Origin of the sequence: Pseudonocardia sp. McavD-2-B (assembly GCF_024124365.1) — a bacterium.
GTDB lineage: Bacteria > Actinomycetota > Actinomycetes > Mycobacteriales > Pseudonocardiaceae > Pseudonocardia > Pseudonocardia alni.
Genome location: NZ_JAMXSG010000007.1, coordinates 1 through 55,880, shown reverse-complemented (window position 1 = coordinate 55,880; position 55,880 = coordinate 1). Strand labels below are relative to the sequence as shown.

49 protein-coding genes, 1 tRNA gene and 1 pseudogene are annotated in these 55,880 nt (G+C 73.5%); 30 read left to right on the top strand and 21 right to left on the bottom strand.

The features are described 5' to 3' along the window. The first annotated feature begins 100 nt into the window (after positions 1–100). From rsmI to NH602_RS02450, 4 genes are all read left to right on the top strand, one after another. Positions 101–976 (top strand): 16S rRNA (cytidine(1402)-2'-O)-methyltransferase, encoded by an 876-nt coding sequence (gene rsmI / locus NH602_RS02465; protein ID WP_253066874.1) that lies wholly within the window; start codon positions 101–103, stop codon positions 974–976. Between the two features lie 65 nt (positions 977–1,041). Beyond that, positions 1,042–2,184: an epoxide hydrolase family protein gene (locus tag NH602_RS02460; protein ID WP_179761089.1), complete on the top strand. Its 1,143-nt coding sequence runs from the start codon at positions 1,042–1,044 to the stop codon at positions 2,182–2,184. Further along, complete coding sequence (locus NH602_RS02455; RefSeq protein WP_253066873.1) at positions 2,181–2,585, top strand: TIGR03618 family F420-dependent PPOX class oxidoreductase; 405 nt, start codon at positions 2,181–2,183, stop codon at positions 2,583–2,585. Before NH602_RS02460 ends, NH602_RS02455 begins: the two co-directional genes overlap by 4 nt. 70 nt (positions 2,586–2,655) lie before the next feature. Beyond that, positions 2,656–3,288, top strand: a complete 633-nt coding sequence (locus NH602_RS02450; protein WP_167379103.1) for a TetR/AcrR family transcriptional regulator — start codon at positions 2,656–2,658, stop codon at positions 3,286–3,288. A gap of 45 nt (positions 3,289–3,333) precedes the next feature. Here NH602_RS02450 and NH602_RS02445 read toward each other — a convergent pair whose 3' ends face one another. Both NH602_RS02445 and NH602_RS02440 read right to left on the bottom strand, forming a co-directional pair. Further along, entirely contained in the window at positions 3,334–4,509 is a 1,176-nt protein-coding gene (locus NH602_RS02445; RefSeq protein ID WP_073577610.1) for a cation:proton antiporter, read from the bottom strand. Positions 4,510–4,525: 16 nt separating this feature from the next. Next, positions 4,526–5,008 carry a cation:proton antiporter regulatory subunit gene (locus NH602_RS02440; protein WP_073577611.1) on the bottom strand — a complete coding sequence of 161 codons (483 nt, stop codon included), beginning with the start codon at positions 5,006–5,008 and terminating at the stop codon, positions 4,526–4,528. Positions 5,009–5,103: 95 nt separating this feature from the next. Between NH602_RS02440 and zwf the strand changes: the two genes are divergently transcribed. Continuing rightward, positions 5,104–6,513, top strand: coding sequence for a glucose-6-phosphate dehydrogenase (gene zwf, locus NH602_RS02435; RefSeq protein ID WP_179761088.1), 1,410 nt, complete (start codon positions 5,104–5,106; stop codon positions 6,511–6,513). After that, positions 6,510–8,339, top strand: a complete 1,830-nt coding sequence (locus NH602_RS02430) for a glycoside hydrolase family 15 protein (protein ID WP_179761087.1) — start codon at positions 6,510–6,512, stop codon at positions 8,337–8,339. The genes zwf and NH602_RS02430 overlap by 4 nt, the downstream gene beginning before the upstream one ends. Before the next feature lie 10 nt (positions 8,340–8,349). Here the strand turns inward: NH602_RS02430 and NH602_RS02425 are convergent, their stop codons facing one another. Then, the gene (locus NH602_RS02425) at positions 8,350–8,913 is read right to left on the bottom strand and encodes a TetR/AcrR family transcriptional regulator (RefSeq protein ID WP_073577614.1); all 564 of its coding nucleotides are present in this window, start codon (positions 8,911–8,913) and stop codon (positions 8,350–8,352) included. 113 nt (positions 8,914–9,026) lie between these two features. On the opposite strand from NH602_RS02425, the gene metG reads away from it, so the two are divergent. From metG to NH602_RS02380, 8 genes are all read left to right on the top strand, one after another. Beyond that, positions 9,027–10,817: a methionine--tRNA ligase gene (gene metG, locus NH602_RS02420; protein ID WP_073577615.1), complete on the top strand. Its 1,791-nt coding sequence runs from the start codon at positions 9,027–9,029 to the stop codon at positions 10,815–10,817. Continuing rightward, positions 10,814–11,647, top strand: coding sequence for a TatD family hydrolase (locus tag NH602_RS02415; RefSeq protein ID WP_253066872.1), 834 nt, complete (start codon positions 10,814–10,816; stop codon positions 11,645–11,647). The genes metG and NH602_RS02415 overlap by 4 nt, the downstream gene beginning before the upstream one ends. A gap of 265 nt (positions 11,648–11,912) precedes the next feature. Continuing rightward, a complete protein-coding gene (locus NH602_RS31595) occupies positions 11,913–12,824 on the top strand; it encodes a resuscitation-promoting factor (protein ID WP_073577617.1) in 912 nt (303 codons plus the stop codon). A gap of 127 nt (positions 12,825–12,951) precedes the next feature. After that, positions 12,952–13,824, top strand: coding sequence for a 16S rRNA (adenine(1518)-N(6)/adenine(1519)-N(6))-dimethyltransferase RsmA (rsmA, locus tag NH602_RS02400; protein ID WP_217266935.1), 873 nt, complete (start codon positions 12,952–12,954; stop codon positions 13,822–13,824). A 34-nt stretch (positions 13,825–13,858) separates the two neighbouring features. Then, on the top strand, positions 13,859–15,379 hold the full coding sequence (locus NH602_RS02395) for a DHA2 family efflux MFS transporter permease subunit (protein WP_253066871.1): 1,521 nt from the start codon (positions 13,859–13,861) through the stop codon (positions 15,377–15,379). Positions 15,380–15,900: 521 nt separating this feature from the next. Further along, positions 15,901–16,890 carry a 4-(cytidine 5'-diphospho)-2-C-methyl-D-erythritol kinase gene (locus NH602_RS02390; RefSeq protein WP_073577619.1) on the top strand — a complete coding sequence of 330 codons (990 nt, stop codon included), beginning with the start codon at positions 15,901–15,903 and terminating at the stop codon, positions 16,888–16,890. Positions 16,891–16,913: 23 nt separating this feature from the next. Further along, a complete protein-coding gene (locus NH602_RS02385) occupies positions 16,914–18,716 on the top strand; it encodes an ABC-F family ATP-binding cassette domain-containing protein (RefSeq protein ID WP_179761086.1) in 1,803 nt (600 codons plus the stop codon). 304 nt (positions 18,717–19,020) lie between these two features. Continuing rightward, entirely contained in the window at positions 19,021–19,836 is an 816-nt protein-coding gene (locus NH602_RS02380; protein ID WP_253066870.1) for an alpha/beta fold hydrolase, read from the top strand. On the opposite strand, the gene NH602_RS02375 is transcribed toward NH602_RS02380, so the two are convergent. Together NH602_RS02375 and NH602_RS02370 are read right to left on the bottom strand one after the other, a co-directional pair. Next, a complete protein-coding gene (locus tag NH602_RS02375; protein ID WP_073577794.1) occupies positions 19,820–20,644 on the bottom strand; it encodes an LLM class F420-dependent oxidoreductase in 825 nt (274 codons plus the stop codon). The two genes, NH602_RS02380 and NH602_RS02375, sit on opposite strands and share 17 nt — an antisense overlap. A 29-nt stretch (positions 20,645–20,673) precedes the next feature. Beyond that, positions 20,674–22,041, bottom strand: coding sequence for a dipeptidase (locus NH602_RS02370; RefSeq protein ID WP_253066869.1), 1,368 nt, complete (start codon positions 22,039–22,041; stop codon positions 20,674–20,676). Positions 22,042–22,131: 90 nt separating this feature from the next. Between NH602_RS02370 and NH602_RS02365 the strand changes: the two genes are divergently transcribed. Beyond that, complete coding sequence (locus NH602_RS02365) at positions 22,132–23,814, top strand: fatty acyl-AMP ligase (RefSeq protein ID WP_253066868.1); 1,683 nt, start codon at positions 22,132–22,134, stop codon at positions 23,812–23,814. A gap of 60 nt (positions 23,815–23,874) precedes the next feature. On the opposite strand, the gene pth is transcribed toward NH602_RS02365, so the two are convergent. From pth to NH602_RS02340, 5 genes are all read right to left on the bottom strand, one after another. Beyond that, a complete protein-coding gene (pth, locus tag NH602_RS02360) occupies positions 23,875–24,468 on the bottom strand; it encodes an aminoacyl-tRNA hydrolase (RefSeq protein ID WP_073577622.1) in 594 nt (197 codons plus the stop codon). Beyond that, positions 24,465–25,163 (bottom strand): 50S ribosomal protein L25/general stress protein Ctc, encoded by a 699-nt coding sequence (locus NH602_RS02355; protein ID WP_253066867.1) that lies wholly within the window; start codon positions 25,161–25,163, stop codon positions 24,465–24,467. The genes pth and NH602_RS02355 overlap by 4 nt, the downstream gene beginning before the upstream one ends. 186 nt (positions 25,164–25,349) lie before the next feature. Beyond that, positions 25,350–26,603 carry a formamidase gene (gene fmdA, locus NH602_RS02350; protein WP_073577624.1) on the bottom strand — a complete coding sequence of 418 codons (1,254 nt, stop codon included), beginning with the start codon at positions 26,601–26,603 and terminating at the stop codon, positions 25,350–25,352. Between the two features lie 76 nt (positions 26,604–26,679). Continuing rightward, positions 26,680–26,964, bottom strand: a complete 285-nt coding sequence (locus NH602_RS02345) for a zinc ribbon domain-containing protein (protein WP_083658990.1) — start codon at positions 26,962–26,964, stop codon at positions 26,680–26,682. A 97-nt stretch (positions 26,965–27,061) separates the two neighbouring features. After that, positions 27,062–28,159, bottom strand: coding sequence for a substrate-binding domain-containing protein (locus NH602_RS02340; protein ID WP_253066866.1), 1,098 nt, complete (start codon positions 28,157–28,159; stop codon positions 27,062–27,064). A 72-nt stretch (positions 28,160–28,231) separates the two neighbouring features. Between NH602_RS02340 and NH602_RS02335 the strand changes: the two genes are divergently transcribed. Continuing rightward, positions 28,232–28,714, top strand: coding sequence for a MarR family winged helix-turn-helix transcriptional regulator (locus NH602_RS02335; RefSeq protein ID WP_253066865.1), 483 nt, complete (start codon positions 28,232–28,234; stop codon positions 28,712–28,714). Between the two features lie 62 nt (positions 28,715–28,776). Here NH602_RS02335 and NH602_RS02330 read toward each other — a convergent pair whose 3' ends face one another. Together NH602_RS02330 and glmU are read right to left on the bottom strand one after the other, a co-directional pair. Continuing rightward, positions 28,777–29,757 carry a ribose-phosphate diphosphokinase gene (locus NH602_RS02330; RefSeq protein WP_073577627.1) on the bottom strand — a complete coding sequence of 327 codons (981 nt, stop codon included), beginning with the start codon at positions 29,755–29,757 and terminating at the stop codon, positions 28,777–28,779. Next, on the bottom strand, positions 29,754–31,238 hold the full coding sequence (glmU, locus tag NH602_RS02325) for a bifunctional UDP-N-acetylglucosamine diphosphorylase/glucosamine-1-phosphate N-acetyltransferase GlmU (protein ID WP_246353145.1): 1,485 nt from the start codon (positions 31,236–31,238) through the stop codon (positions 29,754–29,756). The genes NH602_RS02330 and glmU overlap by 4 nt, the downstream gene beginning before the upstream one ends. A gap of 341 nt (positions 31,239–31,579) precedes the next feature. Here glmU and NH602_RS02320 point away from each other — a divergent pair, with 341 nt between their 5' ends. Together NH602_RS02320 and NH602_RS02315 are read left to right on the top strand one after the other, a co-directional pair. After that, positions 31,580–32,101 carry a L,D-transpeptidase gene (locus NH602_RS02320; RefSeq protein WP_100879598.1) on the top strand — a complete coding sequence of 174 codons (522 nt, stop codon included), beginning with the start codon at positions 31,580–31,582 and terminating at the stop codon, positions 32,099–32,101. 102 nt (positions 32,102–32,203) lie between these two features. Continuing rightward, positions 32,204–32,647, top strand: a complete 444-nt coding sequence (locus tag NH602_RS02315; protein ID WP_073577628.1) for an OsmC family peroxiredoxin — start codon at positions 32,204–32,206, stop codon at positions 32,645–32,647. 57 nt (positions 32,648–32,704) lie between these two features. Here NH602_RS02315 and NH602_RS02310 read toward each other — a convergent pair whose 3' ends face one another. Together NH602_RS02310 and NH602_RS02305 are read right to left on the bottom strand one after the other, a co-directional pair. Continuing rightward, complete coding sequence (locus NH602_RS02310; RefSeq protein ID WP_253066864.1) at positions 32,705–33,664, bottom strand: Dyp-type peroxidase; 960 nt, start codon at positions 33,662–33,664, stop codon at positions 32,705–32,707. A gap of 333 nt (positions 33,665–33,997) precedes the next feature. Further along, a tRNA-Gln gene (locus NH602_RS02305) sits at positions 33,998–34,068 on the bottom strand. Positions 34,069–34,230: 162 nt separating this feature from the next. Between NH602_RS02305 and NH602_RS02300 the strand changes: the two genes are divergently transcribed. From NH602_RS02300 to NH602_RS02280, 5 genes are all read left to right on the top strand, one after another. Further along, the gene (locus NH602_RS02300) at positions 34,231–35,505 is read left to right on the top strand and encodes a methyltransferase domain-containing protein (protein ID WP_253066863.1); all 1,275 of its coding nucleotides are present in this window, start codon (positions 34,231–34,233) and stop codon (positions 35,503–35,505) included. Position 35,506: 1 nt separating this feature from the next. Continuing rightward, the gene (locus NH602_RS02295; protein ID WP_073577631.1) at positions 35,507–36,346 is read left to right on the top strand and encodes a sugar phosphate nucleotidyltransferase; all 840 of its coding nucleotides are present in this window, start codon (positions 35,507–35,509) and stop codon (positions 36,344–36,346) included. A gap of 28 nt (positions 36,347–36,374) precedes the next feature. Beyond that, positions 36,375–37,049: a PIG-L deacetylase family protein gene (locus NH602_RS02290; RefSeq protein WP_073577632.1), complete on the top strand. Its 675-nt coding sequence runs from the start codon at positions 36,375–36,377 to the stop codon at positions 37,047–37,049. A gap of 31 nt (positions 37,050–37,080) precedes the next feature. Then, entirely contained in the window at positions 37,081–38,106 is a 1,026-nt protein-coding gene (locus NH602_RS02285; RefSeq protein ID WP_073577633.1) for an NAD(P)-dependent oxidoreductase, read from the top strand. Between the two features lie 72 nt (positions 38,107–38,178). Next, entirely contained in the window at positions 38,179–38,448 is a 270-nt protein-coding gene (locus NH602_RS02280) for a DUF2277 domain-containing protein (RefSeq protein ID WP_178374489.1), read from the top strand. Between the two features lie 161 nt (positions 38,449–38,609). On the opposite strand, the gene NH602_RS02275 is transcribed toward NH602_RS02280, so the two are convergent. From NH602_RS02275 to NH602_RS02265, 3 genes are read right to left on the bottom strand one after another with little or no spacing between them, the layout of a single operon-like run. After that, positions 38,610–39,026: a RidA family protein gene (locus NH602_RS02275; protein WP_167379109.1), complete on the bottom strand. Its 417-nt coding sequence runs from the start codon at positions 39,024–39,026 to the stop codon at positions 38,610–38,612. After that, entirely contained in the window at positions 39,023–39,787 is a 765-nt protein-coding gene (locus NH602_RS02270; protein WP_253066862.1) for an IclR family transcriptional regulator, read from the bottom strand. Before NH602_RS02270 ends, NH602_RS02275 begins: the two co-directional genes overlap by 4 nt. Beyond that, positions 39,784–40,758 (bottom strand): PfkB family carbohydrate kinase, encoded by a 975-nt coding sequence (locus NH602_RS02265; RefSeq protein WP_253066861.1) that lies wholly within the window; start codon positions 40,756–40,758, stop codon positions 39,784–39,786. Before NH602_RS02265 ends, NH602_RS02270 begins: the two co-directional genes overlap by 4 nt. Before the next feature lie 120 nt (positions 40,759–40,878). On the opposite strand from NH602_RS02265, the gene NH602_RS02260 reads away from it, so the two are divergent. The 3 genes from NH602_RS02260 to NH602_RS02250 are packed head-to-tail and all read left to right on the top strand — an operon-like array spanning position 40,879 to position 45,265. Beyond that, a complete protein-coding gene (locus NH602_RS02260) occupies positions 40,879–42,126 on the top strand; it encodes an amino acid deaminase (RefSeq protein ID WP_179761074.1) in 1,248 nt (415 codons plus the stop codon). Next, positions 42,126–43,751: an amidohydrolase family protein gene (locus NH602_RS02255; RefSeq protein WP_253066860.1), complete on the top strand. Its 1,626-nt coding sequence runs from the start codon at positions 42,126–42,128 to the stop codon at positions 43,749–43,751. The genes NH602_RS02260 and NH602_RS02255 overlap by 1 nt, the downstream gene beginning before the upstream one ends. A 2-nt stretch (positions 43,752–43,753) precedes the next feature. Continuing rightward, on the top strand, positions 43,754–45,265 hold the full coding sequence (locus NH602_RS02250; protein ID WP_374210116.1) for a GntP family permease: 1,512 nt from the start codon (positions 43,754–43,756) through the stop codon (positions 45,263–45,265). Here NH602_RS02250 and NH602_RS02245 read toward each other — a convergent pair. The 4 genes from NH602_RS02245 to NH602_RS02230 form a co-directional block, all read right to left on the bottom strand. Continuing rightward, positions 45,262–45,567: a nitrile hydratase accessory protein gene (locus NH602_RS02245; RefSeq protein WP_073577639.1), complete on the bottom strand. Its 306-nt coding sequence runs from the start codon at positions 45,565–45,567 to the stop codon at positions 45,262–45,264. The genes NH602_RS02250 and NH602_RS02245 overlap by 4 nt on opposite strands. Then, positions 45,554–46,213 (bottom strand): nitrile hydratase subunit beta, encoded by a 660-nt coding sequence (gene nthB, locus NH602_RS02240; protein ID WP_179761071.1) that lies wholly within the window; start codon positions 46,211–46,213, stop codon positions 45,554–45,556. Before nthB ends, NH602_RS02245 begins: the two co-directional genes overlap by 14 nt. After that, complete coding sequence (gene nthA, locus NH602_RS02235) at positions 46,210–46,791, bottom strand: nitrile hydratase subunit alpha (RefSeq protein ID WP_073577641.1); 582 nt, start codon at positions 46,789–46,791, stop codon at positions 46,210–46,212. Before nthA ends, nthB begins: the two co-directional genes overlap by 4 nt. Before the next feature lie 89 nt (positions 46,792–46,880). Then, positions 46,881–47,762: a hypothetical protein gene (locus tag NH602_RS02230; RefSeq protein WP_062400283.1), complete on the bottom strand. Its 882-nt coding sequence runs from the start codon at positions 47,760–47,762 to the stop codon at positions 46,881–46,883. 189 nt (positions 47,763–47,951) lie between these two features. On the opposite strand from NH602_RS02230, the gene NH602_RS02225 reads away from it, so the two are divergent. The 4 genes and pseudogenes from NH602_RS02225 to NH602_RS02210 all read left to right on the top strand — a co-directional run. Further along, entirely contained in the window at positions 47,952–48,776 is an 825-nt protein-coding gene (locus NH602_RS02225) for a siderophore-interacting protein (protein WP_179761070.1), read from the top strand. A 197-nt stretch (positions 48,777–48,973) separates the two neighbouring features. Continuing rightward, the gene (mfd, locus tag NH602_RS02220; RefSeq protein WP_179762920.1) at positions 48,974–52,597 is read left to right on the top strand and encodes a transcription-repair coupling factor; all 3,624 of its coding nucleotides are present in this window, start codon (positions 48,974–48,976) and stop codon (positions 52,595–52,597) included. Between the two features lie 284 nt (positions 52,598–52,881). Next, the gene (locus NH602_RS02215) at positions 52,882–54,069 is read left to right on the top strand and encodes a type III PLP-dependent enzyme (protein ID WP_179761069.1); all 1,188 of its coding nucleotides are present in this window, start codon (positions 52,882–52,884) and stop codon (positions 54,067–54,069) included. Then, positions 54,066–55,880 (top strand): annotated as a pseudogene (locus NH602_RS02210) (peptidase S41); the annotation flags it as partial. The gene NH602_RS02215 and the pseudogene NH602_RS02210, both read left to right, overlap by 4 nt.

The following is a 55,880-nucleotide window of genomic DNA, read 5'->3' as shown; positions in this document are numbered from 1 at the left end:
GCCGCGCGGGGTCAGCCCGGGTTCCGGGGCCGCCCCGGCGACCCGGCTCCCGGCGTCGGCGGTCGTGGAGGCCATCGCCGCCGATCGTAGGCTGGTCCGCGTGACTCCCGCCCCCGACTCCACGCCCGACACGGCCCGGTCCACCGGACGCCTGGTGCTGGCCGCGACCCCGCTGGGCGACCCGCGGGACGCCTCGCCGCGGCTGCGGGAGCTCATCGCCACCGCCGACGTGATCGCCGCCGAGGACACCCGCCGGTTCCGCACCCTCGCCGCGGCGCTGCCGGTCACGTACACGGGCCGGATCGTCAGCCACTACGACGCGGTCGAGGCCGAGCGGCTCCCCGGCCTGCTGGCCGCGGTCCGCGACGGCGCGACCGTGCTGGTCGTCTCCGACGCCGGGATGCCCGCGGTGTCCGACCCGGGCTACCGGCTCGTCGCCGCGGCCGCCGCGGAGGACCTCCCGGTCACCTGCGCGCCCGGCCCGTCCGCGGTGACCACGGCGCTGGTCCTGTCCGGCCTGCCGTGCGAGCGGTTCTGCTTCGACGGCTTCCCGCCGCGCCGCTCCGGCGAGCGCCGCCGGTGGCTGGGGACCCTGCGCGACGAGCGCCGCGCCGTGGTGTTCTTCGAGTCGCCGCGCCGGACCGCGGACACCCTCGCCGACGCCGTCGCGGTGCTGGGGGAGTTCCGCCGTGCCGCGGTGTGCCGGGAGCTGACCAAGACCCACGAGCAGGTCGTGCGCGGCACCCTGGCCGAGCTGCACACCTGGGCGGTCTCCGGGGACGTGCTCGGCGAGGTGACCGTGGTGCTGGCCGGCGCCGAGGCCCGGGAGGCGCCGCCGGTGGAGTCGCTGGTCGACGCCGTCCGGGAACGCACCGACGACGGCGAGCGTCTCAAGGACGCCGTCGCCGCCGTCGCCGAGGCGGCGGGCGTCCCGAAGCGGGACCTCTACAACGCGACCCTCGCCGCCCGGGACTGACGGCCGGCGACCACCCTCCACTCACTAAGCGGATGAAATCCTCCGCTTCGTGCTAGCGTCGATCGGTGCCCATCACACCGTTCCGACCTGACGTCCCCGACGTGGTCCTCGACCGGCTGCGTGCCCGTCTGGCCGACGTCGACTGGCCCGAGCCGGAGACGGTCACCGACGCCTCTCAGGGGCCGCCGCTGCGGGCGATGCAGGAGCTCGTCGAGTACTGGCGCACCGACTACGACTGGAGACGCGCCGAGACCGTGCTCGACGGGTTCGGTCAGTACCGCACGGAGATCGACGGCCTCGGTGTGCACTTCCTGCACGTACGCTCGCCCGAAGCCGATGCACTCCCGCTGCTGCTGTGCCACGGCTGGCCCGGATCGGTCCTCGAGTTCCGCGACGTCATCGGGCCGTTGACCGACCCTGTCGCCCACGGCGGCTCGGCCGAGGACGCCTTCCACGTCGTCGTCCCCTCGATGCCCGGATTCGGCTTCTCCGACCGGCCGACCGGCCCCGGGTGGAACGTGGGCCGCATCGCCCGGGCGTGGGCGGTCCTGATGGACCGGCTCGGTCACGGCGAGCGCTGGGGCGCCCAGGGCGGCGACTGGGGGGCCGCTGTCGTCGACCGCCTCGGCCGTGACGTCCCACCCGGTCTGCGCGGGATCCACCTGAACCTGGTCCCCGCGTTCCCGACGGCCGAGGAGGTCGCCGCCGCCGACGCCGAGGAACAGGAGATGATCGCCTCGGCCACGCGGTACCGCGACGGGATGTCGGCCTACGCGTTCGCGCAGAGCACGCGACCGCAGACCATCGGCTACATGCTCGCCGACAATCCTGTCGGGCTCGCGGCCTGGATCTACGGGTTGTTCCTCGACGTGTCCGACACCGACGGCGCCCCCGCCGCTGCTCTCGGGTTCGACGCGATCCTCGACGACATCATGCTGTACTGGATCCCCGGGACAGGGGCCTCGTCGGCCCGGCTGTACTGGGAAGCGGCGCAGGAGACCCCGGGGCACCGGGGCGTCAACCCCACCCCGCTCGGGGTGAGCGTGTTCCCGCGTGAGCCCGTGCGGGCCTCGCGGCGCTGGATCGAGTCCCGCTACGAGCACGTCGTCCACCACCGGGTGCACGACCGTGGTGGACACTTCGCCGCGCTGGAGCAGCCGGCTGCGCTGGTCGAGGACATCCGGGCGACCTTCGTGGGGCTGCGGTGAGCACGCCGATCGCACTGCCCGCGCCTGTGCTGGAGCTGCTGCGCTCCGGCGTCCGGTGCTTCGTCGCCACGACCGACGCCGACGGGAAGCCCCAGCTCACCCAGACCTGGGTCGACACCGACGGCACCCACGTCCTGGTCAACACCGTCGAGGGCCACCGCAAGCTCGCGAACCTGCGGCGCGATCCCCGGGTCTCGGTGGCCGTGTGCGGCACCGACGACGCCGCTTACTGGGGGCTGCGCGGTCATGTCGTCGCGTTCACGAAGGAGGGCGCCGCGGAGCACATCGACGAGCTGGCGCAGCGCTACACGGGCGGCCCGTACCGGGCGGTCCCCGGGAGCGCCGGGGCGCGGGTCCTGCTGCGGATCGCGGTCGACCGGGTGGTGCACCGACCGTGGTGACACGCCCCGCCCGGCCGCGTCCACCGACGTGCCCAGTCCCCGGGCGGATCGCGGTCCGTACCGTCGGGTGGTGACCGTGGACCCCCCGCTGCGCCGCGACGCCGAACGGAACCGCCGCCGCGTCCTCGATGCGGCCGCACAGCAGATCCTGGAGCATGGGCTCGGCGTCGCCCTCGAGGACATCGCCCGTGCCGCCGGGGTCGGTATCGGCACCCTGTACCGGCGCTTCGCCGACCGGGAAGCCCTCGTGGAAGCCCTGTTCGACGCCCACGTCGACGGGGTGGTCGCGCTGGCGGAGCGGGTGCTGGCGGAGGACCGGCACGGCAGATGCGTCGAGCGCTTCGTGACCGCGGTCGCCGAACGTCAGGCCGCGGAGCTCGGCCTGTCGCAGGTCCTGCGTACCGGCCCACACGGAACCGCCCTCGCCGTTCGGGCTCGCGAGCGGATCGGCCCACTCGCCGAGCGACTGCTCGAGCGGGACCGCGCCGACGGCAGCGTCGCGCCCGGCATCGGGGCGGGGGACCTCGTGCTGATCGAGATCATGATCGGTGCGGTGCAACGGGCCGGAGGCCCGCAGGACGACACGACGTGGCGTCGTGCCCTGTCCCTCGTTCTCGGCGGACTGCGGACCGGGGTGGACGGGTCGGGTGCCGCTCCGGACGACGAGGCGATCGACCGGCTGCAGGGCTCAGAGGGCCGCTGAGCCGGCCGGCGAGGCACCGGCGCCCCGAATCCGACGCGGCGGCCCTCAGACGGTCGCGGGGGTGCGCGTCGGGATCGCCCGCATGACGGGCTCGACGTAGCGGGCGGCGATCGGGCCGAGCACCGCCATGATCAGCACGTAGGCCGTGGCCAGCGCGGACAGCTCGGCGGGCACGGCGGCGTAGCCGACGGCCAGCCCGGCGATGACGATCGAGAACTCCCCGCGGGCGATCAGCGCGGCCCCGGCGCGGGCCCGGCCCATCCGCCCGATCCGTGCGCGCTTCGCCGCCCACCAGCCCGTCGCGTACTTGGTCGCGGCCGTCGACACGGCGAGCACGAGCGCCCACCCGAGCACCGGCGGGATGGCCCGCGGGTCGGTCGAGAGGCCGAACACCACGAAGAACACCGCGGCGAACAGGTCCCGCAGCGGCTCCAGCAGCTTCGTCGCGTTCTCCGCGGTCGAGCCGGAGATCGCGATGCCCAGCAGGAACGCGCCCACCGCGGCGGACACCTGCATGGCCTGGGCGAACCCGGCGACCAGCAGCGCGGCGCCGAGCACCTTGAGCAGGAACACCTCGCGGTCGTCGGAGTCGACGACGGCCGAGACGTAGCGGCCGTAGCGCAGGGCCACGACCAGCACCACCGAGATCACCGCGAGCGATACCGCGACCGCACTGATCCCGCCCCACAGCGTCACGCCGAGCAGCAGCGCCGTGAGGATCGGCAGGTAGAGCGCCATCACCAGGTCCTCGAAGACCAGCACCGACAGCACCACCGGCGTCTCCCGGTTGCCGAGCCGGCCCAGGTCCGACAGCACCTTCGCGACGATCCCGGAGGAGGAGATGTAGGTGACCCCGCCCAGCACCATCGCCCCGACCGTGCCCCAGCCCAGGATCAGCGCGACGGCGACGCCGGGCGCGGCGTTGAGCACGATGTCGACGATCCCGGCGGTCCACGACCGTTTCAGGCCGGTGACGAGCTCGACCGCGGAGTACTCGAGCCCGAGCAGCAGGAGCAGCAGGACGACGCCGACCTCGCCGGCCAGCGACGTGAAGTCGCCGATGTCGCCCAGCGGGATGACGCCGCCTGCGCCGAATGCGAGGCCGCCGAGCAGGTAGAGCGGGATGGGGGACAGGCCGATCCGCTGGGCGAGCCTGCCGAGCAGGCCGAGCCCGAAGAAGACGGCGCCGAGTTCGAGCAGTTCGAGTGCGGTGTGGTCCACGACTACCGGGGCGGCCTCAGCCGCGCGCGAGGATGTCGGCGGCCTGCTCCAGCTTCTCGGCCGTCCCGACGGCGATCACGATGTCCCCGGCGGCCAGCACGTGGTCCGGCGTCGGTGACGGGATCACCTGGCCCGCGCGCATGATCGCGACCACCGACACCTGGGTGCGGGTGCGCAGCGCGGTGTCGCCGAGCGGGCGGCCGTCGAACGGGCTGTTGAGCTTGATCGGCATCTTGCGGGTGGTGATGCCCGGGAGGTCCGCGTGCTCGTCCTTCAGCTGGTTGACCAGCTGCGGGGCGCCGAGCAGGTTCGCCAGGGCACCCGCCTCCTCGGTGGTCAGCGGCAGCTCCGCGACGCAGGCGTCCGGGTCGTCGGCACGGGAGAGGATCAGGTCGATCTTCCCGTCGCGGTGCGCGATGACCCCGACCCGGCGGCCGCTGCGCAGCTCGATCTCCTTCCGCACCCCGATCCCGGGCAGCGGCGTCACGTCGACGTTCACCCCCGCAACGGTACGCCGCGCACACCGGCCGTCGGAAACACGCTCGTGACCGGCGCCGCCGAATGACCGGGGCCGCCCGGGGGTAGCCGGGAGTCATGCCTTCGGACCTGCCCCCGCACGTGATCGTGCTGTTCGGCGCCACCGGCGACCTGGCGAAGCGCAAGCTCTTCCCGGGGCTGCTCCACCTGCAGAACGAGGGGCTGCTCCCCGAGGACTTCCGGGTGATCGGGTCCGGCCGGCACTCGCCCGGCTCCGACGAGGAGTTCCGCGACCGCATCCGCGAGGCGCTGTCCGACGACACCGGCTGGGACGACTTCGCGCCGCGCCTGAGCTTCGTCGTCTCCGACGCCGACGACGGCGCCGACCTCGCCGACGCGGTGCAGCGCGCGGAGAAGGACCTCGGCTCCGGCGACGTGCGCCGGCTCGTCTACCTCTCCGTGCCGCCGACCGCGATGACCCCGATGGTCGCGATGCTGGGGGAGACCGGCATCGCCGAGCGCTCCCGGCTGGTGCTGGAGAAGCCGTTCGGCACCGACCTGGAGTCCGCGAAGGAGCTGAACGCGGGCCTGAAGGACGTCTACGACGAGGCCGACATCTTCCGCATCGACCACTTCCTCGGCAAGGAGTCGGTGCAGAACATCCTCGCGCTGCGCTTCGCCAACGGCCTGTTCGAGCCGGTGTGGAACCGGCAGAACATCCGCTACGTGCAGATCGACGTCCCCGAGGAGATCGGGATCGAGGGCCGGGCGTCGTTCATGGAGTCCACCGGCACGTTCCGCGACATGATCTCCACCCACCTGTTCCAGATCCTCGGGTTCGTCGCGCTGGAGCCGCCGTACGAGATCGCGCCGGACGCGCTGCACGCGGAGAAGGCGAAGGTGTTCGGATCGATCCGCCCGCTCGACCCGTCGCGGGTGGTGTTCGGCCAGTACGCCTCCTACCGCGACGAGGAGGGCGTCGCCGACGACTCGGAGTCCGAGACGTTCGTCGCGCTGGAGACCTACGTCGACAACTGGCGCTGGTTCGGCGTCCCGTTCTTCCTGCGCACCGGCAAGGCGATGGGCGCGACCCGGCGCACCGTGACGATCGGCTTCGACGAGCCGGCGCTGACCATGTTCCCGGGCGGGTCGTTCACGGGCGATGCCCACGACGGGCCGCCCACCGAGCTCGTGATCGAGCTGGCCGACCAGGTGTCGGCCGAGCTCGACGTCCGGGCGAAGGTCCCCGGCCCGGAGCTGAGGGTCGGCCGCGGCCGGATGCGGCTGGACCTCGACAGCGTCGGTGACCCCGACGACGCGCTGGAGGCCTACGAGCGGCTGCTCCTGGACGTCATGAAGGGGGACCGCACGCTGTTCACCACGACCGAGGAGGTCGAGCGGCTCTGGGAGCTGTGCGACCCGGTGCTCGCCGACCCGCCGCGGACGCAGACCTACTCCGACGGGTCCTGGGGCCCGCAGGACGCGCTCGACCTGCCCGGCCCGCGCGGCTGGCGGGTGCCGGAGTGAGCCCCTCGCGCAGCGAGCGCTACCTCCCGATCGCCGAGCACGGGATCATCGGCGACCTGCGCTCCGCGGCGCTCGTCGGCACCGACGGCACCGTCGACTGGTTCTGCCCGGGCCGGTTCGACGCGCCCAGCGTGTTCGCCTCGCTGCTCGACACCGACCGCGGCGGGCACTGGCGGCTCGCGCCGTGCGTCGACGAGACCGAGCTCGCCAGCCAGCAGCAGTTCTACTACCCCGACTCCAACATCCTCATCACCCGATTCCTCACCGCCGACGGCATCGTCGAGGTGCAGGACCTCATGGTGGTGCTGCGCCCGCACGACCCCGACCACCGCCAGCGGCTCGTCCGCCGGGTGACCGGGGTCCGCGGGTCGGTGCCGATGACCGTCGAGGTGGTCCCGCGACCCGACTACGCCCGGGAGACCCCGAAGGTCGAGAGCGCGGGCGCCGGCATCCGCTTCACCGGCAGCGGCGTCACCCTGGACCTGACGTCGTCGGTGGAGCTGGAGATCACCGACCACGCCGCGGGCGCGGAGTTCCGCACCGCCGAGGGGCGCACCGAGGTGTTCGTGCTGGAGGTGGACGCGACCGGGGAGCCGACCGCCTGCGACGACGCCGCGGAGGCCCTGTTCACCGGGACCGTCTCGTTCTGGAAGGACTGGCTGGCGCACTCGTCGTACACCGGGCGGTGGCGTGAGCGTGTGCACCGCTCTGCGCTCACCCTCAAGCTGCTCACCCACGAGCCGACCGGCGCGGTGATCGCGTCGCCGACGATGGGGCTGCCCGAGCAGCTGGGCGGCGAGCGGAACTGGGACTACCGCTACGTCTGGATGCGCGACGCCGCGTTCACCCTCTACGCGCTGCTGCGGCTCGGGTTCACCGAGGAGGCGGGCGCGTTCATCGGCTGGCTGTCGGGCCGGTTCGGGAGCACCCGCGACGGGGACCAGGGCCCGCTGCGCGTCATGTACACGATCGACGGCGACGAGACCCCCGACGAGGTCGAGCTCGACCACCTCGACGGCTACCGCGGCTCGCGCCCGGTGCTGGCCGGGAACGGGGCGTCGGCGCAGCTCCAGCTCGACATCTACGGCGAGATCATCGACTCGGTCTACCTGTACGACAAGTACGGCGACGGCGTCGGCCACGAGGACTGGACGAACCTCTGCACGATCCTCGACTGGCTGCGCGAGCACTGGGACTCCCCGGACGAGGGCATCTGGGAGACCCGTGCGGGCCGCCAGGACCACGTGTTCTCCCGGCTCATGTGCTGGGTCGCGGTCGAGCGGATGATCCGGATGGCGCGCCGGCGCGGCCTGCCCGGCGACGTCGGGGCCTGGACCACCACCCGCGACGAGATCTACCACCAGATCATGGACCGCGGCTGGAACCCCGACGTGGGGCCGCGCGGGTCGTTCGTGCAGCGCTACGGCGCGACCACGCTGGACGCCTCGGTGCTGCTCATGCCGATGGTGAAGTTCTGCGCGCCCACCGAGCCGCGGTTCCTGGCGACCCTGGACGCGATCAACGACGACCTCGTCGTCGACACCCTGGTGTTCCGCTACGACGTCGAGGACTCGCCGGACGGTCTCGACGGCGAGGAGGGCACGTTCTCGATGTGCTCGTTCTGGAACGTCGAGGCGATGACCAGGGCCGGACGCCTGGAACAGGCCCGGATCGCGCTGGAGAAGATGTTCTCCTACGGCAACCACCTGGGCCTCTACGCCGAGGAGATCGGCCTGACCGGGGAGCAGCTGGGCAACTTCCCGCAGGCCTTCACCCACCTGTCGCTGATCAGCTCCGCGATCAACCTGGACCGGGCGCTGGGATGAAGGGGGCCGCTCAGTGGGTGAACAGGCAGGACTCGTAGAGCCGGACCCCGTGCTCCAGGGCCTGCTCCCGGGTGACGGGGCTCTCCGGGTCCAGCCAGGCCAGCACGATCTCACCCATCCCGCCGAGACAGAAGTGCCCGGCGACGCGCAGGTCGTCGGGCTCGATCCGGGAGTCGGCGGCGCTACCGACCATGAGCTCGGCGAAGCCGCGGTTGGCGCTGCGCCGGCGCGCGAGCAGCGCAGGACAGCCGACCGCGTCGACCAGCGCCACGACCCGGCGCGGGTCGCGGTCGACGTCGTCGAACCACGCGGTGAGGGCGGCCCTGATCTGGGCGGCCGGGTTCGGGGCCGCCGACTGCACCGCGGCCATCGTGGCGGCGGCACGCTCGTCGACGACGTGGTCGAACACCGCGCACCCGAGCTCCACGCCCGAGGCGAACTCCGCCGCGGCGGAGGCGGGCAGCCCGGCCTGTTCCGCGGCCGAACGGGGGTCGACGGCGGACCAGCCGCCGTCGGCCCACTGCTGCAGGGCCGCGTCGAGGAGGGCCTCGCGGTCCCGTTCACCCCGGTCCATGCGCGCCACTATGGCACCTCTAGGGGGAACGACACCCATCTCCGGGAGCTATCCCCATCTTTGGTGATGTGCCGCCGCGGAACGTGATGGCGACGGTGAATACGCTGGAGGGCATGAGCAAAGCCGTGCTGACCGCCGTGGCGTGGCCCTACGCCAACGGCCCCCGGCACATCGGCCACGTGTCCGGCTTCGGTGTGCCCTCCGACGTGTTCGCCCGGTACCGGCGGATGGCGGGGGACCGGGTGCTGATGGTGTCCGGCACCGACGAGCACGGCACCCCGATCCAGGTCCAGGCCGACGCCGAGGGGCTGACCCCGCGCCAGCTCGCCGACAAGTACAACGGCGTGATCACCGACGACCTGCAGGGTCTCGGGCTGAGCTACGACCTGTTCACCCGGACCACGACGTCGAACCACTACCGCGTCGTGCAGGACATGTTCACCGCGCTGTACAAGAACGGCTACGTCGTCCCGAAGACGCAGCTGGGCGCGATCAGCCCGTCCACCGGCCGCACCCTGCCCGACCGCTACATCGAGGGCACCTGCCCGATCTGCGGCTACGACGGCGCCCGCGGCGACCAGTGCGACAACTGCGGCAACCAGCTCGACCCGGCCGACCTCAAGAACCCGCGCTCGCGGATCAACGGGGAGACGCCGAAGTTCGTCGAGACCGAGCACTTCTTCCTCGACCTGCCCGCCTTCTCCGAGGCGCTCGGCAGCTGGCTGTCGACCCGCACCGACTGGCGCCCCAACGTGCTCAAGTTCTCCGCCAACCTGGTGGAGAACCTCAAGCCGCGCGCCATCACCCGCGACCTGGAGTGGGGCGTGCCCGTCCCGCTCGACGTCTGGTCGGACAACCCGCTCAAGAAGATCTACGTCTGGTTCGACGCCGTCATCGGCTACCTGTCCGCCTCGGTGGAGTGGGCCCGCCGCGGCCCGGACCCGGACGCGTGGAAGCAGTGGTGGACCGACCCGGCCGCCGAGGCCTTCTACTTCATGGGCAAGGACAACATCACCTTCCACTCGGTGATGTGGCCGGCGATCCTGCTCGGGCAGAACGGCGCGGGCGACCGCGGCGGCGAGCCCGGGCCGTACGGGACGCTCGACCTGCCCAGCGAGGTCGTGTCCTCGGAGTACCTGACTATGAGCGGGTCGAAGTTCTCGACCAGCCGCGGCACCGTCATCTACGTCGGCGACTTCCTGCGCGAGTTCGGGCCGGACGCGCTGCGCTACCACATCGCCGTCGCCGGGCCGGAGAACCAGGACGTCGACTTCACCTGGGACGAGTTCGTCCGCCGGGTGAACTTCGAGCTGGCCAACGAGTGGGGCAACCTGGTCAACCGGTCCATCTCGATGGCCCACAAGAACGTGGGCGCGGTCCCCACGCCGACGGCGCCGCAGCAGGCCGACGCCGAGCTGCTCGCGTACTCGCGGGCCGGGTTCGACACCGTCGGCGGGCTGCTCGCGCGGAACCGGTTCAAGCAGGCCGCGGGTGAGGCGATGCGCGTGGTCACCGCCGCGAACCGGTACCTGTCCGACCAGGAGCCGTGGAAGCGCAAGGACGACCCGGAGCGCCGGGACACGATCCTGCACACCGCGCTGCAGGTCGTGCAGGACGCCAACACCCTGCTGACCCCGTTCCTGCCGCACGCGGCGCAGAAGGTGCACGAGGCGCTCGGCGGCACCGGGGTGTGGGCCGCGCAGCCGGAGAAGACGACCGTCGACGACCTCGGCGACGGCCCCGCCTACCCGGTCCTCACCGGCGACTACGCCGCCGAGCAGGCCCACTGGGGGTCGACGCCGATCGAGGTGGGGCGCCCGCTGGCCAAGCCGTCGCCGATCATCGCCAAGCTCGCGCCCGAGCTGGGGGAGACCGGGCCGGAGTGGGCCCCGGTCCGGAAGTGAGCGGACACGGCCGCCGGCCGCGTCCCGAGCCGCCGGAGCCGCTCGCCGCGCCGACGATCGACAGCCACACCCACCTCGACGCGTGCGGCTGCGAGACCGACGCCGACGTCGTCGCCGCGATGGACCGGGCGGCGGCGGTCGGCGTCGTCGGCGCGGTCACCATCGCCGACGACCTCGACGGCGCGCGGTTCGCCGTCCGCGCCGCGCACGCCGACGACCGGGTGTGGGCGGCCGTCGCGCTGCACCCCACCCGGACGGCACGGGTACCGGCCGCCGACCTCGCCGAGATCGAGCGGCTGGCCGTCGACGACCGCGTCGTGTCGATCGGCGAGACCGGCCTGGACTACTACTGGGACCACAGCCCGCCCGCCGCGCAGCAGGATGCGTTCCGCTGGCACATCGGGCTGGCCAAGCGCACCGGCAAGCCGCTGATGATCCACGACCGGGACGCCCACGACGACGTCCTGCGCATCCTCCGCGAGGAGGGCGCCCCGGACACCGTGGTCTTCCACTGCTTCTCCGGCGACGCCGCGATGGCCCGGGAGTGCGCCGACGCCGGGTACGTCCTGTCCTTCGCCGGGCCCGTCACCTTCAAGAACAACCACGAGCTGCGGGCCGCCGCGGCACTGGTGCCCGCCGGGCAGTACCTCGTGGAGACCGACGCGCCGTTCCTCACCCCGCACCCGCACCGCGGCCGGGCCAACGAGCCCTACGTGCTGCCGTGGATCGTGCGGGGGATCGCCGCGACCCGCGGGGAGTCCGAGGCCCTGGTCGCCGAGACGGCCCGCCGCAACGCCGAACGGATCTTCCGGCTGCGCACAACCGATTGACGCCGTCCGCCGTGACGAATGGCGGAGTAGTCGTCACTCACCGTCGATCACAGTCCGCTCGTCGCCACGCGCGCGTCGGAAACGCTGCGCCGGGTCACGGTCCGCTAACGTCCCTCGTCGTACCCGCCGGGACGGGGTCGCTCCCCCGACCCGCGGGACGACGACCGGTCCGCTCCCCAGCGACGGTTCCGCTCCCCGGCACCGCGCCGGTCGTCGTTCCCGCAGGTCATGGCCCCTCCCCGGACAGCCGAGCCCCCGGGAAGTCATGTCTTCGCGTCACGCCGCACCGCTCGCCGACGACGAGCTCACGCGACCGCTCCCCGTCATCGCGCCCGCCGGTCTCGCCGGCGACGAGGCCGGGTACGTCACCTACGAGGGCCGTCACCGCACCGCCGGTGCCCGCTCCCGGGCCGGGGTCCGGACGGCCGCTGCGGCCGCGCTGTTCTCGGTCCCGACCGGCGGCCTCGCCGCCGCGGTGCTCACCGCCCCGGCCGAGCAGCCCGCCCAGGAGCTCCAGGCCGGGCTCGCCGCGAACGCCACCGACCTCGGCACGGCGTCGATGAACCTCGACCGGCCCTCCTCGCCCGCGTCGTTCGCCCCGGTCGCCGCCCCGACCACCGGCTCGGACATCGTGAACGCCCAGATCGTCGAGTCGCAGAAGCTCCCGGCGCCGGAGCAGGAGGTGCAGGACCCGTCGCTCGACGAGGGCACCCGAACCGTCGTCGACCCAGGCCGTGAGGGCGCCCGCAGCATCATCTGGCGGGTCACCTACGACCAGGGCCGCGAGATCGCCCGCGAGCGCGTCGGCGCCGGTCAGGACACCCCTGCCATGCCGCGCGTGGTCAAGGTCGGCACCAAGAAGAAGGTCGAGGAGACCGTCGAGAAGGCCGCCGCGAAGGCGAAGTCCTCGGCGCCCGCGGTCTCGAACGGCGGGACCTGGGACAAGCTGGCCAAGTGCGAGTCCGGCGGCAACTGGGCGATCAACACCGGCAACGGCTACCAGGGCGGGCTGCAGTTCAACAAGCAGACCTGGCAGGCCTACGGCGGCGGGCAGTACGCCCCGACCGCGGACCAGGCCTCCCGCGAGGAGCAGATCGCGGTCGCGGAGAAGGTCAAGGACGACCGCGGCGGCTACAGCGCCTGGCCGTCCTGCTCCTCCAAGCTCGGCCTGAGCTGATCCCGCACGCACCCCGCCCGGGGTGCCCGGCGAGAATGGTGCCGTGAGCGACCACGGGACCGACGGCGGCCGGAGCCGGAGCATCGACGCCGACGGCGACCGGAGCCGGACCACCGCCACCGCCCGCCTGCTGGGCCCGGCCGACGTCCGGGTGCTGGCCGAGCGGCTCGGTCTGCGCCCCACCAAGAAGCTCGGCCAGAACTTCGTCCACGACGCCAACACCGTCCGCCGGATCGTGAAGTCGGCCGGCGTCGACGGCGACGACGTCGTCCTCGAGGTCGGCCCCGGTCTCGGCTCGCTCACCCTGGCGCTGCTGCCGGTCGCGGCCCGGGTGCACGTCGTCGAGATCGACCCGGTGCTGGCCGGGCTGCTCCCCGACACCGTCGCCGAGCGCGCCCCCGAGCTGGCCGGTCGCCTCACCGTGACCGGGGCCGACGCCATGCGGGTCGGCGCGGACCGGCTCGCGGCCGACGCCGGGCCCGGTGCGGCGCCGCCCACCGCGATCGTCGCGAACCTGCCCTACAACGTCGCGGTGCCGGTGATCCTGCATCTGCTCGCCGAGCTGCCGTCGCTGCGGACCGGGCTGGTCATGGTGCAGGCCGAGGTCGCCGACCGGCTCGCCGCCGGACCCGGCTCGCGCGAGTACGGCGCCCCCAGCGCCAAGCTCGCCTGGTACGCCGCCGCCCGCCGGGCCGGGCCGGTGCCGCGCGCGGTGTTCTGGCCGGTCCCCGGCGTCGACTCCGGGCTGCTGGCCTTCACCCGGCACGACCCGCCCGCCGACGCCGACCGGGCGGCGACCTTCGCGGTCGTCGACGCGGCCTTCGCCCAGCGCCGCAAGGTGCTGCGGGGAGCGCTGTCGGGCTGGGCCGGCTCGGCCGCGGCGGCCGAACAGGCCCTGCGCGCCGCGGGGGTCGACCCCACTGCCCGCGCTGAGACCCTGGCGGTGTCCGACTTCGCCCGGATCGCCCGGAACCGCCCGGCGGGGCACCCTCCCGCCTGACCGGACCGTGCCGGGGGCAGCGCATGATGGCGTGGTGACGCGGTCGAGGGAACAGGTGGTCAGCGCCGACGGGACGAACCCGTGGCCCGCGTTGTGGGCGCTGGTGATCGGGTTCTTCATGATCCTGGTCGACGCCACCATCGTCACCGTCGCGACGCCCGCGCTCCTGACCGCGCTGGACGCCGACGTCAACTCCGTGGTCTGGGTGACCAGCGCCTATCTGCTCGCCTACGTCGTCCCGCTGCTGGTCACCGGGCGGCTGGGGGACCGGTTCGGGCCCAAGCGCGTCTACCTGTGCGGGCTCGCCGTGTTCACCCTGGCCTCGCTGTGGTGCGGGCTCACGACGACCGTCGGCGCCCTGATCGTCGCGCGGGTCGCCCAGGGTTTCGGCGCCGCGATGATGACGCCGCAGACCATGGCCGTCATCACCCGGACCTTCCCGGCGGCCCAGCGCGGTCGCGCGATGAGCCTGTGGGGCGCCGTCGCCGGCGTCGCGACGCTCACCGGGCCGATCGTCGGCGGGCTCCTCGTCGGCGGCCTCGGCTGGGAGTGGATCTTCTTCGTGAACGTCCCGGTCGGGGTGATCGCCTTCGTCGCCGCCTGGCGGCTGGTGCCCTCGCTCGAGACCTCGCGCCGCCGGTTCGACGTCGTCGGTGTGGTGCTGTCCGCCGCGGGCATGTTCCTGCTGGTCTTCGGTATCCAGGAGGGCCAGAAGTTCGGCTGGAGTGCGGGGATCTGGGCGCTGATCGGCAGCGGCGTCGTCGTGCTGGTCGCGTTCGTGTGGTGGCAGCGGGTCACCACCAGCGAGCCGCTGGTCACGCTGCGCCTGTTCCGGGACCGCAACTTCTCGCTGGCCAACATCGCGATCTGCACCGTCGGCTTCGCGATCACCGCGCAGGGCTTCCCGCTGATGATCTACGCGCAGAGCGTGCGCGGCTTCACCCCGACCCAGGCCGCGCTGCTGCTCGCGCCACTGGCGATCTTCTCCGGCGTGCTCGCGCCGTACACCGGTCGGCTGACCGATCGCGTCCACCCGCGGCTGATCGGCGGCTTCGGGATGTCGACGTTCGTCATCGCGCTGGCCTGGCTGGCGTGGGTGATGGGCCCGGACACCCCGGTCTGGCAGCTGCTGCTGCCGCTCACCCTGCTCGGCATCTCCAACTCCTGCGTCTGGGCGCCGATCTCCACCAGCGCCACCCGTAACCTGCCGATGGACCAGGCCGGATCCGGGTCGGGTGTCTACAACACGACCCGTCAGGTCGGCGCGGTGCTCGGCAGTGCGGGCATCGCGGTGCTCATGGAGTCGCGGATCGCCGCGCTCGTCCCGGGCGCGTCGGCGATCGGCGGCTCCCCGGAGGTCGCCGCGACCGGCGGCCCGCTGCCCGAGGTGCTCCGCGACCCCTTCGCGACGGCGATGGCCCAGTCGATGCTGCTGCCCGCGGTCGTGCTGGTGATCGGGTTCGTGGCCGTCGCCTGCTTCGCGACGCCGCGCCACCTGGTCGAACGCCGCGCGGCCGCGGAGCGCACCGGCTCCGCGGAGTCACTCACCCGGTAGCTCCTCCTCCGGGAGCGGACGCCTCCTCCGGGAGCGGGCGTCGGCGGTGGGCCGGCTGATCGGTCAGGCGGCGGTCCGCACCGGGCGGTCGCGGATGCCTGGTGTGCGAATTCGCTTACCCGGTAAGCGAATTCGCCGGAGAGACGGTATCGGTGGGGACGATCCCGGTGTCGACGGTGGGAGATCGGGCGGCGGTGGGTAGGGGGGCGGTGTCGGGTGGGGCGGGCGTTGGCCGTCCCACCGGCGGCGCTGTCCTGCCCGTCGGATCGCGCGGGTGCCGGTTCTCCGAGTTCGCTTACCGGGTAAGCGAACTCGGAGGGGGACGGGTGCCCGCGACCGGGCTGATCGACCTGCCGCGTCACCCGGTGCCGCGCCACCGGGGTCGGATCGGCCGAGGTCGGTCCGCCGGGGCCCGGCCGGCCGGACTGGGCAGTGCGGCCGGCCCGGCCGGACCGGTGAGCCCGGCCACCCCGGATGCCGGGCGGCGGCGGCCCGTCCCGTGCTGCCCGTAGGGTTGAGCGGTGCTGTCCGCCGTGCCGCGACCGGTCACCGTCCGGGTTCCCGCGAAGATCAACCTGCACCTCGCCGTGGGCGGGGTGCGGCCGGACGGCTTCCACGACCTCGTCACGGTGTTCCACGCCGTCAGCCTGTTCGACGAGATCTCGGTCGAGCAGGCGCAGGAGCCCGCGCTGGAGGTGCACGGCGACGGAGTCGCCGAGGTGCCGCTGGACGCCACCAACCTGGCCTGGCGAGCGGTCGAGCTGCTCGCGGAGAAGGCCGGGCGCGCCCCGGACGTGCGGGTGACCCTGCGCAAGGGCATTCCGGTCGCGGGCGGCATGGCGGGCGGCTCCGCGGACGCGGCGGGCACGCTCGTCGCGCTGTCGTCGCTGTGGCGGCTGGAGCTGGGCCGCGACGAGCTGGCCGAGCTGGCCGCCGAGCTCGGATCGGACGTCACGTTCGGCCTGCACGGCGGCACCGCGCTCGGCACCGGCCGCGGCGAGAAGATCATCCCCGTGCTCGCCCGGCACCGGCTGCACTGGGTGATCGCGCTTGCCCGCGGCGGGCTGTCCACACCGGCGGTGTTCTCCGAGCTGGACCGGCTGCGCGGCGACGGCCCGATCGCCGAGCGGCCGGTCGAGCCCGTCCTGGAGGCACTGTCCTCCGGGGACCCGCGGCGGCTCGCGCTCAACCTGGGCAACGACCTGCAGGTGGCCGCCGTCTCGATGGCCCCGGACCTGCGCCGCACCCTGCGGGCCGGGGTCAACTCCGGCGCGCTCGCCGGGCTGGTGTCCGGGTCCGGGCCGACCTGCGCGTTCCTGTGCGCCGACGCCGACTCGGCCGTCGAGGTCGCGACCGAGCTCGCCGGCATGGGGGTGTGCCGGACGGTACGGGTCGCCCACGGCCCGGCCGGCGGCGCCCGCATCGTCGACACCTCCGAGACCGGCGGCGACCACCCCCCCGACCGCGGCGGTCCCTCGAGCTCCGGCTCGTGGCCCCCGGTCCGTGCCTGACCTTCCCGACGGTGGAGACGTAGTTGCCCGAGAACCTGCTCAACCTGGAGAACGTCACCGCGCACGTGCCCGGTGACGCCAGCCGTGTCCTGCTCGACGGCGTCTCGCTCGGTGTCGAGCGCGGCGACCGGATCGGCGTCGTCGGCCTCAACGGCGGCGGGAAGTCGACCCTGCTCGACGTGATCACCGGCGACCGGCCCGTCGAGGGCGGCCGGGTCAGCCGCCTCGGGGGCCTGCGGATGGCGCACCTGGTGCAGCACGACCGCTTCCCGGCCGGATCGACGGTGCGCGACATCGTCCTCGCCGAGTACGGCGCCGACCACGAGTGGGCCGCCGACGCCCGGGTCCGCGACGTCCTCGACGGGCTCGCCATCTCCGACATCGAGCGGCCCACCGACGGCCTGTCCGGCGGCGAGAAGCGCCGGGTCGCGCTCGCCGCGGCGCTGATCGGGGAGCTCGACCTCGTCGTCCTCGACGAGCCCACCAACCACCTCGACGTCGAGGGCATCGGCTGGCTCGCGACGCACCTGACGGCGCGGCGGATCGCACTCGTCGTCGTCACCCACGACCGCTGGTTCCTCGACACCGTCTGCACCCGGACCTGGGAGGTCGCGAACGGGCGCGTCGAGTCCTACACCGGTGGCTACGCCGACTGGGTCTACGCCCGCGCCGAGCGCGGCAGGCAGGCCGACGCCGCCGAGCAGCGCCGCCGCAACCTGGCCCGCAAGGAGCTGGCCTGGCTGCGCCGCGGTCCGCCCGCCCGGACCTCGAAGCCCCGCTACCGGATCGAGGCCGCGGAGGCCCTGATCGCCGACGTGCCCGCGCCGCGCGACACCGTCGAGCTGATGGCGTTCGCGACCAACCGGCTCGGGCGCACCGTGCTGGAGCTGGAGGACGCGACCGTCTCCGTCGCCGGGCGCACCCTGCTCGACGACGTGACCTGGCGGCTCGGCCCGGGCGACCGGGTGGGCATCGTCGGGGTCAACGGCTCCGGCAAGACGACGCTGCTGCGTGCCCTGTCCGGGGAACGCGCGCTCGACTCGGGCCGGCGTGTCCAGGGCAGCACCGTGAAGATGGCGCAGCTGTCGCAGGAGCTCGTCGACCTGCCCGCCGAGATGCGCGTGCTGGAGGCCACCGAGGCCGTCGCCAAGTACGTGCGGTTCGGCAAGCAGGAGATGACCGCGTCGCAGGTACTGGAGCGGCTCGGGTTCCCCGCGGCCCGCCAGTGGACCCCGGTCGGACGCCTGTCCGGTGGTGAGCGACGGCGGTTGCAGCTGACCCGGCTGCTGATGGACGAGCCCAACGTCCTGCTGCTCGACGAGCCCACCAACGACCTGGACGTCGACACCCTCGCCGGGCTGGAGGACCTCCTCGACGGCTGGCCGGGCACCCTGGTGGTCGTCAGCCACGACCGTTACCTCACCGAGCGGGTCTGCGACCAGGTCGTCGCCCTGTTCGGCGACGGACACCTCACCCACCTGCCCGGCGGGATCGGCGAGTACCTGACCCGCCGTGCCGCCACCGGCCACGGCCCTGCCGGGGCCGCACCGACCGCGCCGGTACCGGCCGGTGCGCCCGTCGCACAGGCGGCCGGGCCGAAGGCGAGCGCCGCGGAGCAGCGGGCCGCCCGCAAGGACGCCCAGCGCCTGGAACGACGGATGGGGCAGCTCACCGCGCAGGAGGAGAAGCTGCACGCCCGGCTCGCCGAGGCCGCCACCGAGCCCGGCCGGCTGATGGAGCTGGACCGGGAGCTGAAGGCCGTCGTCGCCGAGCGCGAGAGCGTCGAGCTGGAGTGGTTCGAGGCCGCCGAGCGCGCCGAGGGATGAGGGGTCTCTCCTACCCAGGTAGGAGGGACCCCGGGTAAGAAATCAGTAGTTCGACCGATCCGCGGCACCCGGGTGCGCGGATACCGTCGCACTCGCGTCACGGCGGGCTGGGGAGCCTCGCCGGGGCGCGGGGGGAGAGACGGGCCGGTTCCGTCGCCACAGTCGGGGGGTGGCGACGGGACCGGGCTCGTGGCGGTGAGTCCGCCGCCCGCGGCTGTCACCGCGATGCGGGCCGAGCAGCCGGATCGACATCATGGTCATTGTGCCCCGGAACGATGTCGGGGTGTCGTGGCACGGTGGGACCGTGGAACTGGATGACGAGTTCGTCGTGGACGGTCACCGGGTGCGCTGGACCGCACGGGGCTCGGGACCGCCGGTGGTGTTCTGCCACGGCACCCCCTGGTCGTCGTGGCTGTGGGCGCCGATCGCCGCGGCGGTGGCCGGGTCGCACCGGGTCCTGCTGTGGGACATGCCGGGCTACGGGGCGTCCGGGCACAGCGCGGACGTCTCGCTCGGCGTACAGGGCCGGGTGCTGGCCGGGCTGCTCGAGCGGTGGGACCTGCCCGAGCCGCCGCACGTCGTCGCCCACGACTACGGCGGCGCCGTCGCCCTGCGTGCGCACCTGCTGCACGGCGCGGCCTACCGGTCGCTGACGCTGGTCGACGTCGTCGCGCTCGCCCCGTGGGGCTCGCCGTTCTTCCGGCTGGTGCGGGAGAACGCCGAGGTGTTCGCGGCGCTGCCGGGGCCGCTGCACGAGGCCCTCGTCCGGGCCTACGTGCGGGGTGCCGCGCACCGGCCCCTGCGGCCCGCCGACGAGGACGCGCTGGTCGGGCCGTGGTTGGGCGAGCAGGGTGCGGCCGCGTTCTACCGCCAGATCGCGCAGGCCGACCAGCGCTTCACCGACGAGGTCGAGCCGCGCTACGGCGAGCTGGACCTGCCGGTGCGGGTGGTGTGGGGCACCGAGGACACCTGGATACCGGTCGACCGCGCGCACCGGTTGACCGCAGCGGTACCGGGGGCTGAGCTGCACCTGGTGCCCGGGGCAGGGCACCTGATCCAGCTCGACGCCCCGGAGGCGCTCACCGCGCTGGTGCTGGGGGCACTCAGCCGGACGCCGTGACCACCTTCGCCAGCTCGTCGAGCTTCGCGAGGGTCTCGGACTCGGGCAGTGTCGGGAGCAGGAAGGTGACCCGCTCGACGCCCGCCTCGGCGTACCCCGCGACGACATCCGGGTCCGGCTCCCCGCCGAACACCGTGGTCGGCACGTCCGGCTTGCCCCGCTCGGCGAGGTCGTCACGGACGCGGCGGATCTCGTCGAAGGAGGTGTGCCCGCGCGGGAGCCAGCCGTCGCCGACCTCGGCGAGCCGGTTCAGCGCGGCCTCGCTCTCCCCGCCCAGGTAGATCGGCGGGGTGCGCACCGGCTTGGGCCAGGAGAAGGACCGCTCGACGTCGAGGTGGTCGCCGTGGAACTCGGCCTCGTCCTCGGTCCACAGCGCCCGCAACGCGTGCAGCTGCTCGGTCATCAGTGGTCCCCGGGTCCTCGGGTCGACGCCGTGGTTGCGCATCTCCTCGCGGTTCCACCCCGCGCCGACGCCGAACAGCAGCCGTCCGCCGGACACCAGGTCGAGGCTGGCGGTCTGCTTGGCGGTGTGGATGATGTCGCGCTGCGGCAGGAGCGCGATCCCGGTGCCCAGGAGCAGGTCGGTGGTCGTCCCCGCCATCGCGGTGAGCGCGACGAACGGGTCGAGGGTGCGGTAGTACACCCGCGGCAGGTCGCCCCCGCCGGGGTAGGGCGACTCCCTGCTGGTGGGGATGTGCGAGTGCTCGGCGAGGAACACCGAGTCGAAACCGCGTTCCTCCAGCGCCCGGCCCAGCGGCCCGGGACGGATGCCCTCGTCGGTCACGAACGTTGCGATACCGAACTTCATGACCCCCGGGTACCCGTCGGGCCGGACGGTCACGCCCCCCCGGCCAGCCGGTCCAGCAGCAGGGCCTCCGCCAGCACCCCGCGCCCGAACATGCCCAGGTGCAGACTCTCGTCGATGCCGTGCCAGCGGCTGGCCGGATCCCCGACGCCGGTGACCAGCACCGCCGCGCCCGGGAACGTCCGGGCGAACTCGGCGATGAACGGGATGGACCCGCCGATGCCGGTCTCGACGGCGTCGTTGCCGTAGGCGGCGGAGAACGCGGCGCGGGCGTGGTCGTAGACCTCGCCGGCCGACGACAGGCTGAACGGCTCGGCGACGCCGTGGCCGGGCGTCACCGACACGTGCGCGCCCCACGGGACGTTGGCCTCCAGGTGCTCCGCCAGAGCGCGCTGGGCCTCGCGGGCGTCCTGGCCGGGGGCCAGCCGCATGCTGACCATCGCGCGGGCGCGGGGGAGCAGCACGTTCGAGGCCTCGGCGACCTTCGGCGCGTCGATCCCCAGCACCGCGACGGCGGGGGCGTGGTTGACCCGGTCCGGGATCGAGCCGGTGCCGAGCAGCTCGACGCCGTCGAGCAGGCCCGCGTCGGAGCGGTAGGTCGCCTCGTCCGGGTCGGGCGCGTCGGAGCTGCCGCGCACCAGGCCGGGGACGGCGACCTCGCCCTTGTCGTCGTGCAGGGTGGCCAGGGTGCGGCACAGCGCGGTCAGCGCGTCCCCGACCGGGCCGCCGTAGACCCCGGAGTGCACCGGACGCTCCAGCATCGACACCTCGACGACGACGTCGACCAGGCCGCGCAGGCTGGTGGTCAGCGCCGGCACGTCGACGGCCGGGTTGGCGGCGTCGGCGATCACGATGACGTCGGCGGAGAGCTTCTCGCGGTGCTCGGCCAGGAGCGCGGTCAGCGTGGGGGAACCGGACTCCTCCTCGCCCTCGATGAACAGCACGACCCCGACCGGCGGCCGTCCCTCGTAGGCGCGGAGCACGGCGAGGTGGGTCATGACGCCGGCCTTGTCGTCGGCGGCGCCACGGCCGTAGAGCCGCCCGTCGCGCTCGGTCGGCTCGAACGGCGGGCTGGTCCACTCGTCGTCGCCGCCGGTGGGCTGGACGTCGTGGTGGGCGTAGAGCATGACCGTCGGCATGCCCTCGGGTGCGGGCCAGTGCGCGACGACGGCCGGGGCCCCGCCGTCGGCGGAGAGGATCTCGACCGAGGCGGCGCCCGCGTCGCGGGCCAGCGTCGCGACGGCGTCCGCGGAGCGGCGGGTGTCCTCGGCGTGTGCCGGGTCGGCCCAGATGCTCGGGATGCGGACCAGCGCCTCGAGGTCCGTGCGCGCGCCCGGGAGGACGGCGTCGACGGCGGCGGAGAGGTCGGCGGGAGCGGGGTCGGTGTGCGGCTCGGCCATGCGCCCGGATGCTACGCCGCGGCGCGTCGCGTACGGCCGGTCGTCGATCGTGCCGCCCCGCACGGGCGGTTCGTCGCTACATTCGGGCCCATGTCCCGATTCCTGGCGACGTTGCTGGAGTCCGCGACCGTTCCCGGCGGGCTCGCCCGTGGGATGACGACGGGGGAGCCGCGCGAGCCCGTGCGGCGTTCCTGGGCGGAGGTGCACGAGACGGCCCGCGGGATCGCGGACGCCCTGCGACGCCCCGGCGAGGACGGCGGCCCTGCCCTGCCCTTCGGCGGCGCCGTCGGGGTGCTGGCCGGCGAGCCCGCGGCGATCGCCCCCGCCGCGCAGGCGGTGTGGCTGTGCGGCGGCAGCGTGACGATGCTGCACCAGCCGACCCCGCGCACCGACCTCGCCGAGTGGGCCGCCGACACCGTGACCACCCTGGGCATGGTCGACGCCGCGATGGTGCTGCTCGGCCCGCCCTTCGACGCGCTCGCGCCGGTGCTGACCGAGCGGGGCGTCCCGTTCCGGATGCTCGACTCGCTGACCGGCGACCCCGCCGCGTTCGTCGCGGACGCCGCGGTCGCCGACGAGGACGACACCGCGCTGCTGCAGCTCACGAGCGGTTCCACCGCCGCCCCGAAGGCCGTGCGGATCACCCACGCGAACCTGCACGCCAACATCGGCGCCATGGTGACCGCGTCCGCTCTGGACGTCGCGACCGACCGGATGGTGTCGTGGCTGCCGCTGTTCCACGACATGGGGATGGTCGGGTTCCTGACCGTCCCCATGACGGTCGGGCTGGACCTGGTCACCGTCACCCCCGCGGACTTCCTGGGCCGCCCGCGGCTGTGGGCCGAGCTGATCTCGTCCTACGGCGGCACCGTCACCGCGGCCCCGAACTTCGCCTACGCCGTGCTGGCCCGCCAGCTCGCCCGGGTCGACGACGGCGCGCTCGACCTCTCCTCGCTGCGGCTGGCGCTCAACGGCGCCGAGCCGGTGGACCCGGCGGCCGTCGCGGCGTTCACCGACGCCGGTGCCCGCTTCGGGCTGCGACCGGAGTCGGTGCTGTGTGCCTACGGGATGGCGGAGACCGCGCTCGGGGTGTCCTTCGCGCCCGTCCACACCGGGCTGAAGGTGGACCGGGTCGACGCCGAGTCCCTGGAGGCGCACCGGCGCGCCGAGCCCGCGGGCACCGGTCCGGCGCGGGAGTTCCCCGAGCTCGGACCGCCGCTGCCCGGGATCGAGGTGAAGGTCGTCGGCAGCGGCGGTCACGTGCTGGGCCCCCGGGAGGTCGGGGTGCTGCACCTGCGCGGAGACGCCGTGACGCCCGGCTACCTCACCGTCGACGGCCCGGTGTCCACCCAGGACCGCGACGGCTGGTTCGACACCGGGGACGAGGGCTACCTGACCCCCGACGGCGCCGTCGTGGTGTGCGGCCGCACCAAGGACGTGATCATCATGGGTGGGCGCAACATCTACCCGACCGACATCGAGCGGGCCGCCGGTGCGGTCGAGGGCGTGCGCGCGGGCAACGTCGTCGCGGTCCGGATCCCGGCAGGTGACGGGCGGCACCGGGAGTCGTTCGCCGTCGCCGTCGAGGCGAAGGGGGCCGACGGCCCCGAGGCGGTGCGTGCCATCCGCGACGACGTGATCCGCCGCGTCGTCTCCGCGGTGGGGGTGCGGCCGGCCGAGGTCGCGGTGCTGGCGCCGGGGAGCCTGCCGAAGACGCCGTCGGGGAAGCTGCGCCGCGCCGCGACGGCGGACCTGCTCACCGCCCGCCGCTGACCCGGACGCACGGGAGCCCCGGTCCCTGCGAGGGACCGGGGCTCTCGTGGAGGGCGGGGCTCAGCCCGACAGCGGGTGGAACCGGTTCTGCGCCGGCTCCAGGCCCTCGGACAGCAGGGCCTCGGCGGCGTCCGCGGCGAGGTCCAGACCGAGGTCGAGCTCCTTGTTCTCCACGCCGGAGAACCGCTTGAGCACGTAGTCCGCCGGATCCTGGCGACCCGGCGGCCGGCCGATGCCGAACCGCACGCGCAGGTAGTCCTTCGTGCCGAGCGCCTTGCTGATCGAGCGCAGGCCGTTGTGCCCGCCCTCGCCACCACCGCGCTTGAGGCGGACCACGCCGAAGTCGAGGTCCAGCTCGTCGTGGACGACGATCACCTCGGTCGGCGGGATCGAGAAGTACTGCACGAGCCCGGCGACCGGGCCACCCGAGAGGTTCATGTACGTCCGGGGGACGGCCAGGGTCACCGGGCGACCGGCGAGCCGGCCCTGCGCGATGTCGGAGTTCGACCGCTTGTGCGCGGAGAACCGGCCGGCGCCGGCCCGCGTCGCCAGCAGTGCGGCGACGCGGGTACCGACGTTGTGCCGGGTGCCCTCGTAGTCCGGACCCGGGTTCCCGAGTCCGACGACGAGAGCCGGCCCCGGCACGGGGCTCACTTGTCGGAGGACTCGGAGTCGCCCTCGGAGTCCGCGGAACCCTCGACGGAGTCGCCCTCGGTCTCGGCCTCGGCGGCCTGCTCCTCGTCGGACGGCTCCTCGACCACACCGGCGCCCTCGGCGTCGACCTCGGCCTCGAGGTCCTCCTCGGTCGGGGCCGGGACGACCTGCACGACGAGGTACTCCTCGTCGGTGCGCAGCTCGACGCCACCGGGGAGCTTCAGGTCCTTGGCGAAGTACTGGGTGCCGATCTCGGCGTCCTCCACGGAGATCTCGATGTTCTCCGGGATGTTCAGCACGTCGGCCTCGACCAGGACGGTGTTGAGGTCCTGGGTGACCAGCGAGCCGGGGGCGGCCTCGCCGGTGACGACGACGTCGAGCTCGACCTCGACCTTCTCACCACGCTTGATGACGAGCAGGTCGACGTGCTCGATGTAGGGGCGCAGCGGGTGCACGACCACGGTCTTGGTCAGCGCGAGCTGCGGGCTGCTGCCGTCGACGTCGAGCTCCAGCACGGCGTTGCGGCCCTGCTCGCGGACGACCGCGGCGAACTGCAGCGACGGCAGCGACAGGTGGACGGGGTCGGTCCCGTGGCCGTAGAGGACGGCGGGGATCTTGCCGGCGCGACGGGTGCGGCGGGCGGCGCCCTTGCCGAACTCGGTCCGGGTCTCGGCGGGAATGCGGGTCTGGGCCACGGGAACTGCTCCTCGAACTGTCTGCGGTGGAAGGCGCGCGCGGCGAGGAGCCGACCGGGATCGGCCCACGTCGATCACGGCGGGTCAAGAGTGCACCCGCCCTCGCCGCGGAGATGCCGAGAAGCCTACGCCAGGCCCGTGGTCGTCCTGGGGCCAGCCCCCCGGGACGACCACGGAACCGGCTGCTCAGGCCACAGAGTGGGGCACGCCGGGGCCCGGGTCGATGCGGTGGGGGCCGTTCTTGCCGGGCTTGACGTCGAAGTCGAAGATCCCGGTCGGCAGGTAGACCGTCGAGCACGAGTTCGGGATGTCCACCACACCGGACAGCCTGCCCTCGATCGGCGCCGCCCCGAGGATCATGTAGGCCTGGATCGGGGAGTAGCCGAAGTTCGTCAGGTAGTCGATCGCGTGCAGGCAGGCCCGCTGGTACGACAGGTGCGAGTCGAGGTAGCGCTGCTCGCCGTCGAGGGTGACCGAGGTGCCGGAGAACGCGATCCACTCGCTGTACTGCGGGTCGGTGTTGCCCGGCACGAAGATCGCGTTCTCGGACACGCCGTAGGTCGCCATGCCGCCCTTGATGACGTCGACGTGCAGGTCGATGAACCCGCCCATCTCGATCGCACCGCAGAAGGTGATCTCGCCGTCGCCCTGGGAGAAGTGCAGGTCGCCCATCGACAGGTTCGCCCCGTCGACGAACACCGGGTAGAACACCCGGCTGCCCTTGGTGAGGTTCTTGATGTCCTGGTTGCCGCCGTTCTCCCGGGGTGGCGCGGTGCGCGCGGCCTCCGCGGCGGCCCGGTCGAAGTCGGCGCCGGTCAGCGCGCCGAGGATGGCCGAGTCCGGATTCGGCGGCAGGGCCAGCGGCGGCACCCGCTCCGGGTCGGTGTCGATCAGCGCCTGCTCGCGGGCGTTCCAGCGGCCGAGCAGCTCGGGCGACGGCGCCGTCCCCATCAGCCCGGGGTGGACGATCCCGGTGAACGACACCCCCGGGACGTGCCGGGAGGTGGCCGTCCCGCCCTGGAAGTCCCAGATGACCTTGTAGGCGTCGGGGAACTGCTCGGTGAGGAAGCCGCCGCCGTTGCGGGTGGCGAACACGCCGGTGTAGCCCCAGCCCTGCCCGGCCAGCGGCCCGGAGTCCTCCTGCGGGATCGGCCCGACGTCGAGGATGTCGACGATCAGCAGGTCACCCGGCTGCGCCCCGTCGACGGCGATCGGCCCGGACAGCACGTGCACCCCGGCCAGCGGCGCGTTCAGGATGTCGTCGGCGGAGTCGTCGTTGTGGATGGCGCCGTCGAACCACTCGCGGCAGTCGACCCGGAACGTGTCCCCGGGCTTGACGTGGACCTGCGCCGGGATGTCGGGGTGCCACCGGTTGTGGCCCGTCAACTGCTGGTCGGTGAAGGTCCTGGTGCTGTCGAGGGGGAAGACGTTCCTGGGCATCGGACACTCCCGGGGTCGGTGCGGACGCGGGCGGGGCGGAGGGGTGAGGCGGTCGGCGCGGCGCAGGTCGACGCGGTCAGGGCCGCGGCAGACCGCGGGTGGCGGGGTGCAGCGGCGGCCCGCCGGGGCGTAGCGGGCGCGGGGGTGGGGCGGAGACGACCTGCGGTTCGTGGGCGGTGGCCGTGGTGCGGTCGATCAGGGCCACCCGGCCGCGGTCGGCGAGGCCGAGCATCGGTGCGGTGATGACGCGCGGGGACTGCTCCCCACAGGTGGGGCAGCGCGCCGTCGCGGGGGCGCTGCCGATCGGGTGCCGTTCCTCGACGGGGCCGTCGGCCCCGCACCGGTAGACGTAGAGCGCCACGGTCGTACCTCCCGGCACGCCGGGCGACCCGACATGCATCTGAGGAAATATTTTCCTGGGAAAGTACGACCGACGGGCCGGGGTGTCAACGGACCCGTCAGAGTTGCTGGACGACGTCCCAGGCGACCCCGTCGGCGACGGCGAGGAACACCTGCTGGCGCAGGTGCCGCCCGTGCACCTCGACGGTTCCGCGCGGGCTCTCGTAGGCCAGCCCCTCGGCGACCGCGGTCATCGCCGGGACCTCCGGCGACCCGGCCCGGCGCATGAGCTCGGTCAGCAGCCGGACGCCCTCGTAGCAGGACTCGCCGAGGCTGTTGAGCACCGGCGCGTCCGGGCCGAAGCGGTGGGCGTGCGCGGCCGCGAAGTCCAGCCCGGACGCCGTCGCCAGGTCCTCGAAGTAGCCGGCCGAGGTGAGCAGGCCGCGGGTGTTCTCCGGGCCCGAGGCGAGCAGCACGTTCTCCTCGATCAGCGAGCTGAACCGCAGGATCTCCCGGTCCAGCCCGACGGCGCAGAACGCCCGGTTGAACTCGACGGCGTCGTTGCCGATCAGCAGCATCAGGACGGCGTCGCAGCCGCTCGCCTCGACCCGGAGCAGCACGCGCGAGAAGTCCTCGGTGCCCAGCGGGACGTACATCTCGTCGCAGACCGTCCCGCCGATCCGGCGCAGGTGCTCGGTCGCGACCTGCGCGGACCGACGCGGCCACACGTAGTCGTCGCCGACGATCGTCCAGCGGCGCACCCCGGCGGCCCCGGCGAACCAGCTCAGCGACGGGCCCAGCTGCAGGTCCGGGGTCTCCCCGGTCAGGAACAGCCCCGGTCGCTGCTCGCCGCCCTCGTACAGGGCGGTGTAGGCGTAGGGCACCCGCCCGCGGATCCGGGGCGCGACGGCCTCGCGGACCGCCGAGATGTGCCAGCCGGTGACCGCGTCCACGGCGCCGGCACTGACCAGCGCGTCGAGCTCCGCGGCGACGACGGCGGGTGGCGCGCCGCCGTCGACCGGCACCAGGTTCAGCTCCCGGCCGAGCACCCCGCCCGCGGCGTTGACCTCCTCGGCGGCCAGCGTCGCGCAGGTCTCGCAGGACGGGCCGAAGATGCCCGCCGGACCCTGCAGCGGGACGACCAGCGCCACGTTGAGCACCTCGCTCCCGCGCGCCGGCACGGCCGTCGCGCGCCCGGGGTCCGGGAACGGAGTCATGCAGGTGACGCTATCCATCGTGGCGTCGCCCACCTAGCGCCTCGTCGGAAAACGTCCGGTTACGATGCGCTCATGTCGGAGCCCGCGGAACACGTGCGGCCGTCCGGGGACGAGTCGCTGCGCCTGCTCTGCGCGGTGGGCCGGACCCTGGACCAGGAGCTCGACGAGGCCCTGCGCGGCCGCGGGTCCGACGTCGACCAGTGGCGGGTGCTCGGCCTGCTCGCCTCGCGCGGCGGCTGCACGATGAGCGTGGTCGCCGAGCACGCGCTGCTGCTGGCGCCGCGGGCGACCAAGCTCGTGGACCGGATGACCGCGGCGAACCTCGTGCACCGCAGGCCCGACGTCGTCGACCGGCGCCGGGTGCTCGTCGTCGCCACCGAGCGGGGCCGCGCGGCACTCGCGGAGTGGGACGCCGCGGCGGCCGGGGTGCTGGACCGCTACCGGCACCTGCTGGGTTCCGACGCGGCCCTGTTCGACGACGTGCTGCGGCGGCTGCAGGACGCCACCGGCCGGGCCGGGGTGCCGGGTCTGGCAGGGCTGGCCACCGAGGGCTGAGGCGGAACGACCGACGGCGCCCCACCCGCGGGTGGGGCGCCGTCGGCGAACGTGCGGAGTGCTCAGGCGTTGCCGTCGAACAGGCTCGTGACCGAGCCGTCCTCGAACACCTGGTGGATCGCCTCGGCCAGCAGCGGGGCGATCGGCAGCACGGTCATGCTGTCGAACCGCTTCTCGGCCGGGATCGGCAGCGAGTCGGTGAAGATGACCTCCGACGCGCCGCAATTCGCCAGGCGCTCGGTGGCCGGACCGGACAGCACGCCGTGGGTGGCGGCCACGATCACGTCCGAGGCGCCCTCCTTGAGCAGCACCTCGACCGCCTTCGCGACGGTGCCACCGGTGTCGATCATGTCGTCGATGACCACGCAGCAGCGGCCCTCGATCTCACCGACCACCCGGTTCGCGACGGCCTCGTTCGGCTTGAGCGGGTCCCGGGTCTTGTGGATGAACGCCAGCGGGGTCCCGCCGAGGGTCTCGGCCCAGCGCTCGGCCAGGCGTACCCGGCCGGAGTCGGGGGAGACGACCGCGAAGTTGTCGGTCGGCCGGGTGCTCTTGATGTGCTGGGCGAGCACCGGCAGCGCGAACAGGTGGTCGACGGGGCCGTCGAAGAAGCCCTGGATCTGCGAGGTGTGCAGGTCCAGGGTCAGGATCCGGTCGGCGCCCGCGGTCTTGAACATGTCCGCGACGAGGCGGGCCGAGATGGGCTCGCGGCCGCGGTGCTTCTTGTCCTGGCGGGCGTAGCCCCAGAACGGCATGACCGCGGTGATCCGCTTGGCCGACCCGCGCTTGAGCGCGTCGACCATGATCAGCTGTTCCATGATGGCGTCGTTGATCGGGGCGGAGTGCGCCTGGATCACGAACGCGTCGGACCCGCGGACCGACTCCTCGAAGCGGCAGAAGATCTCGCCGTTCGCGAAGGAGTAGGCCGACTGCGGGGTGACCGTGACGTCGAGCTCCTTCGCCACGTGCTCGGCGAGCTCCGGGTGCGCCCTCCCCGAGAACAGCATCATGTTCTTCTTGGGAGTGCCTGCGATCGCGCTCACCGTGCGGTGCCTCCTCGGCTGAGGTCTCTCGGGTCTGTCGTACCGGCGGAGGTGGTGTGACCTGCGCCGTCGTTGCTGGTCGTGCCGTTCGTGGACGGGTCGCTGCCCGCCCGCTGTGCCGCCTCGGCGGCGGGGGTTCCGGGCCGCTTGCGCGGCACCCACCCCTCGATGGTGCGCTGTGCTCCACCCGACACCGCGAGCGCCCCCGGCGGGACGTCGTCGCGGAGCACGGTCCCGGCGCCGGTGTAGGCGCCGTCCCCGACCGTGACCGGGGCGATGAACATGGTGTCCGACCCGGTCTTCACGTGGGATCCGATGACGGTCCGCTGCTTGCGGACGCCGTCGTAGTTGACGAACACCGACGAGGCGCCGATGTTGCTCATCTCGCCGATCGTCGCGTCCCCGACGTAGGTCAGGTGCGGGACCTTGGTGCCCGCGCCGATGTCGGAGTTCTTGACCTCGACGAACGTGCCGATCTTGCCGCGCTCGCCGAGTACGGCGCCCGGGCGCAGGTAGGCGAACGGCCCGACCGCGGCGCCGGGCCCGATCCGGGACCCCGACCCGTGGGTGCGGACGACGCTCGCGCCGGCCCCGACGACGGTGTCGGTCAGCGTGGTGTCGGGCCCGATGACCGCGGCCTCGTCGACCTCGCACGCGCCGTGCAGCTGGGTGCCCGGGTGCAGGACGACGTCGCGCGCGAGCCGCACGTCGACGTCGACACGGGTGGTGGCGGGGTCGACCACGGTGACCCCGGCCAGCATCCACTCCCGCAGCACGCGGCGGTTCAGTTCCGCGCCGAGCTCGGCGAGCTGGACGCGGTCGTTCACGCCGCGCACGCGCCACTCGTCGTCGCAGCGGACGGCGTGCACCGTCCGGTCCGCGGCGACGGCGGCGGCGACCAGGTCGGTGAGATAGAGCTCCTGCTGCGCGTTGTGCGCGGCCAGGCCCGCGATGCCCGCGCGCAGGAACGCGGCGTCGAAGGCGTAGACGCCCGAGTTGACCTCCGCGATGGCCCGCTGCTCCGGTGTCGCGTCGGTCTGCTCGACGATCCCGGTGACGGCTCCGTCGGCGGTGCGCACGATCCGGCCGTAGCCGGTGGGGTCGGCGACCTCGCAGGTCAGAAGGGTGACCGCGGCGCGGCGGCCGGCGTGCTCGGTGACCAGCGCGGACAGGGTCGCGGTGTCGAGCAGCGGGACGTCGCCGTAGGTGACCAGGACGGTGCCGGTCAGGTCCGCGGGGAGCGGGGTGAGGCCGCTGCGGACCGCGTCGCCGGTGCCGAGGCGCTGCTCCTGGACGGCGGTGGTGGCGGTGCGCCCGAGGGCGGCGGAGATGCCGTCGACGGCCTGCTCCACCCGCTCGCGCTCGTGTCCGACGACGACCACGAGGTGCTCGGGCGCGGTACCGGCCAGTGCGTGCACCGCGTGGCCGAGCATGCTGCGCCCGCCCAGCTCGTGGAGCACCTTCGGTGTCGACGACCGCATCCGCGAGCCCGCGCCCGCCGCGAGGACGATGCCGGCTGCGACCGTCGCCGTTCCGGGTGCCGGTCGGTCACCGGTGCCGGCCCGGTCGGGTTCGGGCATGTTCGGTTCCTCCTGCCGGACTCGCCGCCCGTGCCGGGCGGAGGACGCGGGGCGCGCCGTGCCGGTACGGCATCGTACGGGGACGGCCCCGGGTGACCCGGCGGGCCCGTCACGCCCGCGGGGATGCCGCCGTAAACACAAGATCAACCCTTCGGGTGGTAACCGGTCGGGTACCGGTCTCGTTCCACCGTTCAGACGGCGGTGACCGACCGGTCACCGTCCGCGATGATGAGCGGAGTGCGATGACGCGCGAGGTCGAGGGACGCCGCCGGCGGCCCCGGGTGATGACGGTCCTGGCCACGGTGGCGGCCCTGGTGCTGGCCGGGCTGACCGCCGGGATGATCGGGACCGCGTCCGCGGCGCCGACGGCGTCCGACCGGGGTGGTCCGGGCCGCGCCGAGGGGACGCCCTGCTCGGCGGCCGCGCGCGCCTGCGTCGACCTCGCGAACAGCACGGCGTGGCTGATCCGCGACGGGAAGATCGAGGCCGGGCCGGTCCCGGCGTCGTTCGGGAAGAAGGGCCAGCGCACCCCGGCCGGCGTCTTCCAGGTCCAGTGGAAGAACAAGGACCACCGCAGCGCGGAGTTCAACAACGCGCCGATGCCGTTCGCGGTCTTCTTCGCCCCCGGCGGCATCGCCTTCCACGAGGGCAACACCGAGACCGAGTCCGCGGGCTGTGTCCGGCTGTCCCGCGCGAACGCCGAGCGCTGGTTCAACTCGCTGCAGGTCGGCGACCGGGTCGAGGTCACCAACATCCCGCAGTGACCGGAGGCGTTTCGCGGTCCGGGGTGGCGGGAACGGCTGGGGCGGAGAAGACTGCCGAGTGATCGGTTGTGCAAAATCGGTCCCCACGACACGGAGGTAACGATGCCCACGCGCAGCGCCCGCACCGCATGGAACGGCTCCCTGGAGCAGGGCTCCGGCCAGGTCGAGCTGTCCAGCTCCAAGGTCGGTACCTACGAGGTCAGCTTCCCCAAGCGCGCCGCGGACGACGCCGGTGGTACCACCAGCCCCGAGGAGCTCATCGCCGCGGCGCACTCCGCCTGCTACGCGATGCAGCTCTCGGCGAACATCGCCGAGGCGGGCGGGACCCCCGAGTCCCTCGACGTCTCGGCCGACGTCTCGCTCGGCCCGGACAAGGACAACGGCGGCTTCAAGCTGACCGGCATCACGCTGAAGGTGCGCGGTGAGGTCACCGGACTCGACGCCGACGGCTTCGCCAAGGCCGCGGAGGCCGCCAAGGCCGGCTGCCCCGTGTCGAAGGCGCTGACCGGCGTCGAGATCACGCTGGACGCCGCGCTGGAGAGCTGAGAACGACACCTGCGACGCCCCCGTCCGGATCCGGACGGGGGCGTCGTCGTGTCCGGGTCAGTCGTCCAGGCCGTCGAGGACGGGCCGGGCGGGGACGAAGAACGTGCACCCGGTCGTCGGGGTCGAGTAGTCGAGGATGCGGTCGTGCAGCGGCGGCGGGTCGCCGACGAACATCCGGCGCAGCATCGTCTCCACGACCCACAGGCGCCGGGAGTAGCCGATGAAGTAGGTGCCGTACTCACCGCGCCCCGGCGACGCGAACGGCATGTTGTCCCGCAGGATGTCGTGCTCGACGCCGTCGTCGTCGGTGATCGTGCACAGCGTCTTGTGCGACTTCTGGCCCTCCTCGGCGTCCGGCAGCTCCACCCCGTCGAACTTGGTCCGCCCGACGATCCCCTCCTGGGTGGCCACGTCCTGCCCGCGCCAGGCGGCCATGTCGTGCAGGTACCTCTGGACGACGACGTAGCTGCCGCCGGCGTGTGCCGGATCCTCCTCGCCGACCAGGGTCGCGGCCGGGAGGCCCGCCCCGTCCGGGTTGGCCGTCCCGTCGGCGAAGTCGAGCAGGTCCCGGCCGTGCCGGTAGCGGAAGCCGGTGGTCTCGTCCACGGTGGTGACGGTGTCGCCGAAGGAGTCCAGCAGCATCATCTCGAAGCGGACGATCAGGTCCGTGCTGTCCGCCCGCAGGTGGTAGAGCAGGTCCCCCTCGGTGGCGACGGCGGTGTGGCTCGCGCCGGTGATCTCGCGGAACGGTGCGAGCTCGCGCGGCGGCGGCCCGCCGACGACCCGTTCCCACACCCGGTGCCCGATCCCGACGGTGCAGTGGAACGCCGCGCCGTCGGCGCCGATGCGGACGTTCTTGACGAGGTCGGAGGTCGCGGCGAGCGTCGACCGGACCCTGGCGTCGGAGTCCGGCCCGTCGACCACCCGCAGGACGAGGAAGGCAGCCGCGGCGGTGAGCGGGGCGGTGACGTCCTGGGGCTCCGGTGGTGGGACTGCGCGTTCGGTCGCGTGGGTCACACCGCCGGAGCGTAGCGACCCCGTGGTGACACCGCGTCCGAGCCGCGCGCAGCTGCTCGCCCAGCTCGGGTTCGTCGTCGACCGACGGCGCGACCACGAACGAGCTGGACACGAGCTTCGAGGAGGCGGGCCGGATCGGCTCGGAGGTGGTCCTGATGTACCACGCCACCGCGGCCGAGCGCCGCGAGTTCGAGGCCGGGCCGGTCCCCGAGCTGATGCCGCAGTTCGGGCGCAGGCAGGTGGCCTCCGTCGTCGGGGCCGCGAACGTCGCCGCCGTCTCGCCGTCGACCGCGCTGTCCTGGCCCTGGGGCCGTGTCGCACATCGGCGGCTTGCTCCGCCGCCAGGATTCGAACCTGGACCATCGGAACCAAAATCCGAGGTGCTGCCGTTACACCACGGCGGATCGTGGGGCCTCGTCATCGTGACACGTCGGCGACGCCGTCCCTGCAGCGCACCCGCACTCCGCGCCGGCCGGAGATGAGCGGGAACACGGACAAACACCCACGAAAGGGTGACCCGCACCCCGGGCGCGGCGGACACCCGTCGGGTTGACACACTTCCGTGCGTGCTGAACACGGATGCTTCCGGGACGACGTCGTCGATCGGGTCCGGAACCGCGTTGACGTGCCGTCTCTGTGGCACGACCGACCTGCGCAGCTTCTGCGACCTGGGCGCCACACCGCCCTGTGAACTGTTCCTCACCGAGGAGACGGCACAGCAGCCCGAGCAGACCTTCCCGCTGCACGTGCGGGTGTGCAACTCGTGTCTGCTCGCCCAGCTGCCGCCGGAGATCAGCCCGGAGGAGACGTTCGAGGAGTACGCCTACTTCTCCTCGTTCAGCTCGTCCTGGGTGGACCACGCGCGCCGTTTCGTCGACTCGGCGCAGGAGCGCGCCGGGCTGGACACGGGCTCGTTCGTCGTCGAGGTCGCCTCGAACGACGGTTACCTGCTCCAGCACGTCGTCGCGAAGGGGATCCGCTGTCTGGGCGTCGAGCCGAGCGTGAACGTCGGTGAGGCCGCCCGGGAGAAGGGTGTCCCGACGCTCACCGCGTTCCTCACCCCGGAGACCGGCGCCCGGGTCCGCGCCGAGCACGGCCCGGCGGACCTGGTCTGCGGCAACAACGTGTTCGCCCACATCCCCGACGTCGTCGGCTTCGCGCAGGGACTGCGCGCCATGGTCGCCGACGACGGCTGGGTCTCCATCGAGGTCCAGCACCTGCTCACGCTCGTCGAGCGCAAGCAGTTCGACACGATCTACCACGAGCACTTCCAGTACTACACGCTGCTCACCGGGCAGCGGGCGCTCGCCGCGGGCGGGCTGACCCTGGTCGACGTCGAGCTGCTCGACACCCACGGCGGCTCGATCCGCATGTGGGCGCGCCCGGCCGACGTCGCCGGTGAGCCGAGCGCGAAGGTCCGCGAGGTCCTGGCCGCCGAGGCGGCCGCCGGGCTGCACACGCCGGAGGGACACGACGGGTTCGCCGAGGCCGTCTCCACCATCCGCGACGACCTGGTGTCGTTCCTCATCGACGCCCGCCGGCAGGGGAAGCGCGTGGTCGGCTACGGCGCCCCGGGCAAGGGGAACACGCTGCTCAACTACTGCGGCATCCGGCCCGACCTGCTCGAGTACACGGTGGACCGGAACCCGTACAAGCACGGGCGGCTAACGCCGGGCACCCGAATCCCGATCTTCGCTCCGGAGCGGATCGCGCAGGACCGCCCCGACCACGTGTTGATCCTGCCCTGGAACCTGCGCACCGAGCTGACCGAGCAGCTGTCCTACGTCCGCGAGTGGGGCGGCACGCTGGTCTTCCCGATCCCGTCGCTCGAGGTGGTCTGACGTGAAGGTCGTCCTGTTCTGCGGTGGTTACGGCATGCGGATGCGCGATGGCGCGTCCGACCTCCCGAAGCCGATGCACCCGGTGGGGCCGCGCCCGCTGATCTGGCACGTGATGCGCTACTACGCCCACTTCGGCCACAAGGACTTCGTCCTGTGCCTGGGCTACGGCGCGCACCACATCAAGAACTACTTCCTCGACTACGACGAGACCGAGTCCAACGACTTCGTGCTGCACCAGGGCGAGGTCGAGCTCATGGGCAGCGACATCAAGGACTGGAACATCACGTTCGTCCACACCGGTCTGGACTCGCCGATCGGTGAGCGTCTGCGCCGGGTGAAGGCGCTGGTCAAGGACGAGGAGATGTTCCACGCGAACTACGCCGACGTCCTCACCGACGCCCCGCTGGACAGGATGGTCGAGCAGTTCGCCGGCACCGACGCCGTCGGGCAGCTGATGGCGGTGCCGCCGCAGTCGGCGTTCCACTGCGTCGACGTCGACGACAACGGCAGGCTCGAGTCGATCACCACGCTGCAGGAGATGCCGATCTGGGAGAACGGCGGCTACCTCATGTTCCGGCCGGAGATCTTCGACTTCCTCGAGAAGGACTGCGACCTGATCGCCGACGCCGCCGCCCCGCTGGCGCGCAAGGGCCGCATGTCGGCCTACCGGCACCGCGGTTTCTGGCAGCCTGCGGACACCGTCAAGGAGCGCAACGCGCTGGAGGCGGCCTACCAGAGCGGCGCGCGACCGTGGATGCTCTGGGAGTCCCACGAGACCGACCAGGACCCGCTGCAGGCCGCGATCGCCGAGATGCACCGCAGCAGCCACCAGCGCGACTAGGCCGCGATTCCGGGGGGAACGAGAGACCGTGCTGAACCTGTTGCCCGAGCGGCTGGACCGGATCCTGCTGCTCGGCGCCCACTGTGACGACATCCCGATCGGGGCCGGCGGGATGCTCCTGGAGCTGTGCCGCGCCTATCCGGGGGTGCAGGTCACCGCGCTGGTCCTGACCGGGGCGGGGTCGCTGCGCGAGGAGGAGGAGCGGGCCGCACTGGCCGCGTTCACCCCCGGCGCGCACCTCGACGTCGTCGTCATGGACCTGCCCGACGGCCGCGTCCCGCAGCACTGGGAGCGGGCGAAGATGGCGCTGGAGGACCTGCGCAGCCGCAGCGAGCCGGACCTGGTGATCGGCCCGTCGCCGCACGACGCCCACCAGGACCACCGGACGCTGTCGCAGATGATCCCGACCGCGTTCCGCGACCACCTGACGCTCGGCTACGAGATCCTCAAGTGGGAGGGCGACCTCGCCCAGCCGACGGTCTTCCTGCCGCTGTCCGAGCCGGTGCTCACGGAGAAGATCGCCAAGCTCAACGAGCACTACGGCAGCCAGCGCGACCGGACCTGGTTCGACGACGAGACCTTCCGCGGCCTGGCCCGCGTGCGCGGGGTGCAGTGCCATGCCCGCTACGCCGAGGGCTTCCACGTCCAGAAGCTGACGCTGTCCGCAGCGCCGATGGTCGGTTCCGAGCCGAGCGGTTTCTGACCCCGCACACACCGCCGAGAAAGGGATATTCATGCGCGTACTGCTCACCGGGCACCAGGGCTACCTCGGGACCGTGATGGCGCCGCTGCTCGCCGCCGCCGGTCACGAGGTCATCGGCCTGGACTCCGGGCTGTTCGCGGACTGCGTGCTGGGTTCGCTGGACACCCCGGACGTCGACGGGATGTCGACCGACCTGCGGGACGTCACCGTCGACCAGCTGGCCGGGTTCGACGCCGTCGTTCACATGGCGGCGCTGTCGAACGACCCGCTGGGCTCGCTGGCCCCGGAGATCACCTACGACATCAACCACCACGCGTCGACCCGGCTGGCCCGGCTGTCGAAGGAAGCCGGTGTCGGCCGCTTCGTCTACGCCTCCACCTGCTCGGTGTACGGCGCCCAGTCCGGCGACGACCTCGTCGACGAGGACGCCCCGCTCAAGCCGGTCACCCCCTACGCGATCTCGAAGGTCCGCGTCGAGGACGACCTCGCCGAGCTCGCCGACGCCGACTTCGTGCCGGTCTCGATGCGCAACGCGACCGCGTTCGGGTTCTCGCCGCGGCTGCGCGCCGACATCGTGCTGAACAACCTGGTCGGCCGGGCGGTCCTCACGGGCGAGGTCACCGTGCTGTCCGACGGCACCCCGTGGCGTCCGCTCGCGCACGCCGAGGACATCGCCGGTGCGGTCGTCGCGGCGCTGGGCGCCCCGGCGGACGTCGTCCGGGCCCGGGCCTACAACGTGGGAACCGAGACGAACAACCGGACCGTCGCCGAGATCGCGCAGGCCGTGATCGACGCCGTCCCCGGCTCGACGCTCAACATCACCGGCGAGGCCGGCAACGACCCGCGCTCCTACCGGGTCGACTTCGCCCGGGCCCGCAAGGAGCTCGGCTTCGAGGCGTCCTGGACGATCCCGGCCGGTGCCGAGCAGCTCGCCACCGAGTACCGGAACCGCGGCCTCACCCAGGACGCGTTCGACCACTCCTTCACCCGCCTCGCGGTGCTGAACCGGCGCCAGGCGGCGGGGGAGCTCGACGGGTCGATGCACGTCGTCCAGTAGTTCGCACTCGGTCGACGGCCCGTCCCGCGCTACGGTCGCGGGGCGGGCCGTCGTCGTATCCAGGGGGTGCCCATGTGCCGCAACATCCGGACGCTGCACAACTTCGAGCCGCCGGCCACGACCGACGAGGTGGACGCCGCGGCGCTGCAGTACGTCCGCAAGATCGCCGGGGCGGCGAAGCCGTCTCAGGCCAACGCCGAGGTGTTCGAACGGGCGGTCGCCGCCGTCGCCGAGGCGACCCGGGAGCTGCTCGACGGGCTGACCACGACCGCCCCGCCGAAGGACCGTGAGGTGGAGGCGGCGAAGGCCCGGGCGCGGGCGGAGCTGCGCTACGCCCGCTGAGGGAGCCGTAGGTCGAGCAGCAGTCCGGTTTCGGCCGACGCCTTCCGAGCGTCGCGTTCCCGTGGCCGGGAGCACGGTTCCGCAACGCCCGATCGACGTCGCCCTGTCGAGACGCACGTTGTCGCCCCGGTGGGGGCGGGAACGTGCATCTCGGCGAGTTGCTAGGCGGCCGGGGCGGCCAGGGCGTCGATCTCCACCAGCATCTCGGCGTGGGGGAGGCCCACGAACACGGTGGTGCGTGCGGGGAGCGCGGCACCGTCGGGGACGTGCCGGGACACGAACTCGCCGTAGGCGTCGTTCATCGCGGAGAAGTGCTCCCGCTCGGTGAGGTAGACGCGGAACATCAGGACGTCGCCGACCGAGGCGCCGCCCGCCTCCAGGATCGCGCGGACGTTCTCCAGGGTCCGCAGCGTCTGGGCGTGCACGTCGCCCGGCGCGATGTACTGCTTCGTCGCCGGGTCCATCGGGCCCTGCCCGGAGACCTGCAGCAGGCCGCCCTTGCGCACGCCCTGGCTGAAGGTGTGCGCGGGGGCGGGTGCGTCGGTGGTGGTCACGGTGCCGTTGGCGGCGGTGGTCATGCGGGGGGATCCTCTCGGGTCGGGCGCCAGCCGAGGTCGCGGGAGATCGTCCCGGTGACGGCCAGCAGTGACGGGACCAGCTCCATCAGCTGGTCGTAGCCGGCGACGATGGTCGGCACGGACACCGACACCGCCGCGACGACGGTTCCGGCCGGTCCGCGGACCGGCGCCCCGATGCAGTTGATCGAGGCCTCGTTCTCCTCGCGGTCCTGGGCCCAGCCCTGCTCGCGCACCCGGGCGAGCTCGGCCAGGTAGGCGTCGCGGTCGGTGATCGTGTGCGGGGTGCGGGCGGGGAAGTCGACGTCGTCGAGCACCCGGTTCCGCTCCGCCGCGGGCAGGTCGGCGAGCAGCACCTTCCCGGCGGCGGTGGAGTGCACGGGTCCGCGCAGCCCGACCCGCGACGCCATGCGCACGTTGTCGAGCGACTCCAGCTTGTCGATGTAGACGATCTCGCCGTCGTCGCGCTCGGACAGGTGCACGGTGTGGCCGTGGGCCCGGTTGAACGCGTGCAGGTGCGGCGCGGCGACCGTGCGCACCTCGCGCTGGTCCAGCCCGCGCGAGGACAGCTCGAACAGCCGCGAGCCGAGCCGGTAGCGGTGGTGGTCGTCGCGGTGCACGAAGTGCTCGTCGGCCAGGGTGCGCAACAGCCGCAGGACGGTCGTCTTGTGCACCTCGAGCGCCGTGGCGAGCTCGTCGAGCGACGCCGGGCCCTCCCCGAGGACCACCAGGATCCGCAGCGCCTTGGTCAGGCTGGTGCTCACACGGCCTCCCGGTCGGCGCTCACGCGCAGGGTCGCCCAGGCGTCGTCGTCGAGGTCGAGCAGGTGCTCGGGCAGCGGCGCGGCGGAGTCGCCGGGAACGACGAGCACCGCGGCGGCACCGAGGTGGCCCCGGCGCAGGCAGCGGCCCACGTCCTCGCCGCGGACCAGGCCGGTGAGCAGCCCGGCGGCGAACGCGTCGCCCGCCCCGACCGGCTCGACGACGTCGACGACCAGCGCCGCGCGCTCGGTGACCGCACCGTCGCGGTGCACGGCCAGTGCGCGCCGGGCGCCGTCCTTGACCACGACCAGCTCCGGGCCGGGCAGCAGCGCGCGCAGGCGGGCCGGGTCGTCGGTGCCGAACACCCGCCGCGCCTCGTCCGCGCCGACGAGTACGACGTCGGCCCGATCGGCCAGCGCCGCCACCGGGGCCGGGTTCCCGTCGGGCCACATCTGTTCGCGCCAGTTCACGTCGAACACGACCCGGTACCGGCGGGGGCGGGCCAGCAGCGCGGCCAGCGCGGCCGCGCAGGACGTCGACACGGCCGCGGTGATCCCGCTGACGTGCACCCAGTCCGCGTCGGCGATCCGGTCGCGTACCGCGGGCAGCTCCAGCAGTTCGGGCCCGGCCGCCGAGGCCGCCGACCCGGACCGCCGGTAGGTCATGACGGTGCCGCCGTCGGGCGCCGGGGACTTGGCGTAACGGCCGGTCGGGAGGTCCGGGTCGACGCCGATCCCACCGGTGTCGACCCCGGCGGCGGCGAGCGTGTGCTGCACGAGGGCGCCGTGCCGGTCGTCACCGAGACGCCCGACCCACGCCACCGCGACGCCGGCCGCGGCCAGGTCGAGTGCGACGTTCACCTCGGCACCCGCGGCGTGCGCAGGGGCCCGCGGGTCGTCGACGGCGGCCGCGTCGGGGACCAGGGCGAGGGCCTCGCCGAAGCACACCACGGCGCTGCGGCCCGGGGTTTCCACTGCTGGGTTCTCCTCCGCCGTCGTTGACCGATCTGTCGCGGCGATGCTAGAACAGCCGCACCGAAATACGCAACTAGCGCTGCAGAATACGCAACGTACCCGCTCAGAGGGGAGAACGGGATGCTCCGGTACGCGTCGCTCGGCGCCGAACGGCCCGGCCCGTACGCCAAGTCGGTCCCGCCGCTGCCCGGTACGGTCGACGAGTGGCTCGCCGGCGGGCCGCGGCTGTCGGACCTGGCCACGCCCGTCCTCACCCTCGACCGGGCGGCCCTGCACGCCAACGCCGAGCGGATGGCCGGCTGGTGTGCCGCGCACGGCGTCGACCTCGCCCCGCACGGCAAGACGACGATGGCCCCCGCGCTGTGGGACCTGCAGCTACGCCACGGTGCCTGGGGGATCACCGTCGCGACGCCGTGGCAGGCGCGGATCGCGATCGACGCCGGCGTGCGACGGGTGCTGCTGGCGAACGCGCTCGTCGACCCGGCGGGCGTGCGGGCCGTCGCCGCCGCGCGTGACGCCGACCCGGACCTGGAGGTGCTGAGCTGGGTCGACTCGGTCGACGCCGTCACCGCGATGACCACCGCCGCGGGGTCCCCGGCACGGCCGCTCGCCGTCGTCGTCGAGCTGGGGGCGCCCGGCGGCCGGACCGGCGCGCGCACCCTGGCCGAGGCCGAGCGGGTGGCGTCGGCCGTCGTGGCCAGCCCGGTGCTGGCGCTGGCCGGGGTCGGCGGCTACGAGGGGGCGCTCGCGCACGACCCGTCGGAGGCGTCACTGGCGACCGTCCGCGCCTATCTCGACGACCTCGCCGAGCTGCACCGCCGGCTCGCCCCGTCCTACGGGACCGACGAGGTCGTGGTCACCGCGGGCGGCAGCGCCTACTTCGACCAGGTCGTCGCCGCGCTGGCCGGGCTCGCCGACACGCGCACCCGCGTCGTGCTGCGCTCGGGCGCCTACCTCGTCCACGACGACGGCTTCTACCGCGGCATCTCCCCGCTGGCCCGCGACGACGAGCAGCGCCCGTTCCGCTCGGCCATGCACGTGACCGCCCGGGTGGTGTCGACCCCCGAGCCCGGCCTGGCGCTGCTCGACGCGGGCAAGCGCGACGTCCCGTTCGACGAGGGGCTGCCCGAGCCGCAGCGGATCGCCGACGACCTCGGGTCGCCCTCGCGGCCGCTGACCGGCACCGTCACCGCCGTCAACGACCAGCACGCGTTCCTGCGCACCGAGGAGCAGGTCCGGATCGGGCAGGTCGTCCGGCTCGGGCTCTCGCACCCGTGCACCGCGTTCGACAAGTGGCGCTGGATCCCGGTGCTGGACGGCACCGACCCCGACCCGCAGGTCGTCGAGCTCGTCCGGACGTTCTTCTGATGGGCACGCTGCTGCGCGGCGGCACCGTCGTCGACGGGACCGGCGGGCCCCGGTACACCGCGGACGTGCTCGTCGAGGGCGACCGGATCGCCGCGGTCGGGCCGGACGCGGCCGGACGGGCCGAGCGGGTCGTCGACGTGGACGGGATGGTCGTCGCCCCCGGGTTCGTCGACATGCACGCCCACTCCGACCTGCGCCTGCTCACCGAGCCCGCGCACCTCGCGAAGGTCTCCCAGGGCGTGACGACCGAGGTCATCGGCCAGGACGGGCTGTCCTACGCCCCCGTCGACGACGCCGTGCTGCCCGTGCTGCGCCGCGCGATCGCCGGCTGGAACGGCGACCCCGGCGCGGACTTCTTCACCTGGCGCACCGTCGCGGAGTACCTGGACCGGCTCGACGAGGGCATCGCCGGCAACGCCGCCTATCTCGTCCCGCACGGCACCGTCCGCGCGCTGGTCTGCGGCTGGGACGACCGCCCCGCCACCCAGGCGGAGATCGCCCGGATGGCCGACGTCGTCCGCACCGGCATGGACCAGGGCGCGGTCGGCCTCTCGGCCGGGCTCACCTACACCCCCGGCATGTACGCCGACGGCGCCGAGCTCGCTGCGCTGTGCGCCGCGGTGGGGGAGCGTGGCGGCTTCTTCTCCCCGCACCACCGCAGCTACGGCGCGGGCGCGCTGGAGGCCTACGCCGAAATGGTCGGCGTCGCCGAGCGGTCCGGGTGCGCGCTGCACCTGGCCCACGCCACGCTCAACTTCGGCCCCAACAAGGGCCGGGCCGGGGAGCTGATCACGCTGCTCGACGCGGCCGTCGCCCGCGGCGTCGACATCACCCTCGACACCTACCCGTACCTGCCGGGTGCGACGACGCTGTCGGCGATCCTGCCCAGCTGGTGCCAGTCCGGCGGCCTCGACGCGGCCCGCGAGCGGCTGCGCGACCCGGCCGCCCTCGCCCGGATCCGCGAGGACCTGGAGGTCCACGGCTCCGACGGCTGCCACGGCGTCGTCGCCGAGTGGGAGACGATCGAGATCAGCGGGGTCACGAACCCCGAGCTCGCCGGGACGGTCGGGCGCACGGTCGCCGACATCGCGGGCGCGACCGGAGCGGATCCGTTCGACACCTGCGTGGACATCCTGCTCCGCGACGACTTCGGGACCGGCATCCTGCAGCACGTCGGGCACGAGGAGAACGTCCGCGCGATCATGCGCCATCCGCGGCACACCGGCGGCAGCGACGGCCTGCTCGTCGGCGCGAAGCCGCACCCGCGGGCCTGGGGGACCTTCCCCCGCTACCTCGGCCACTACTGCCGCGAGCTCGGGCTGTTCTCCCTGGAGGAGTGCGTCCACCACCTCACCGGACGCGCCGCCGGCCGGCTCCGCCTGGCCGACCGCGGTCGCGTCCGGCCGGGCCTGGCCGCCGACCTGGTCGTGTTCGACCCGGACACCGTCACCGACACCGCCACCTTCGCCGAGCCCGCCCAGCAGGCGGCCGGCATCCCGTACGTCCTGGTCAACGGAGCCTTCGCGATCGACGGCGGGGAGCGCACCGACGCGCTCGCCGGTCGCGCGCTGCGCCGCCGGGCCGACGGCCGCACCGCACCGGGCACCCACCCCACCGGAGGATGACGATGACCTTCCTCGACTGGCTGCAGAACGACACGGCCGGCCTGCTCACCCTCGCCGCCGTCAGCGTCGCGCTGCTGCTGATCATGATCATGCGACTACGGCTGGAGCCGTTCATCGCGCTCATCGTCACCGGCGTGCTGGTCGCGCTCGTCGCGGGCGTGTCGGTCACCGACCTCGTCGGCACCCCGATCAAGGCGTCGGACTCGCTGTTCGAGACCGGCTTCGCCGGGATCCTCGGCCACATCGCCCCGATCATCGGGCTGGGCACCGTGCTCGGCGCGATCATGGAGCGCTCCGGTGGCGCGGACGCCCTGACCGAACGGCTGCTGCGGCTGTTCGGGCCGAAGGGCGCACCGCTCGCGATGGGTGTTACCGGGCTGGTGCTCGGCATCCCGGTGTTCTTCGACATCGGCATCTTCGTGCTCGCGCCGCTGGTCTACGTGGCCGCGCGCCGCGGCGGCCGCTCGCTGGTCCTCTATGCGATGCCGATGCTCGCCGGGCTGTCGATGACCCACGCGTTCCTGCCGCCGCACCCCGGACCGGTCACCGCGGGCGGGCTGCTCGGCGTCGGGATGGGCTGGGTGATCGCGATGGGCCTGCTCTGCGGCATTCCCGCCTGGCTGGTCAGCGGCGTCTGGTGGGGCTCGTTCATCGGACGGCGGATCCAGGTCGGCGTGCCCGAGGACCTGCCCGGTGGGGCCGCCCCGGCCGCCGCCCCCGGCCCGGCCGGTTCCGCGCGCGACGCCGGCGACAGCAACGGTGACGGTGACCCGGGCGGCGGGACGGGTGGTGTCCGCACCGCGGAGACGGCCGGCCCGCAGACCGCGGTCGCGGTGGCCGCGCCCCCGTCGGTCGCGCTCATCTCCTCGATCATCGCGGTCCCGCTGGTGCTCATCCTCGCCGCGACCGTCGCGGGGGTGACGCTCCCCGAGGGCACGGTGTTCCGCGACGTCCTCGTGCTGCTCGGCACCCCGGCCATCGCGCTGACGCTGTCGGTGCTGCTCGCGCTGTACCTGCTCGGCATCCGGCGCGGGACGTCGATGGCCGAGCTCGGCCGGATCTCCGGCGAGTCGCTGCGCCCGGTCGGGATGATCCTGCTCGTCGTCGGGGCGGGGGCGTTCTTCGGCAAGGTCCTGCAGACCACCGGCGTCGGCGACGCACTGGCCGGCTCGATGACCGCGATCGGGCTGCCGGTGATCGCCTCGGCGTACCTGATCAGCGCGGCGCTGCGGATCGCCCAGGGTTCGGCGACCGTCGCCATCGTGACGACGGCGGGCATCATCGGCCCGACCGTCGCCGCGGGCGGCTACAGCCAGCCGCAGCTCGCGCTGATCGTCGTCGCCGTGTCGGCCGGGTCGATCATCGCCAGCCACGTCAACGACGGCGGGTTCTGGATCGTCGCCAAGTACTTCAACATGACGGTGAAGCAGACCCTGATGACCTGGACGGTGCTGGAGACGATCCTGTCGGTCGTCGGGTTCGCCGCGGCCGCGCTGGTGTGGGCCGTCGTCTAGGAGCGCAGCGGGTCGGCGTCGAGCGTGACCGGCGCGCCGTGCGGGGTCGCGACGGCGGCACGCAGCCAGGCGCCGGTCCGCTCCTCGACCGAGCCGCGGTCGGCGACGCCTAGCCCGTCGAGCAGGTGCTCCAGCGCGGCGAGCCAGGCGTCCCAGTAGTCCAGGCCGGTGTCCAGCTCGCCGCCCAGGGTCTCGGCGAACTCCTGCCGGTCCAGCGTCCCGGTGTCCTGCAGGGCCACGGCCAGCGCGAACGCGCTCGCCTGCCACGGCTCGTCGAAGACCGGGCCGTCAGGCGGGCTCAAGGTAGGACTCCCAGGCGTCGACGGAGACGGTCGTGGTCGGGTCGGCGTCCGGGCCCCACAGCTCGGGGCCGGTGAACACCACGGTGTAGAGCGGCTCCGGGCACTCGCCGTGGCCGTGCGCGCGGGCGTCGGGCAGCACGTGGGTCCCGCGGCGCGTCTCGACGGTCCCGCAGCGACCGCGGACGTAGCGGGGGAGCCGGGTGTGCCCGCGCGGGTGCATCACCCGGGCCCGCACGCGGTCGCCGGGGGCGAACCGGGGCGGGCCGGTGTCGTCGCGCTCGGTGGGGGCGCCGGTGGCCAGCACCCGGGCGGCGGCGTCGGCGTCCAGCGCGGCCGGGGCGTCGGCGCGCGGGCGCAGGGGGCGCCCGGCGTCGAGCTCGTCGGCGCCGACCAGGCCGTGGGTGACCAGCAGCTTCTCGGTCGCCGCGAGCCAGATCTCGTAGTAGGTCAGGGTCAGGTAGACCGGCGGCGGGAGCGACTCGCGGGCGTGCCGGGACTCGTCGATCGACCAGCCGCCCGGGCGGGCCGCGGCGAGGGTCAGCGCCAGCACCAGCGGCTCCCAGCCCGCGTGGAACCGGACGTCCTCCGGCTCGGGCTCCACCGGCCCGAAGCCCATCGCGCCGCCGAGGTCGTGCGCGCCGTTCACGCCGACACCAGCCGGGTGCCGATCATGGCGTCGCGGGAGACGATCGCGGCGAGCTCGTCCGCGGACCACCCGTCCGTGCCGGCCGGACGCTGCGGGACGACCAGGTAGCGCAGCTCGGAGGTGGAGTCGTGCACCCGGATGGCGACGTCGTCGTCGAGCACGGTCCCGAAGTCGGCGAGCACGCCGCGCGGGTCCAGCACCGCCCGCGACCGGTAGGCCGGCGACTTGTACCAGACCGGGGGCAGACCCAGGACCGGCCACGGGTAGCAGGAGCACAGGGTGCAGACGACGAGGTGGTGCTCGCCCGGTGAGTTGAACACCGCGGCGAGGTGCTCGCCGCCGCGACCGCCGTAGCCGAGCTCGGCGACCGCCGCGGTCGCGTCGTCGGCGAGCCGGGCCGCGAAGTCCGGGTCGGTCCAGGACCGGGCGACGACGTGCGCGCCGTTCCGCGGGCCGACCCGGTGCTGGTAGGTCTCGATGATCTCGTCGAGTGCGGCCGGGTCGACGTAGCCCTTCTCGACCAGGATCGACTCGAGTGCCCGCACGCGGGCGTCCACCGGTCGCAGCTCACCGCTCATCGGGACGACGTTAGCCAGGCAGGGCCGGGGCGTCGAGAGCACGACGGCCCGGCACCTCGCGGTACCGGGCCGTCGGGAGGGCGGTGGGCTCAGGCGTGCGTGAGTGCGTCCTCGAACTCCTCGGCCTTCAGCGGGGCGAGGTCGGAGACCCGCAGGAAGTCGCCCAGCGTGGTGCCGGTCGCGCCCGAGTCGACGTTGCGCGGGCCGCGGCCGGCCCGGACGTCGTCGAGGTTGATCGTGCGCAGGTCGTAGGAGAACCGGGTGACGTCGGAGGTGTTCGGCGCCGACGCGTGCAGGTGGTTCGACGAGAACATGAACACGTCACCGGACTGCCCGGCGATCCGGATCTCGCCGCGGGACTCGAAGTCCTCCAGCGGGAGCGGGTGCGGACGGGTGTCGGTGGTCTTCTCGCCGGCGGCCGCGGTGCGGTGCTTGGCGACCCACTCGTCGTAGTCGTACTGGTTCGAGCCGTTCTTCACCGGGCGGTCGAAGTAGTCGGTGTACATGCTCATGACGTTGTCGCCGACGACGTCGAACACCGGGGTCCAGTAGTTCACGAGCTGCTGCGGGTGGCCGTACCACATGTCGCGGTGCGCCTTGTAGTTGTAGGACACACCGGCGGTGAGGAACTGGTCGGCCGGGATCACGCGCAGCCGCGGGATGTCGAAGTAGGTGCGCTCGGGGTCGACGCCGAAGTCGACGGCGAACTGCTGGCAGAGCGCCTTGGTCCGGTCGCCGTTGGTGAACTCGCGCTTGAGCGGCTCGACGCGGCGGACGAACTCGTCGACGTCCATCTCGTACTGGGCGCGCTCCGGGTCCAGGCCCTCGAAGGCCTGACCGATCAGGTCCTTGGCGTGGTCGGCGAGGGCGTTCGCGCCGCCGATCCCGCTGTAGAGGTGGAAGTCGCCCCGGAACAGGGACTCGCGGCGCGCGTCGTCGTCGATCCGGCGGTTGAGGTAGACCGTGATCACCGCTTGCTCCTCCGTGCTGGCTCGGGGTCGGGAACCCGCCTGACGTCTGTCGACGCTAGCGCACACGATCGGGTGAGCATTTACGATGCAACGTAGTAGTCGCGCTGTGCGACACCGTGTCCGGAAGATCCGTTTGGTGTGGTCCGCTCCGTCATGGTTAGCTGAGCCTCACCTATGGAGGAGGCGGCGATGTCGGTCGTGACCGAGGATCGGGCGGCGGTCCGTGTGGTGGGTCTGCAGCGGGTCTCGGACGTCTTCGTCCGGGCCGAGCTCGAGGGGGAGGGGCTCGCCGGTCTCGGCCTGCCGGGCGTCCCCGACGAGGCCTGCGTCTTCCACTTCCCGCTGCCCGACGGCGGCCGCGACGACCACGGTCGCTGGTACACCCTGCGCGAGGTCAGCCCCTGCCGCACCCGGGCGTCCATCGACCTGGTCTGTCACCCCGGCGGGGTCGGCGCCGGCTGGGCCCGGCGGGCCTGCGTCGGTGACGAGATCGAGGTCTCGCACTCGAACAGCTGGTTCAAGCGCCCGGCCGGCGTCGGCTGGCAGATCCTCGTCGGCGACGCGGCCGCGCTCCCGGCGCTCGCCCGGATCGTCACCGAGACACCCGAGGGCATCGACACCGAGGTCGTCCTGGAGATCGACGAGGTCCCGGCCGACTTCCCCGCGCGGGCGCGGGTCCGCCGCGAGCCCGCGAGCGAGACCGGCAGCCGGCTGGCGGAGATCGTCGCCGGGCTGGCGCTGCCGGACGGGCCCGGTTACGTCTACGTCGGCGGTGAGGCGTCCGCGACCCGCGCCGCCCGCAAGCACCTGCGCCACGAGCGCGGCCTGCCGCCCGGCGCCTACGGCGTGCTCGGCTACTGGCGTCGTGACGCCGACACCTTCCGTCGCACCTGGCAGGCCAACCAGGAGCGCTTCGAGAAGGCCTACGCCGACGCGGCCGTCGCCGCCGGGGGCGACGACGAGCGGATGCTCGACCTCTACGAGGCGACCCTGGAGCGCGACGGGCTGCTCTGAGCGGGACGTGCCGCGGGACACCGACGCCTCGGTCGGCGCCCGCGTGGGCCAGGCGTAAACTCGGAGGCCGGCACCCCGACCGGGTCGGGAGCCCTACCGCGACCCGGGCAGGGGTCTGTCCTGCCCGCGGCCGGCCCCCGTCGTCGCGCGCACCGCCAGCCCACCTCCACCGAGGAGCCAGCGCCGTCGTGGCCATCCTGTCCGGTCTGCTCACCTCCGCCCTGTCCGACGCCGGTCTCCGCGCCGCCGTCGACGCCGCCCGTGCCGCGGACACCCGCGCCGGTGAGACCCCTGCCGTGCAGGTCGAGGGTCCCTCCGCGGTGCGCCCGCTGCTCGCCGCCGGGCTCGCCGAGACCTCCACGGTGCTCGCCGTGACCGCCACCGACCGGGAGGCCGAGGACCTCGCGGCCGCGGTGTCGGACCTGCTCGGCCACGGCGAGGCGCCGGGCGCCGCCGCCGACACGGTGCACGACTGCGCGGGCGCGCCGGTCGTCGTACTGCCGAGCTGGGAGACGCTGCCGCACGAGAAGCTGTCCCCGCGCCCGGACACCGTCGCCCGCCGGCTGACGATCTTCCACCGGCTCTCCTCGGCGGAGACCGCCCCTCGGGTGGTCGTGACCGCGGCGCGCAGCCTGATCCAGCCGGTCGCGCCCGGGCTGGGCACGCTCGCCCCGGTGACGCTGGCCGTCGGCGAGGAGTACGACTTCGAGCAGCTGCTGGTGCGGCTGGTCGAGCTGGCCTACAGCCGCGCCGAGATGGTCACCACCCGCGGCGAGTTCGCCGTGCGCGGCGGCATCCTCGACATCTTCCCGCCGACCGCCGAGCACCCGGTGCGCGTCGAGTTCTGGGGCGACGAGGTCTCCGAGGTGCGGTCGTTCTCCGTCGCGGACCAGCGCTCGGTCGGCGAGGTCACGCGGATCGACGTGCCGCCGTGCCGCGAGCTGCTGCTCACCACCCCGGTGCGCGAGCGGGCCGGCGAGCTGGCCCTGGAGCAGCCCGAGACCGCGGGCCTCAACCGCAACCCGCTGCGCGAGCTGCTGGAGAAGCTGTCCGAGGGCATCCCCGGTGAGGGCATGGAGTCGCTGATCCCGGCGCTGGTCGGCGGGGAGATGCAGACGCTCACCGACCTGCTCCCGGACGGGACGCGGGTGCTGCTCGCCGACCCCGAGCGCATCCGCACCCGCTGTGCGGACCTCGTGCGCACCGGGCAGGAGTTCCTGGAGGCGTCCTGGCTGGCGTCCGGCTCCGGCGGCGAGGCCCCGATCGACGTCTCCGGGTCGGCCTACCGCGACCTGCGCGTCACGCTGGACCACGCGACGGCGACCGGCCGCCCGGTGGTCTCGCTGTCGCCGCTGCTGTCGGGCTCCGACGACGTCGTCGTGGCGGGCGTGCACGAGATCGAGCCCTACCGGGGCGACACCGACCGCGCGCTGACCGACCTGCGCGCGCACGTCGCCACCGGCGGCGCCGCGGTGCTCGTGCTGGCCGGGCAGGGCACCGCCGACCGCTCGCTGGAGCAGCTGCGCGAGGCCGAGGTCCCCGCCTCCGCCGTCCCGGTGCTCGCCGACGCCCCGGAGAAGGGGATCGTCACCGTCACCTGCGGGCGCGTGCTGAACGGGTTCACCGCGCCGGAGGTCGGGCTGGTCGTCGTCTCCGAGGCCGACCTGACCGGCAGCCGCGCCGGGCTCGACACCGCGCCGCGCAAGACCACCCCCCGCAAGCGCAACGCCGTCGACCTGGCCGTGCTGCAGCCCGGCGACTTCGTCGTCCACAACCAGCACGGCATCGGACGCTTCATCGAGATGAAGGAGCGCACCGTCCAGGGCGCCACCCGCGAGTACCTGGTGCTGGAGTACGCCAGCTCCAAGCGCGGCCAGCCCGCCGACCGGCTCTTCGTGCCGACCGACGCCCTCGACGAGATCAGCCGCTACGTGGGCGGCGAGCAGCCCGCCGTCAACAAGCTCGGCGGCGGGGACTGGGCCAAGACCAAGAGCCGCGCCCGCAAGGCGGTCAAGGACATCGCGGCCGGTCTGGTGCAGCTCTACGCGGCGCGCCAGGCCTCGCCGGGGCACGCGTTCGGCGCGGACACCCCGTGGCAGCGCGAGCTCGAGGACGCCTTCCCCTACACCGAGACCCCCGACCAGCTCTCCGCGATCGACGAGGTCAAGCGGGACATGGAGCGTCCGGTCCCGATGGACCGCGTCATCTCCGGCGACGTCGGGTTCGGCAAGACCGAGATCGCGGTGCGGGCGGCGTTCAAGGCGGTGCAGGACGGCAAGCAGGTCGCCGTCCTCGTCCCGACGACGCTGCTCGCCACCCAGCACCTGTCGACGTTCTCCGAGCGGATGCGCCAGTTCCCGGTGACCGTGCGCGGGCTGTCGCGGTTCACCGACCCGGCCGAGGCGCGTGAGACGATCGAGAAGCTCGCCGACGGCACCGTCGACGTCGTCGTCGGGACGCACCGGCTGCTCCAGACCGGCATCCGCTACAAGGATCTCGGCCTGGTGATCGTCGACGAGGAGCAGCGCTTCGGCGTCGAGCACAAGGAACACATCACCGCGCTCCGGGCGCACGTCGACGTCCTCACCCTGTCCGCGACGCCGATCCCGCGGACCCTGGAGATGAGCCTCGCCGGCATCCGCGAGATGTCGGCGATCACCACCCCGCCCGAGGAGCGGCACCCGACCCTGACCTACGTCGGCGCCTACGACGACAAGCAGGTCGCCGCCGCCCTGCGCCGCGAGCTGCTGCGCGACGGCCAGGTGTTCTACGTGCACAACCGGGTCAGCTCGATCGACCGGGCGGCCAAGAAGATCCAGGACCTCGTCCCCGAGGCGCGGGTCGCCGTCGCGCACGGGCAGATGAACGAGGACCTGCTGGAGCGGACCGTCAGCGCGTTCTGGCACCGCGAGTTCGACGTGCTGGTCTGCACCACGATCGTCGAGAACGGCCTGGACATCTCCAACGCCAACACCCTGATCGTCGAACGCTCCGACACCCTCGGCCTGTCCCAGCTCCACCAGCTGCGCGGCCGGGTCGGGCGTGGCCGCGACCGCGGCTACGCCTACTTCCTGTTCCCGGCGGAGCATCCGCTCACCGAGACCGCACACGACCGGCTCGCCACCATCGCCCAGCACTCCGAGCTCGGCTCCGGTGCGGCCGTCGCGATGAAGGACCTGGAGATCCGCGGCGCGGGCAACATCCTCGGTGCCGAGCAGTCCGGCCACATCGCCGGCGTCGGGTTCGACCTCTACATCCGCCTGGTCGGGGAGGCCGTCGCGGCGTTCCGCAGGCAGGCGGGCGGGGAGATCGGGGCCGAGCCGGAGGAGCTGCAGGAGGTCCGGGTCGACCTGCCGGTCGACGCGCACGTCCCGCACGACTACGTCGACGGCGAGCGGCTGCGCCTGGAGGTCTACCGCAAGATCGCCGAGGCGCCGGACGACGCCGCGCTCACCGCGATCGTCGAGGAGCTGACCGACCGCTACGGCGAGCCCCCGACCCCGGTGCGCAACCTGCTGGAGGTCGCCCGGTTCCGCCAGCTCTGCCGCCGCCTCGGCATCCGCGAGGTCGCCTCGGCGGGCACCCAGCTGCGGATCGGTCCGATGCAGCTGCCCGACTCCGCCCAGCTGCGGCTGCGCCGGCTCTACCCCAAGGCGCAGTACAAGGCGGCCGCGCAGGTCGTCACGGTGCCCAAGCCGGTGCAGGGCAACCGGATCGGCGGTGCCGCCATGCGCGACGTCGAGCTGCTCGGCTGGTGCGCGGAGCTCCTGCTGCAGATCGTGCCGACCTCCACCCCGGTGCACAGCTCCGCCTCGTCCTGACGCGGCCCCGACGCGGCGTTGACGCCGCGTTGATGAACACCGGGTGCTGCACCGAAGAACATCGGGTGTCGGCGCCCGTGCCGTTTCCGGGACGGAACGGGACGGACACCGCCGAACCGCTCGCCGGAGTTGTCGGGATCAATCGCACGACGTGGGTTCCCGTTTCCTCCGGTGATCCACGGCACCACACGGGCGTGATCCACACTGTTTACGATCGGATCAACGGCAGATCAGAGCGCCGTTTCCGTCGTGAACTCCCCGTGTCCGGGAAAGAGGTGTGTCCGATGTCCGATCGCCGGCCCGTCTCCACCGAATCCGTCGAAATCTGCACTCCGTACCTGGTGCTGGACCTGGACGCCGTCCGGGAACGGTACGCCGAATTCGGACGTGCACTTCCCGGCGCGGAACTGTTCTATGCGGTCAAGGCGAATCCGGCCCCGCGGCTCGTCGCATTCCTGGTCGGTCTCGGCGCGCGATTCGACGTCGCCAGCCGGCCGGAGCTGGAACTGTGCCTCGCAGCCGGCGCGCGGCCCGCGGACATCTCCTACGGCAGCACCGTGAAGAAAGAACGCGACATCGCGTTCGCGCACCGCAGCGGGGTCCGCCGGTTCGCCGTCGACTCGGCCGCCGAGCTGGACAAGATCGCGCGTTGCGCGCCGGGAGCGGAGGTGTTCGTCCGGGTCACCTGCACCGGCGCGGGCTCCTGCTTCCCGCTGGACCGCAAGTTCGGGTGCTCGACGGCCGCGGCCGCGTCGCTGCTCCTCGACGCCGACGCGGCCGGGCTGCGCGCCGCGGGCGTGTCGTTCCACGTCGGCTCCCAGCAGCTCGACCCGGGGGCGTGGCGGGCCGGGATCGCCGACGCCGCGGAGGTGTTCCGCCGGGTCCGCGCCCGCGGGCTGCGACCCGACCTGCTCGACCTCGGCGGCGGCTTCCCCGCGCACTACGACGCGCAGGTCCGCCCGCTGTCGGACTACGGCGACGCGATCCGCGAGGCGGTCGCCGCGGAGTTCGGCGACGACCGGCCGGAGCTGATGATCGAACCGGGCCGGGGCCTCGTCGCCGACGCGGGGACGCTCCACAGCGAGGTCGTGCTCGTGTCCGACCGGGACGGTGACGCCGGTCCGCGCTGGGTCTACCTCGACGTCGGCCGCTTCGGCGGGCTCGCCGAGACCGAGGGCGAGCTGGTCCGCTACCCGATCCGCACCGCGCACGACGACGGCCCCCGCTCCCCGGTCGTACTGGCCGGGCCGACCTGCGACAGCGCCGACGTGCTCTACCGCAGGCACCCCTACCTGCTCCCCGACGACCTGTGCGCCGGTGACGTGGTCCGGCTGCTGCACACCGGCGCCTACACCGCCAGCTACTCCTCGGTGGGCTTCAACGGCTTCGCCCCGCTGCGGTGCGTCTGCACCGGGGACCCCGCCGCGGGCGGGTCCGGAATGTCGGTGCGTGCGGCTAACGTCGCCGTGTGAGCTTCCTGCGCCATCCCCATCTGTCGGGTGACACGCTCGTCCTGGTCGCGGAGGACGACCTGTGGACGGCTCCGGTCGAGGGCGGGCGGGCCCACCGCCTGACCGCGGACGGGGTGCCCGTCACCGCACCGCGCTTCTCGCCCGACGGCGGGTCCGTCGCGTTCGCGTCCCGGCGCGACGGCGCGCCCGAGGTGTACCGCGTGGACGCCGAGGGTGGCACGCCCACCCGGCTGACCTGGTGGGGCGAGGCGCCGACCCGCGCCGCGGGCTGGACCCCCGACGGCGCGGTGGTCGCGCTGTCCGCGCACGGCGACGCGACCTCCCGGCTGTGGGCGTACGCGGTCCCGGCGACCGGCGGGGCACCGCGGCTGCTGCCGTACGGCACGCTCTCCGCGCTCGCCCACCAGCCCGGCGGACCCGCCGTGCTCACCCAGGTCGAGGGCGGGCGCGACGCGGCACACTGGAAGCGCTACCGCGGTGGGCGCGCCGGCCGGCTGTGGCTCGACACCGCCGGGACGGGGGAGTTCACCCGGGTCCTCGCCGCCCTGGCCGGGCAGCTGGAGTGCCCCATGGTCGTCGACGACGGGTCGGGCCCGCGGCTGGCGTTCGTCTCCGACCACGAGGGCTGGGGGAACGTCTACTCCGTCCCGCTCGCCGACCCCGGCACCGACCTGCGCCGGCACACCGACCACGGGTCCGGCGGCGGCACCGACTTCTACGCCCGGCACGCGAGCACCGACGGGCGCCGGGTGGTCTACGAGTCGGCCGGGGAGATCTTCCTGCTGGACGACCTGTCCGCCGCCTCGCAGCCGCGCCGGATCGACGTCCGGCCCGGCGGGCCGCGGCGCGCCCGCGAGCCGTTCCGCGCGTCGCTGCCCGCCGACCTCGGCCCGGTCCGGCCCGACCGCACCGGCCGCACGAGCATCGTGTCGGTGCGCGGGAGCGTGCACCGGCTCACCCACCGCGACGGCCCCGCCCGCGCACTGCTCGCCGAGCCCGGTGTGCGGGCCCGGCTCGCGCACCCGCTCGGCACGCACCGCGCCGTATGGGTGGACGACGCGACCGGCGAGGACGCCGTGGTCGTGGCCCCGCTCGACCCGCACCTCCCGGAGGCCCCGGAGCGGGCGCGGTACGCCGCGGGCGGCATCGGACGGGTCCTGGAGCTGGCCCCGGCACCGGACGGGTCCGCCGTCGCGCTCACCACGCACGACGGCAGGCTGCTGGTGCTGCACACCGGCGCCGATCCCGCACCGGACCCGGCACCCGGCCCCGACGACCGGCCCGACGACGGCGTGGTCGACGAGGCCGTCCCGGCCCGGGCGGTGGGGGAGCTGCGCGAGCTGCACCGCGGCACCGCGGGCGAGCCCTCCGACGTGTCCTGGTCACCGGACTCGGCCTGGCTGGCCTGGTGCGACCCGGCCCCCGAGGGGCTGTCGCGGATCGTGCTCACCCGGGTCGCCGACGGCGAGCACGCCGAGGTCACCCCGGCCCGCTTCCACGACAGCGACCCGGTCTTCACCGCCGACGGCAGGCACCTGGCGTTCCTGTCCCGGCGGGTGTTCGACCCCAGCTACGACGAGCACTCCTTCGACCTGACCTTCGGCACCGGCTGGAAGCCGTTCCTGGTGCCGCTGGCCGCGCGGACGCCGTCGCCGTTCGGGGCGGGGCCGGACGGCCGCCCGGTGGACCCGGCCGACGAAGGCCCGGACGACCCGCCCGCGACCCCGTCGACGCCCCCGGCCCCGTCGGAGCCCGGCGACGAGCCCGAACCGCCCGGTGACGGTGTCGCCGGCGGAGCCGCCGACGGTGCG

Excerpts from the sequence above, each read along its gene's own strand:
- glmU (WP_246353145.1), bottom strand. The coding sequence starts at position 31,238 with ATGCGGTCGTCGACACCGAAGGTGCTCCACGAGCTGGGCGGGCGCAGC.
- NH602_RS31595 (WP_073577617.1), top strand. The coding sequence starts at position 11,913 with ATGTCTTCGCGTCACGCCGCACCGCTCGCCGACGACGAGCTCACGCGA.
- NH602_RS02260 (WP_179761074.1), top strand. The coding sequence starts at position 40,879 with ATGCTCCGGTACGCGTCGCTCGGCGCCGAACGGCCCGGCCCGTACGCC.
- NH602_RS02365 (WP_253066868.1), top strand. The coding sequence starts at position 22,132 with ATGTCCCGATTCCTGGCGACGTTGCTGGAGTCCGCGACCGTTCCCGGC.
- metG (WP_073577615.1), top strand. The coding sequence starts at position 9,027 with ATGAGCAAAGCCGTGCTGACCGCCGTGGCGTGGCCCTACGCCAACGGC.
- NH602_RS02375 (WP_073577794.1), bottom strand. The coding sequence starts at position 20,644 with ATGAAGTTCGGTATCGCAACGTTCGTGACCGACGAGGGCATCCGTCCC.
- NH602_RS02280 (WP_178374489.1), top strand. The coding sequence starts at position 38,179 with ATGTGCCGCAACATCCGGACGCTGCACAACTTCGAGCCGCCGGCCACG.
- NH602_RS02275 (WP_167379109.1), bottom strand. The coding sequence starts at position 39,026 with ATGACCACCGCCGCCAACGGCACCGTGACCACCACCGACGCACCCGCC.
- NH602_RS02285 (WP_073577633.1), top strand. The coding sequence starts at position 37,081 with ATGCGCGTACTGCTCACCGGGCACCAGGGCTACCTCGGGACCGTGATG.
- nthA (WP_073577641.1), bottom strand. The coding sequence starts at position 46,791 with ATGAGCGGTGAGCTGCGACCGGTGGACGCCCGCGTGCGGGCACTCGAG.
- zwf (WP_179761088.1), top strand. The coding sequence starts at position 5,104 with ATGCCTTCGGACCTGCCCCCGCACGTGATCGTGCTGTTCGGCGCCACC.
- NH602_RS02320 (WP_100879598.1), top strand. The coding sequence starts at position 31,580 with ATGACGCGCGAGGTCGAGGGACGCCGCCGGCGGCCCCGGGTGATGACG.
- fmdA (WP_073577624.1), bottom strand. The coding sequence starts at position 26,603 with ATGCCCAGGAACGTCTTCCCCCTCGACAGCACCAGGACCTTCACCGAC.
- NH602_RS02340 (WP_253066866.1), bottom strand. The coding sequence starts at position 28,159 with ATGACTCCGTTCCCGGACCCCGGGCGCGCGACGGCCGTGCCGGCGCGC.
- NH602_RS02370 (WP_253066869.1), bottom strand. The coding sequence starts at position 22,041 with ATGGCCGAGCCGCACACCGACCCCGCTCCCGCCGACCTCTCCGCCGCC.
- NH602_RS02335 (WP_253066865.1), top strand. The coding sequence starts at position 28,232 with ATGTCGGAGCCCGCGGAACACGTGCGGCCGTCCGGGGACGAGTCGCTG.
- NH602_RS02215 (WP_179761069.1), top strand. The coding sequence starts at position 52,882 with ATGTCCGATCGCCGGCCCGTCTCCACCGAATCCGTCGAAATCTGCACT.
- NH602_RS02255 (WP_253066860.1), top strand. The coding sequence starts at position 42,126 with ATGGGCACGCTGCTGCGCGGCGGCACCGTCGTCGACGGGACCGGCGGG.
- NH602_RS02425 (WP_073577614.1), bottom strand. The coding sequence starts at position 8,913 with ATGGACCGGGGTGAACGGGACCGCGAGGCCCTCCTCGACGCGGCCCTG.
- NH602_RS02315 (WP_073577628.1), top strand. The coding sequence starts at position 32,204 with ATGCCCACGCGCAGCGCCCGCACCGCATGGAACGGCTCCCTGGAGCAG.
- NH602_RS02250 (WP_374210116.1), top strand. The coding sequence starts at position 43,754 with ATGACCTTCCTCGACTGGCTGCAGAACGACACGGCCGGCCTGCTCACC.
- NH602_RS02225 (WP_179761070.1), top strand. The coding sequence starts at position 47,952 with ATGTCGGTCGTGACCGAGGATCGGGCGGCGGTCCGTGTGGTGGGTCTG.